This window comes from Bradyrhizobium sp. sBnM-33 (assembly GCF_032917945.1).
Lineage (GTDB): Bacteria > Pseudomonadota > Alphaproteobacteria > Rhizobiales > Xanthobacteraceae > Bradyrhizobium.
This window is the reverse complement of sequence record NZ_CP136624.1, coordinates 794,527-852,197: the sequence shown is the minus strand read 5'-3', so window position 1 is coordinate 852,197 and position 57,671 is coordinate 794,527. Positions and strand designations below refer to the sequence as shown.

At 62.6% G+C, this 57,671-nt stretch carries 48 protein-coding genes (2 of these 48 only partly in view); 21 read left to right on the top strand and 27 right to left on the bottom strand.

Going from position 1 to position 57,671, the window contains the following annotated elements:
• The 3 genes from RX328_RS04000 to RX328_RS03990 form a co-directional block, all read left to right on the top strand.
• Positions 1-470, top strand: the 3' end of a protein-coding gene (locus tag RX328_RS04000; protein ID WP_213248679.1) for an alpha/beta fold hydrolase. The gene continues 718 nt to the left of window position 1, outside the view; the window shows 470 of its 1,188 coding nt (coding positions 719-1,188); its start codon lies beyond the left edge, outside the window; the stop codon is at positions 468-470.
• A gap of 214 nt (positions 471-684) precedes the next feature.
• A complete protein-coding gene (locus RX328_RS03995; protein ID WP_213248681.1) occupies positions 685-2,157 on the top strand; it encodes an amidase in 1,473 nt (490 codons plus the stop codon).
• A 148-nt stretch (positions 2,158-2,305) separates the two neighbouring features.
• Entirely contained in the window at positions 2,306-2,659 is a 354-nt protein-coding gene (locus tag RX328_RS03990) for a nuclear transport factor 2 family protein (protein ID WP_213248683.1), read from the top strand.
• A 115-nt stretch (positions 2,660-2,774) separates the two neighbouring features.
• Here RX328_RS03990 and RX328_RS03985 read toward each other — a convergent pair whose 3' ends face one another.
• Positions 2,775-3,863, bottom strand: a complete 1,089-nt coding sequence (locus RX328_RS03985; RefSeq protein WP_213248685.1) for a Zn-dependent alcohol dehydrogenase — start codon at positions 3,861-3,863, stop codon at positions 2,775-2,777.
• Between the two features lie 48 nt (positions 3,864-3,911).
• Positions 3,912-5,681 (bottom strand): acyl-CoA dehydrogenase family protein, encoded by a 1,770-nt coding sequence (locus RX328_RS03980; protein ID WP_249726158.1) that lies wholly within the window; start codon positions 5,679-5,681, stop codon positions 3,912-3,914.
• A 256-nt stretch (positions 5,682-5,937) separates the two neighbouring features.
• Here RX328_RS03980 and RX328_RS03975 point away from each other — a divergent pair, with 256 nt between their 5' ends.
• A complete protein-coding gene (locus RX328_RS03975; RefSeq protein WP_213248689.1) occupies positions 5,938-6,639 on the top strand; it encodes an SDR family NAD(P)-dependent oxidoreductase in 702 nt (233 codons plus the stop codon).
• Positions 6,640-6,753: 114 nt separating this feature from the next.
• Entirely contained in the window at positions 6,754-7,584 is an 831-nt protein-coding gene (locus RX328_RS03970; protein ID WP_213248852.1) for an enoyl-CoA hydratase, read from the top strand.
• On the opposite strand, the gene RX328_RS03965 is transcribed toward RX328_RS03970, so the two are convergent.
• Positions 7,585-8,469 (bottom strand): LysR family transcriptional regulator, encoded by an 885-nt coding sequence (locus RX328_RS03965; RefSeq protein WP_213248690.1) that lies wholly within the window; start codon positions 8,467-8,469, stop codon positions 7,585-7,587.
• A 121-nt stretch (positions 8,470-8,590) separates the two neighbouring features.
• Between RX328_RS03965 and RX328_RS03960 the strand changes: the two genes are divergently transcribed.
• Positions 8,591-9,430, top strand: coding sequence for an oxidoreductase (locus tag RX328_RS03960; RefSeq protein ID WP_213248691.1), 840 nt, complete (start codon positions 8,591-8,593; stop codon positions 9,428-9,430).
• Positions 9,431-9,476: 46 nt separating this feature from the next.
• Here the strand turns inward: RX328_RS03960 and RX328_RS03955 are convergent, their stop codons facing one another.
• Complete coding sequence (locus RX328_RS03955) at positions 9,477-10,097, bottom strand: GNAT family N-acetyltransferase (RefSeq protein ID WP_213248692.1); 621 nt, start codon at positions 10,095-10,097, stop codon at positions 9,477-9,479.
• Positions 10,098-10,170: 73 nt separating this feature from the next.
• On the bottom strand, positions 10,171-10,374 hold the full coding sequence (locus RX328_RS03950) for a DUF1127 domain-containing protein (protein ID WP_213248693.1): 204 nt from the start codon (positions 10,372-10,374) through the stop codon (positions 10,171-10,173).
• 114 nt (positions 10,375-10,488) lie between these two features.
• Here RX328_RS03950 and RX328_RS03945 point away from each other — a divergent pair, with 114 nt between their 5' ends.
• From RX328_RS03945 to RX328_RS03910, 8 genes are all read left to right on the top strand, one after another.
• A complete protein-coding gene (locus RX328_RS03945; RefSeq protein WP_213248694.1) occupies positions 10,489-11,388 on the top strand; it encodes a transcriptional regulator GcvA in 900 nt (299 codons plus the stop codon).
• 194 nt (positions 11,389-11,582) lie between these two features.
• The gene (tcuA, locus tag RX328_RS03940) at positions 11,583-12,974 is read left to right on the top strand and encodes an FAD-dependent tricarballylate dehydrogenase TcuA (protein WP_283772342.1); all 1,392 of its coding nucleotides are present in this window, start codon (positions 11,583-11,585) and stop codon (positions 12,972-12,974) included.
• A gap of 64 nt (positions 12,975-13,038) precedes the next feature.
• Positions 13,039-14,070, top strand: coding sequence for an esterase (locus RX328_RS03935; RefSeq protein WP_213248697.1), 1,032 nt, complete (start codon positions 13,039-13,041; stop codon positions 14,068-14,070).
• A gap of 33 nt (positions 14,071-14,103) precedes the next feature.
• Positions 14,104-15,219, top strand: a complete 1,116-nt coding sequence (tcuB, locus tag RX328_RS03930; protein ID WP_213248699.1) for a tricarballylate utilization 4Fe-4S protein TcuB — start codon at positions 14,104-14,106, stop codon at positions 15,217-15,219.
• 285 nt (positions 15,220-15,504) lie between these two features.
• The gene (locus RX328_RS03925) at positions 15,505-15,780 is read left to right on the top strand and encodes a hypothetical protein (RefSeq protein WP_249726160.1); all 276 of its coding nucleotides are present in this window, start codon (positions 15,505-15,507) and stop codon (positions 15,778-15,780) included.
• 307 nt (positions 15,781-16,087) lie between these two features.
• The gene (locus RX328_RS03920) at positions 16,088-17,560 is read left to right on the top strand and encodes an HlyD family secretion protein (RefSeq protein ID WP_249726161.1); all 1,473 of its coding nucleotides are present in this window, start codon (positions 16,088-16,090) and stop codon (positions 17,558-17,560) included.
• A 14-nt stretch (positions 17,561-17,574) separates the two neighbouring features.
• Entirely contained in the window at positions 17,575-18,783 is a 1,209-nt protein-coding gene (locus RX328_RS03915) for a hypothetical protein (protein ID WP_213248701.1), read from the top strand.
• On the top strand, positions 18,783-20,759 hold the full coding sequence (locus RX328_RS03910) for a glycosyltransferase family 2 protein (RefSeq protein ID WP_213248856.1): 1,977 nt from the start codon (positions 18,783-18,785) through the stop codon (positions 20,757-20,759). The genes RX328_RS03915 and RX328_RS03910 overlap by 1 nt, the downstream gene beginning before the upstream one ends.
• 50 nt (positions 20,760-20,809) lie before the next feature.
• On the opposite strand, the gene RX328_RS03905 is transcribed toward RX328_RS03910, so the two are convergent.
• The 7 genes from RX328_RS03905 to RX328_RS03875 form a co-directional block, all read right to left on the bottom strand.
• Positions 20,810-21,415 carry a DedA family protein gene (locus RX328_RS03905; protein ID WP_213248703.1) on the bottom strand — a complete coding sequence of 202 codons (606 nt, stop codon included), beginning with the start codon at positions 21,413-21,415 and terminating at the stop codon, positions 20,810-20,812.
• A gap of 175 nt (positions 21,416-21,590) precedes the next feature.
• Positions 21,591-22,850, bottom strand: a complete 1,260-nt coding sequence (locus RX328_RS03900; protein WP_317258615.1) for a TRAP transporter large permease — start codon at positions 22,848-22,850, stop codon at positions 21,591-21,593.
• 49 nt (positions 22,851-22,899) lie between these two features.
• Positions 22,900-23,343 (bottom strand): TRAP transporter small permease, encoded by a 444-nt coding sequence (locus RX328_RS03895; RefSeq protein ID WP_312017963.1) that lies wholly within the window; start codon positions 23,341-23,343, stop codon positions 22,900-22,902.
• 61 nt (positions 23,344-23,404) lie between these two features.
• The gene (locus tag RX328_RS03890) at positions 23,405-24,394 is read right to left on the bottom strand and encodes a C4-dicarboxylate TRAP transporter substrate-binding protein (protein ID WP_213248708.1); all 990 of its coding nucleotides are present in this window, start codon (positions 24,392-24,394) and stop codon (positions 23,405-23,407) included.
• Between the two features lie 524 nt (positions 24,395-24,918).
• Positions 24,919-25,332 (bottom strand): Rieske (2Fe-2S) protein, encoded by a 414-nt coding sequence (locus RX328_RS03885; protein ID WP_213248709.1) that lies wholly within the window; start codon positions 25,330-25,332, stop codon positions 24,919-24,921.
• Positions 25,332-26,435, bottom strand: a complete 1,104-nt coding sequence (locus tag RX328_RS03880; RefSeq protein WP_213248710.1) for an amidohydrolase family protein — start codon at positions 26,433-26,435, stop codon at positions 25,332-25,334. The genes RX328_RS03885 and RX328_RS03880 overlap by 1 nt, the downstream gene beginning before the upstream one ends.
• A complete protein-coding gene (locus RX328_RS03875) occupies positions 26,432-27,511 on the bottom strand; it encodes an amidohydrolase family protein (RefSeq protein WP_213248711.1) in 1,080 nt (359 codons plus the stop codon). The genes RX328_RS03880 and RX328_RS03875 overlap by 4 nt, the downstream gene beginning before the upstream one ends.
• 138 nt (positions 27,512-27,649) lie before the next feature.
• Between RX328_RS03875 and RX328_RS03870 the strand changes: the two genes are divergently transcribed.
• Positions 27,650-28,132 carry a CinA family protein gene (locus RX328_RS03870; RefSeq protein ID WP_213248712.1) on the top strand — a complete coding sequence of 161 codons (483 nt, stop codon included), beginning with the start codon at positions 27,650-27,652 and terminating at the stop codon, positions 28,130-28,132.
• 107 nt (positions 28,133-28,239) lie between these two features.
• On the opposite strand, the gene RX328_RS03865 is transcribed toward RX328_RS03870, so the two are convergent.
• The 3 genes from RX328_RS03865 to RX328_RS03855 all read right to left on the bottom strand — a co-directional run bounded on the left by RX328_RS03865 (position 28,240) and on the right by RX328_RS03855 (position 32,062).
• Positions 28,240-29,547, bottom strand: coding sequence for an HlyD family type I secretion periplasmic adaptor subunit (locus tag RX328_RS03865; RefSeq protein WP_213248714.1), 1,308 nt, complete (start codon positions 29,545-29,547; stop codon positions 28,240-28,242).
• A complete protein-coding gene (locus RX328_RS03860; RefSeq protein ID WP_213248716.1) occupies positions 29,544-31,292 on the bottom strand; it encodes a type I secretion system permease/ATPase in 1,749 nt (582 codons plus the stop codon). The genes RX328_RS03865 and RX328_RS03860 overlap by 4 nt, the downstream gene beginning before the upstream one ends.
• 500 nt (positions 31,293-31,792) lie before the next feature.
• Entirely contained in the window at positions 31,793-32,062 is a 270-nt protein-coding gene (locus RX328_RS03855; protein WP_213248718.1) for a GlsB/YeaQ/YmgE family stress response membrane protein, read from the bottom strand.
• Positions 32,063-32,122: 60 nt separating this feature from the next.
• Here RX328_RS03855 and RX328_RS03850 point away from each other — a divergent pair, with 60 nt between their 5' ends.
• Positions 32,123-32,440: a hypothetical protein gene (locus RX328_RS03850; protein ID WP_213248720.1), complete on the top strand. Its 318-nt coding sequence runs from the start codon at positions 32,123-32,125 to the stop codon at positions 32,438-32,440.
• Between the two features lie 161 nt (positions 32,441-32,601).
• Here RX328_RS03850 and RX328_RS03845 read toward each other — a convergent pair whose 3' ends face one another.
• The 7 genes from RX328_RS03845 to RX328_RS03815 all read right to left on the bottom strand — a co-directional run bounded on the left by RX328_RS03845 (position 32,602) and on the right by RX328_RS03815 (position 39,998).
• Positions 32,602-33,585: an ABC transporter ATP-binding protein gene (locus RX328_RS03845; protein WP_213248722.1), complete on the bottom strand. Its 984-nt coding sequence runs from the start codon at positions 33,583-33,585 to the stop codon at positions 32,602-32,604.
• Positions 33,582-34,994, bottom strand: a complete 1,413-nt coding sequence (locus tag RX328_RS03840; RefSeq protein WP_213248724.1) for an amidase — start codon at positions 34,992-34,994, stop codon at positions 33,582-33,584. The genes RX328_RS03845 and RX328_RS03840 overlap by 4 nt, the downstream gene beginning before the upstream one ends.
• Positions 34,991-35,188 carry a hypothetical protein gene (locus RX328_RS03835; protein WP_213248727.1) on the bottom strand — a complete coding sequence of 66 codons (198 nt, stop codon included), beginning with the start codon at positions 35,186-35,188 and terminating at the stop codon, positions 34,991-34,993. The genes RX328_RS03840 and RX328_RS03835 overlap by 4 nt, the downstream gene beginning before the upstream one ends.
• Positions 35,185-36,276 carry an ABC transporter ATP-binding protein gene (locus tag RX328_RS03830; protein ID WP_213248729.1) on the bottom strand — a complete coding sequence of 364 codons (1,092 nt, stop codon included), beginning with the start codon at positions 36,274-36,276 and terminating at the stop codon, positions 35,185-35,187. Before RX328_RS03830 ends, RX328_RS03835 begins: the two co-directional genes overlap by 4 nt.
• A 4-nt stretch (positions 36,277-36,280) precedes the next feature.
• Positions 36,281-37,159, bottom strand: a complete 879-nt coding sequence (locus RX328_RS03825; RefSeq protein ID WP_409410748.1) for an ABC transporter permease — start codon at positions 37,157-37,159, stop codon at positions 36,281-36,283.
• A gap of 11 nt (positions 37,160-37,170) precedes the next feature.
• Positions 37,171-38,124: an ABC transporter permease gene (locus tag RX328_RS03820; protein ID WP_213248733.1), complete on the bottom strand. Its 954-nt coding sequence runs from the start codon at positions 38,122-38,124 to the stop codon at positions 37,171-37,173.
• 215 nt (positions 38,125-38,339) lie between these two features.
• Entirely contained in the window at positions 38,340-39,998 is a 1,659-nt protein-coding gene (locus RX328_RS03815) for an ABC transporter substrate-binding protein (RefSeq protein WP_213248735.1), read from the bottom strand.
• A 204-nt stretch (positions 39,999-40,202) separates the two neighbouring features.
• On the opposite strand from RX328_RS03815, the gene RX328_RS03810 reads away from it, so the two are divergent.
• A complete protein-coding gene (locus tag RX328_RS03810; protein ID WP_249726163.1) occupies positions 40,203-41,816 on the top strand; it encodes an ABC transporter substrate-binding protein in 1,614 nt (537 codons plus the stop codon).
• A gap of 195 nt (positions 41,817-42,011) precedes the next feature.
• On the opposite strand, the gene RX328_RS03805 is transcribed toward RX328_RS03810, so the two are convergent.
• Together RX328_RS03805 and RX328_RS03800 are read right to left on the bottom strand one after the other, a co-directional pair.
• Positions 42,012-44,240 (bottom strand): CHASE2 domain-containing protein, encoded by a 2,229-nt coding sequence (locus RX328_RS03805; protein ID WP_213248737.1) that lies wholly within the window; start codon positions 44,238-44,240, stop codon positions 42,012-42,014.
• 77 nt (positions 44,241-44,317) lie between these two features.
• Positions 44,318-48,790: a VCBS domain-containing protein gene (locus tag RX328_RS03800; RefSeq protein WP_213248739.1), complete on the bottom strand. Its 4,473-nt coding sequence runs from the start codon at positions 48,788-48,790 to the stop codon at positions 44,318-44,320.
• Between the two features lie 681 nt (positions 48,791-49,471).
• Between RX328_RS03800 and RX328_RS03795 the strand changes: the two genes are divergently transcribed.
• From RX328_RS03795 to RX328_RS03780, 4 genes are all read left to right on the top strand, one after another.
• A complete protein-coding gene (locus RX328_RS03795) occupies positions 49,472-50,248 on the top strand; it encodes a transglutaminase-like cysteine peptidase (RefSeq protein WP_213248741.1) in 777 nt (258 codons plus the stop codon).
• A 279-nt stretch (positions 50,249-50,527) separates the two neighbouring features.
• Positions 50,528-52,192, top strand: a complete 1,665-nt coding sequence (locus tag RX328_RS03790) for a methanol/ethanol family PQQ-dependent dehydrogenase (RefSeq protein WP_213248743.1) — start codon at positions 50,528-50,530, stop codon at positions 52,190-52,192.
• A 13-nt stretch (positions 52,193-52,205) separates the two neighbouring features.
• Positions 52,206-52,556 (top strand): c-type cytochrome, encoded by a 351-nt coding sequence (locus RX328_RS03785; RefSeq protein WP_409410746.1) that lies wholly within the window; start codon positions 52,206-52,208, stop codon positions 52,554-52,556.
• A complete protein-coding gene (locus RX328_RS03780; protein ID WP_213248745.1) occupies positions 52,553-53,473 on the top strand; it encodes a substrate-binding periplasmic protein in 921 nt (306 codons plus the stop codon). The genes RX328_RS03785 and RX328_RS03780 overlap by 4 nt, the downstream gene beginning before the upstream one ends.
• Before the next feature lie 235 nt (positions 53,474-53,708).
• Here RX328_RS03780 and RX328_RS03775 read toward each other — a convergent pair whose 3' ends face one another.
• The 3 genes from RX328_RS03775 to RX328_RS03765 all read right to left on the bottom strand — a co-directional run.
• Positions 53,709-54,908, bottom strand: coding sequence for an ABC transporter substrate-binding protein (locus tag RX328_RS03775; RefSeq protein ID WP_213248747.1), 1,200 nt, complete (start codon positions 54,906-54,908; stop codon positions 53,709-53,711).
• Between the two features lie 92 nt (positions 54,909-55,000).
• Positions 55,001-56,839, bottom strand: a complete 1,839-nt coding sequence (locus RX328_RS03770) for an AMP-dependent synthetase/ligase (RefSeq protein WP_213248749.1) — start codon at positions 56,837-56,839, stop codon at positions 55,001-55,003.
• A 166-nt stretch (positions 56,840-57,005) separates the two neighbouring features.
• Positions 57,006-57,671 carry the 3' portion of an ABC transporter ATP-binding protein gene (locus tag RX328_RS03765; RefSeq protein WP_213248751.1) on the bottom strand. Its footprint extends 114 nt past the window's final position, so 666 of the gene's 780 nt are visible here — the last part of the coding sequence; its start codon lies beyond the right edge, outside the window; its stop codon occupies positions 57,006-57,008.

Genomic DNA, 57,671 nt, shown 5'->3' with positions numbered 1-57,671 from the left:
CGACTTACTATGTGATGGACCTCGCCAAGGACATGGCCGCCACCGTCGCGGAGGAAATGCCGTCGGCCGCCGAAATCGCCGCCAACAAATGGCTGCCCGACAGCGAGCTTGCCTTCTACAGCGCCGAGTACGAGCGCAACGGATTCCAAGGCGGGCTGCAATGGTATCGCTGCGGCACCTCGGGCGCGTTCACGCCGGAATTGCAGTTATGGTCGGGCTGCACCATCGACGTGCGCTCTGCGTTCATCTCGGGCAAGCAGGACTGGGGCACCTATCAACGCCCCGGCGTCTATGAAGCGATGCAATCGAAGGCCTGCACCAACATGATCGGCTGCCATCTCGTCGATGGCGCGGGCCACTGGGTGCAGCAGGAACAGCCTAACCAAGTGAGTTGGTTGCTGGTGCAATTCCTGCGAGGGGCAAAGGGCAACGCAAAGACAAAGGCCAGCCGGGACGGGTCCAGCAATTGACCGCGGCGAAGGATTTTGCGGCGCCGCGACTGCCGTCGCTTGCGTCGTGGCTTTCTTCGAATTGTGGGCGGTACAGGAGACTACCGCGCAAACGACGCGTTCGCCAGTAGCGTACCGGCAAGAGAGGACCGCCGCTGTACAGCCATTGCTCTTGCCGCGCGCCCCCAAACTAAGCATCATCCGCGCCGCATTCGGAAACAGAGCGGAGCACGCCTTGGCCAAATCGCAATGGAGTTTCAAGACCGCCGTCGAATTGTCATCTGCGCTTTCTGACAGGAAAGTCTCAGCGGTTGAACTAGCGGAGGACGCGATCAGCCGGATCGAGCGGCATGACTCAAAGATCAACGCGATTTGCGTTCGCGATTTCGAGCGCGGTCTTGCTGCCGCCCGTGCCGCCGACGCCGAACTCGCGCGCGGCGTCAAGAAGCCATTGCTCGGCATTCCCATGACGGTGAAGGAATCGTACAATATCGCAGGCCTGCCAACGACCTGGGGCATCCCGGCCCAGAAGGATTTCACCCCGACGGAAGACGCATTGTCGATCTCGCGCGTCAAAGACGCCGGGGGCGTCATCCTCGGCAAGACCAATGTCCCGTTCGGGCTCGGCGACTGGCAGAGCTATAACCAGATCTACGGCACCACCAATAACCCATTCGACCTCAGCCGCACGCCGGGCGGCTCGTCCGGCGGATCGTCGGCGGCGCTCGCGGCGGGTTATGGCCCGCTGTCGCTCGGCTCCGACATCGGCGGCTCGTTGCGCGTGCCCGCCTTTCATTGCGGCGTCTATGCGCACAAGCCGACCTTTGCGCTGGTACCGGGGCGCGGCCACACGCCGCCGCCATTCCAGCCGCTGCCGTTCGACCGCGACCTTGCCGTGATCGGCCCGATGGCACGCAGCGCCGCCGATCTGTCGCTGCTGCTCGACACCATCGCCGGCCCCGACCCGCTGGAGGCCGGCAAGGGTTACAAACTCGCCCTGCCGCCGCCGCGCCACGGCGCGCTAAAGGATTTTCGCGTGTTGGTGGTCGATACCGACCCAGTCATGCCGACCGACGAGGTGGTGCGCGGCACGATCCACAAGCTCGCCTCCAACCTCGAAAGGGCCGGTGTAAAGATCGATCGCAACAGTCCGTTGCTGCCGAACTTTGCCGAGACGTCCCGGCTCTACATGCGGATGCTGATGTCGTTCCTCGCCGCCTCCTTCCCGCCGGAAGTCTATGCCGGCGTGCAGGCCGCCGCCGCCGCCCTGCCGCAGAGCGATGTAAGCCTCGCTGCCGAACGCCTGCGGGGCATGGCGCAAAGCCACCGCAACTGGCTGATGGACGACGTCGCGCGCGCGCGCCTGCGAGCGCAATGGCGCGAACTGTTCAAGACCTTTGATGCCGTAATCTGTCCGATCATGCCGACACCCGCCTTTCCGCACGATCACTTCGATGACCAGGAAAAACGCCGTATCAAGATCGACGGCAAGGACCACATCTATCCAGATCAGCTTTCGTGGCCGGGCATCGCGACACTACCCGGCCTGCCCGCGACCGCGATCCCGACCGGCTTTTCGCCGGACGGATTGCCGGTCGGCGTGCAGATCGTCGGGCCGTGGCTGGAGGATCGCACAACGCTAAAGCTGGCGGAACTGATCGAGCGCGAATTCGGCGGCTTCAAGCCGCCGCCGATGTTTGATGATTGAGAGGCGTCGTCATTGCGAGCCAACGGGTCGCGCGAATGCGCGCCCGATGACAGGCTCCGCGAAGCAATCCATCGCGCCGCAAGCGGAGACGTGGATTGCTTCGTCGCTTCGCTCCTAGCAATGACGGGGAGATATCGGGAGAAAACCAATGAGCGAAGACATCGAAGAACTTACCGAGCTTAACCGCGACTATGTGAATTCAGTCCAAAACTCCGACGTCAAACGCTTCGACGAAATCCTTGCGCAGGATTTCTATTGCTCAAATCCCGACAAGTCGCTGGTCGACCGTGCGGCGTTTCTCAAACAGACGGCTGTGCCGGTGACAATCAAGAATCTCACCGCGCACGACGTCAAAATCCGCGTGCTCGGCGACTTCGCCATCATCCACGCCGCGACGAGCTATACGACCGCGGACGGCCAGCAGGCTCACGGGCGCTATACCGATTGCTGGGCGAAGCAGAATGGCAAGTGGCTCGCGGTATCGGCGCATGTGTCGCGGTAAGCCAACGCCGTCATTGCCGGGCTCGACCCGGCAATCCATCCCCTTTGCGAAAAGCTTCTTGTGAAGATCGATGTATGCCCCGGGTCAAGCCCGGGCATGACGAGTGGTAGACACCTCACGCATCAAACACAATCACACTGCGTAGCGTCTTGCCGGCTTTCATGTTGGCAAAACCTTCGTTGATTTCGGAGAGTTTCAGCTTGGCCGAGATCCAGTCCTCCAGATGCAGCTTGCCGCGCATGTAAAATTCGACCAGGCGGGGCATGTCGACCCGGAAATGGTTGGAGCCCATCGACGAGCCCTGAATGCGGCGCTCGCGCAGGAAGTCGAAGCCGTGCAGCTCGATCTTCTGGCCGAACGGGATCATGCCGACAATGGTCGCGGTTCCGCCCGCCGCCAGCATCGCAAAGGACTGCTCGGCGGTTTCCTTGCGGCCCAGCACCTCGAAGGAGTGATGCACGCCTCCATTGGTGAGTTCACGCACCTGCTGCACCACATCGCCGCGGGCGGGATCGACGATATCGGTGGCGCCAAGCTTGGTGGCCAACTGCAGCTTGGCCGGATTGGTATCGATCGCGATGATGCGGCCGGCGCCGGCGATCGCCGCGCCATTGATCGCGGCCATGCCGACCCCGCCGCAGCCGATCACGGCCACCGTTTCGCCGGCCTGAACCTTTGCGGTGTTCACGACCGCGCCATAGCCGGTGATGACGCCGCAGCCGATCAGAGCCGCGAGCTCCAGCGGCATGTCCTTGCGGATTTTGACGATGGCGTTTTCGTGCACCAGCATCTGCTCGGCGAACGACGAGAGATTGAGGAACTGATGAAGCTTCTCCTCACGCGCCCAGGACAGCCGGTTTGACTGGCCGGGCAGCATCTTCACAGTGGTATCGGTGCAGAGCACGGTGCGGCCGGTGGTGCAGTTATCGCAGGTGCCGCAAAACACTGACAAGCAGGTCACGACGTGATCGCCGGGCTTTACGTAGGTGACGTCGGAGCCGACCTTTTCGACCATGCCGGCCGATTCATGCCCAAGCACCGCCGGCAGCGGATGCGGATACAGCCCTTCCATGAAGTGCAGGTCGGAATGGCAGAGACCGGCGACGCGCGTGCGGATCAGGACTTCGCGCGGGCCGGGATTCGGCACGCTGACCTCCTCGATCACCAGCGGCTTGTTGACTTCATGCAGGACGGCGGCCTTCATTGGTGCTCCCCCTTCAATTCTGTTCTTTTGACTTGGACTGACGATAGCCTACGCTGCGACAAGCAATTCGCCAACCTCGGCCATGCCGACGCTGCGTTCGCCGAGCAGATGGCCGGTGATCGCGCGCTGGGTGGCATTTTCCGCAAGCCGGAACAGATCGCCCGGCGCGACGCGATGGTCGACCACCATCCGCGATAGAAACAACCGCCTGGCGTCACCGCGCATCTCATGAATCCGCCCGCCCTCCCAGGCCAGCGCAACGGCGCTGGCGACATGGTAGAGCAAGCTGGTCGCGCGCCGCGCGTCGCCCTCATTATCGGTCCGGCTCGCCACTTCGCGGGCGAAGCCGATGGCGCGGTCTGTCAGTTCACGCAGGCGATTGCGCCAGGCCTGCGGCACGTTGGCGCTGTCGTCGAGGCGGGCGTGCAGGTCGGCTGATAGCGCGGCATCGGCGCCGTGGCGGCCGACCGCGCGCGTGAGCGCGTCGATCGCGACGATGTTGCCGGTGCCTTCCCAGATCGAGCCGAGATGGGCGTCGCGCAGCAGCCGCGCGGTGGCAAACTCCTCGATATAGCCTATGCCGCCGCGCATCTCCAACGCATCGCCGCAGACTTTACGCGCATCGCGCGTGGCGCGGAATTTCAGCGTCGGCGTCAGGATCCGCAACAGTGCCGCCGCATCCTGGCTGCCGGCCTCGGCGCGATCGAGCGCGTCGGCCGTGAGAAAGCTCATCGACAGCGCCTGCTCGGTCGGCAGCATGATCTTCATCAACTGCCGCCGCGCCAGTGGCAGGTCGACGATGCGCTGGCCGAACACCACGCGGTTTTTCGCCACCGTCATCGCGTCATGATGCGCGCGCCGCATCAGCGCGGTGGACTTGACGCCGTTGGAGAGCCTGGACGAGTTGACCATCTCGGCCATCTGCACAAAGCCGCGGTCAAGCTTGCCGACCGCGTACGCAATCGCGCCCTCGAACTTGATCTCGCCTGACGCTATCGAGCGGGTGCCGAGCTTGTCCTTCAGGCGCACGATCCGGTAGTGGTTCTGCGAGCCGTCGTCGAGAAACCGCGGCATCAGGAAAAGACCTACGCCGCGCGTGCCGGGACCCGCGCCTTCCGGCCGCGCCAGCAGCATCACCACCTTGGCGTCGGCATTGGAGCAGAACCATTTCTCGCCATAGAGCCGCCAATGCTCGCCTTCCGGCACGGCCCTCGTCGTCAGCGTGCCGACGTCCGAGCCGCCTTCTTTCTCGGTCATGAACTGGCCACCCTGAGTCAGCTTGCTCATGTCGGTCTGCGTCAGGCCGTCGAGATATTTTGCCTTCAGTTCTTCGCTGCCGAAATTGTTGAGCAGTTTTGCGCAGCCGTCGGTGACGTTGATCGGGCATCCAAGCCCGAACTCGGCCTGATTGAACAGAAACGTAAAGGCGTGCTTGGCGACGACGGGGTATTTGTCCGGCCAGCCCATGATGCCCTTGCGGATCGAGATCGCATGAATGCCGAACTCGCCGAACGCGGCTTTCTCCAGTTCGCGATAGGCCGGGTGATATTCGATATACTGGATATCGCGGCCGAATTTGTCGCGCTGGTGCAGCACCGGCGTGTGGCGATCGGCAAGCCGCGCGCATTCGTCGAGATAGCCGCCGGCCAGTTCGCCGAGCCGGTCGAGATGCGGCTCGATATGGCGAAACAGCGCATCTGGAAGATGCAGCCGCAGCAGATCCGTCAACGCCGGATCGGCGCGGTAAAAGTTCATCCCCGTCGTATCAGGTGCGAGCAATCCCGGCTGACTGGCTGACTCGACTGCACGGTTTTGCATGAGTGGATGCATTTTTAGCCCTTGTTCGTTCCGCCCGATATTGATCATCTACCGATAGCGCAGGCGTTCAAGCCGTCAACAAGCATAATTGGAGGGCCCGCCCATGACGGACGGATACCGCATCATCGGCGCCGAGATGCTGTCCTGCTCGGGCGAGACAGACGGAGAAGATATCGACCCGATGCTCGTTCCTGTGGGTTGCCCTTCGGGATTGCGGCCCTAGATACCAGGTCCCCGCCTTCTCTGGAGAGCGCCCATGGAAATTCCCAGCTACAAGATTGCTCTGATCGTAGGCGTCGGCGAGGGATTGAGCGCATCGCTGGCGCGGCTCTTTGCGCGTGAAGGCATCAAGGTTGCGCTTGCCGCGCGCAAAATCGAGAAGCTTGGCGCGCTCTGTACCGAGACCGGCGCCCGCGCCTTTGCCTGTAACGCTACCGAAGCCGAAGAAGTCGAGAGGCTGTTCGGCATGGTCGAGCGCGAGATCGGCACGCCCGATATCGTCGTCTATAACGCCAGCGCCCGCGCACGCGGCGCCTTCACCGACCTGGTTCCGGCCGAAGTTGCGAACGCGATCGCGGTCTCCGCCTTCGGAGGCTTTCTGGTGGCCCAGCAGGCGGCGACACGCATGCTGCCGAACAAGCACGGCGCGATCCTGTTCACCGGCGCCTCCGCCAGCGTGAAGGGCTATCCGCAGTCGGCGCCGTTCGCGATGGGCAAGTTTGCACTGCGCGGGCTGGCCCAGAGCATGGCGCGCGAATTGTCGCCGCAGGGCATCCATGTCGCGCATTTCGTCATCGACGGCGGCATCCGCAGTGCGGCGCGTACGGAGCCTGCCGACCGGCCGGACTCGACGCTCGATCCCGACGCCATTGCGCTGAGTTACTGGAACGTGCTGCAGCAGCCGCGCAGCGCCTGGACTTGGGAGGTGGAGTTGCGGCCGTGGGTGGAGAGGTTTTGAAGCCATCGCCGTCATTGCGAGCGCCGCGAAGCAATCCATAGCGCCGCATAAGGGAAGATGGATTGCTTCGTCGCTTCGCTCCTCGCAATGACGGAGCCAAGAATGGGGATAACAATGACCACCGAAACCAGGATCGACACCGGTACCGACGAACTGCTCTGCGTCATCCGCGACCGCGTCGCCGTCATCACGCTGAACCGCCCCGAAGCGCGCAACGCGTTCTCGGATACGTTGACGCCGGCGCTTCGCAGCATGATCAAGGCCTGCGGCGAGAACCCCGAGGTCGGCGCGCTCCTGCTGACGGGCGCCGGCACCGCGTTCTGCGCCGGCGGCAATGTGAAGGGCATGGGCGCGCATCGCGACAAGAAGAAGTTAGAGCTATCCTACGAGGAGAAGGTGGCCGACCTGCAGGAACGGCAGCGCCTGCTTACCGGCGCGCTGACCTCGGTGCGCAAGCCGACGATTGCGGCGCTGCCCGGCCCCGCGGTAGGTGCAGGACTTGCGCTCGCACTGGCCTGCGATATCAGAATCGCGGCGCAAACGGCGTTCATTTCCACCGGCTATGTCCGGGTGGCGCTCTCCGGCGACTACGGCATCGCCTGGCTGTTGACGCGGCTCGTCGGCACTTCGCGGGCGCGCGAACTGATGTTCACCGGCGAAAAGGTCGATGCCGCCAGATGCGAGGCGATCGGCCTCGTCAACCGCGTGGTGCCCGACGACAAGCTGCAGACTGAAGCCTTCGCGCTTGCCAAATCCATGGCCGAAGGCCCGACGCTGGCGCTGCGCTACATCAAGGACAATCTCGACGAAGCGCTCCAATTCGACTTCGCCACCGCGCGCGACCACGAGGCCGAGCGCCTCGTCCGCCTGACCACCACCGCCGATCACAAGGAGGCGGTGCAAGCTTTCATCGACAAGCGCAAACCGGTGTTTACAGGTCACTGATCACGGAGTCCTCGCGAAATCGACGAACGCCCGCAGCGCGGCCGGCAACTGCCGCCGGCTCGGATAGTACAGGAAGAAGCCGGGATAGGCCGGACACCAGTCGGCGAGCACGCGCACCAGCTTGCGTTTTGCAATCAACTCCTCGACCTGCGCTTCGAACACGAAGGCGAGGCCGGCGCCATCCAGCGCCGCGTCCACCATCAGATCCTGGTCGTTCAGCGTCAGCGGCCCCTCGACGTCGATATCGACCTCGATGCCGCCGCGCTCGAACTCCCACCGGTAAACTACGCCGCTGGTAAAGCGGTAGCGGATGCACGGCATGCCCTTCAGGTCATGCGGCGTGATCGGCGGCCTGTGGGCTTTGAAATAGCCGGGTGAGCCCACCACCGCGAAGCGATGCCGCGGACCGATCGGAACCGCGATCATGTCGGCAGCGATTGTTTCGCCGAAACGCACGCCGGCATCGAAACCGGCGCCAACCGTATCGATCAGTGCGTCGTTGATCACGATCTCGACGCTGACGTCGGGAAAGCTCTTGAGGAAGCGCGTCACGATCGGCAGCAGCACCAGTTGGGTCGATTGCCGCGCGGCACTGAAGCACAGCGTGCCGGCCGGCTTGCCGCGGAAATTGTTGAGGTCCTCGAGCGCGTCATCGATATCGCGGAAGGCCGGACTGATCCGCGAGAACAGCCGCTCGCCGGCTTCCGTCAGCGCAACGCTGCGCGTGGTGCGGTTGATCAGTCTGACATCGAGCCGCTCCTCGATATTGCGAAGCGCATGGCTGAGCGCCGAAGCCGAGACGCCAAGCTCGGTCGCCGCCGCACGAAAACTGCGGTGCCGCGCGATCGCGAGGAAGGTGGCGAGGTCGGAAGGGTCGATCCGCATTGATGAATTTTTCTCAATAACTCATGAAATATTTAGCGGATTATCTCAGATATGGCGAGCCGCTAGTTTTTGCCCATCAGGTCGGGCGAACCCGCCGGGCCACAACGGAAAGAGCAACAACATGCGTGTCTGGTTCATCACAGGAGCTTCCCGGGGTTTTGGCGCTCTGATCGCCGAAGCCGCACTGAAGGCAGGCGATGCGGTGGTTGCGACCGCCCGCGATCCCAACACAGTTACCGCCCGCCTCGGCGGGCATGAGCGGCTGCTGGCAACGCGGCTCGACGTCACCAGCGAAGCCGAGGCGCATGAGGCCGCCGGCCAGGCAGTGAAAAAATTCGGCCGCATCGATATTCTCGTCAACAACGCCGGCTACGGCCTGCTCGGCGCGATCGAGGAAGCAAGCGCGTCGGAGACCGCCAAACTGTTCGGCACCAACGTGTTCGGCCTGCTCGGCGTTATCAGAGCGGTGCTGCCGCACATGCGCCGGCAGCGCTCGGGCCACATCATCAACATCTCCTCGGTCGGCGGCTACGCGGGTTACCCCGGCTGGGGCGTCTACGGCGCCACCAAGTTCGCGGTCGAAGGCATCAGCGAGGCGCTGGCCGGCGAAGTGGCGCCGCTCGGCATCAAGGTCACCGTGGTCGAGCCCGGCTTCTTCCGAACTGACTTCCTCGACGAGACCTCGCTGGCGCGCACCGCGCAGCACATCGAGGATTACCGCGAGAGAATCGGGAACACCCGCGCCCACGCCGCCGACGTCAACCACGGCCAGCGCGGCGACCCGCGCAAGCTGGCGAATGCATTCATTGCGCTCGTGAACGCCAAGAATCCGCCGCTGCGGCTGCCGCTCGGCAGTGACACGGTAGAGCGGATCGAAGCGAAGAACGCCTTCGTTGCAAGGGAATTGGCCGAATGGCGGACGCTGGCAGCATCGACTGACTTTACCGAGGAAGCAGCATAAGCGGAAAATGGCCCGGTTCTGGTGCGGCCAGAACCGGGCTCAGTGGTCAAACCGCAAGCGAGGACATTGCGCTGGGAGAGACGGCGGCGAGCCGCCAACTGGCGCATGGGATTTCCTGCGGTTCGACGTGGATTTCTTTCTGGAAGCGCGTCAGCCTCCAGTCGCCCGGCGTATTGGTGAAGGCGTAACCGGACTTGCGGGCGAGCGCGATCATGGCGTCGTTGGAACGCAGCGTGTCGCCGAAGATACGCTCGGCACCGAACGCAGCCGCGCGGCATTCGAGATTTTTCAGCAGCGCCTTGCCGATGCCGTGGCCCTGCCAGCGGTCGTCGATCGACAGGCCGAGCTCGATCGAGGCAGTCTCGCTGTCGAAGGCATAGCGCGCTTCGCCGACGATGGTCTCGCGGCCGTCGACCAGCATGGTCGCGATCACACTGAACCGATCGGCGTCGCCGACATGGATGAAATTCTCGAGTTCGGACGGCGGCAGTTCGCTGGCCGCGCCGAGGAAACGGTTGTAACGGGAGCGCGTCGAGAGCGCGCGGAAATAGTTCTGCAGCGCCTCGGCATCGCGCGGCTCGACGAAGCGCACGGTCACGGCCTGGCCCTGCCGCGAACGCAGCACGTCGGAATATTGCCTGAGATCGTCGAAACGCAGGGCGGTCATGGCGCGCTCCCCGTCGGTCCTCAATGAAATGGCCGGCGCCCCTCTATTGAGGCGGCGCCGGCCTGGCTGCTACTCAAGCCCGCCAGAACGGCTTTTCGGCCTCGTAGGCGACATCGCTCCAGGAGACGCCGATGTCGTGGAGTTCCCGCTCCGACCACTTGGCCAGTTCGCGGCGCGACTGGTAGCGCTGCCGCCAGACATGGAGGGTCTCGGCCAATTGGCTCAAAATCCCCGATCCATGATGATTTATCATCGATTCATGCGTGTAAGTGGACATTTTCGGCTCCTGTAGTAATCTGTTGGCGCTAATATCTGCGCTACCGCGGCCGTTCACAAACGACACTTTGTACCGCTTCGGATGATATAAACTCATGCATTGGGAGATCGCGGAATGACCGCCAGGCTGCCGTCGCTGAATGGTCTGCGCGCCTTCGAGGCCGCCGCCCGGCATCTGAGCTTCACGCAGGCCGCCTCTGAGCTGAACGTCACGCAGACCGCGATCAGCCACCAGATCAAGCGGCTGGAGGAAGAGCTCGGCGTTCGCCTCTTTGTCCGCCAGAACCGCTCGCTGACGCTGACGACGGAAGCGCAGGAGTACCTTCCCGGCATTCGCGCGGCCTTCAACGATCTCCGGCTCGCAACCGATCGCCTGCTGCGCAAAGATGACGACCATGTGCTGACGGTGTCGACGTTGGCTTCGCTAGCCGCCAAATGGCTGCTGCCGCGCCTCACGGCTTTTCAGGAAGCGCAACCGGGGATCGACGTACGCATCACGACCTCGATCAACCTCGTCGACTTTCAGCGCGACAAGGTCGATGCCGCGATTCGCTACGGCCGCGGCCAATGGCCTGGCGTTCGCTCCGACTGGCTGATGGCGGACGAGCTTTTCCCGGTGTGCAGTCCGGCGCTGCTCAAGGGCAACAAGCCGCTGAAATGCCCCGAAGACCTCCGGGATCACGTGCTGCTGCATACCAGCAACGCCAACAGCGACGACTGGCGGCTGTGGTTGACGGCGGCCGGGCTGCCGGCCGATTTCTCGAAACAACCGGGCCTGACCTTCGACATGATCTTCATGACGGTGCAGGCCGCGATCGACGGCCTCGGTGTTGCCATGGGCCGCACGGCTTATGTGCAGGAGGACATCGCCAAGGGACGCTTGGTCGTTCCCTTCAAGATGGCTTTCCCGGTCGATGCCGGATTCTATCTGGTCTCGCCGGCGGGTAGAGCCGATCCGCCAAAGCTCGCGGCCTTCCGGCAATGGCTGCTCGCCTCCGTTCAGAACCGTCCCTGACCGCGCTGATATTCCAACACAGCCAGGTGCATGCGACATCGTCGCATGCGGCCATGCTGTTGCTGATGCAGGCGCACGAGAGGCGTGACGCGGCCGTTGCATCGGGCTAGAAATCGCGCGGCGGATGGATTTTCCTGGCCGAGCGCCGGTTTGATTTTCCAGGCCAACAACGACAACAAGAGCGCATGGCCGATTTGAGTCAGAAGTTCGATGTGCTGGTGATCGGCGGCGGTAACGCCGCTCTCTGCGCCGCCATCAGCGCCCGGCGCGCGGGTGCTTCCGTGCTGGTGCTGGAAGGCGCACCGAAATTCTATCGCGGCGGCAACACCCGCCACACCCGCAACATGCGTTGCGCGCACGACTCCGCGACCGATATTCTTACCGGCCCCTATACCGAAGAGGAATTCTGGGACGATCTATTGCGGCTGACCGGCGGGCAGACCGACGAAGAACTCGCTAAATTCATGATCAGGGAGTCCAAGGACATCCTGAACTGGATCGTCGAACAGGGCGTGCGCTGGCAACCTTCGCTGGGCGGCACTCTGAGTCTCGGCCGCACCAACTCGTTCTTCCTCGGCGGTGGCAGGGCGATGCTTAATGCGCTCTATCTCACCGCGGAAAAACTTGGCGTCGAGATCGTCTATGATGCCGAGGTGATCGACCTCGAAATCGAGGACGGCATGTTCCTGTCCGCGAAGCTGAATCAGCCGATCGACGGCACGAGTGAAATCCGCGCTTCCGCACTCGTCGCTGCCGCCGGCGGCTTTGAAGCCAATATCGAATGGCTGAAGCAGTATTGGGGCGAGGCGGCGGATAATTTCCTGATCCGCGGCACGCCGTATAACCGCGGCTCAATCCTGAAAATGCTGCTCGACAAGGGCGTGCAGGACATCGGCGATCCCACCCAATGCCATGCCGTTGCGATCGACGCTCGCGCACCGAAATTCGACGGCGGCATCATCACCCGCCACGACTCCGTCGTGTTCGGCATTGTCGTCAACAAGCACGCCCAGCGCTTCTATGACGAAGGCGAAGACATCTGGCCGAAGCGCTACGCGATCTGGGGGCGGCTCGTGGCCGCGCAACCGGACCAGATCGCCTATATCATCTTCGATGCGTCGGTTCGCAACAGTTTCATGCCGACGCTGTTTCCACCGATCGAGGGCGGCAGCATCGCCGAACTCGCTGCCAAGCTTGAACTCGATCCGAAAGCGCTCGAGAAAACGATTGCCGAGTTCAACGCCGCGGTGCGTCCCGGCACATTCGATCACACCATCCTGGATGATTGCCGCACCGAAGGGCTGACGCCGCCAAAGACGCATTGGGCGCGCCGGATCGAGACACCACCTTACCTCGCCTATCCGGTGCGGCCCGGCATCACCTTCACCTATCTCGGCACCCGCGTGAACAGGCAGGGGCGCATGGTGATGAAGGACGGCAAGCCTTCGGCCAACATGTTCGCGGCCGGCGAGATCATGGCGGGCAACGTACTCGGCAAGGGCTATGCGGCCGGTATCGGCATGACCATCGGCAGCGTGTTCGGCCGGGTGGCGGGACGGGAAGCGGCGAAGAATGCGAGGAATTAGGATGGCACTTGAGTAACCTCTCCCCGCGAAGGGCGGGGAGAGGGAGAGGCAACGGGGAGGACTTATGATGCGGCTTGCGATCACAACTGCTGCAGTCGTTCTAATGAACGCAACACTGGCCAACGCCGCCGAGCCGATCGCGCTACGCGACATGGGTTCTTTCCACGTCGGCGGACGGCTCGTCGAAATTTCCGGCAAGCCGGTGAAGGAAGTGACCTTCACCCCCGGCGGTGTACCTGCGAAGGTTGATCCGAATGGCACGTATCAGGTGGAGCAGATGTATGTGCAGTATTTTCTGCCCGCCAACGAGAGGGGTGCCTATCCGCTCTTGATGTGGCACGGCGGCGGCCTCACCGGCGTGACGTATGAAACGACGCCCGACGGGCGCGAGGGCTGGCTGAACTATTTTCTGCGCAAGGGTTGGGCCGTCTACAATTCCGATGCGGTCGAGCGCGGCCGCGCTGGCTGGGCGCAATATCCAGATATCTTCAAGGGCGAGCCGGTATTTCTCACGACCGCCAATCCGTTCGAGCGGTTTCGGATCGGCGACGGCGCCGGCTCCTATAATCCGGATCCAGCCAAGCGGAAGCTGATGCCGGGCAGCCAGTTTCCGAACGAGGGCTATGAGAACTTCGTCAAGCAGAACGTGCCGCGCTGGACCACCACTGATGATGCCATCATCGCCGCCTATATCGCCGAGATCGACCGCGTTGGCCCGTCCATCATCTTGTTCCACAGTCAGGCCGGCAGCTTCGGCTTCAAGGTGGCGCAGGCCCGGCCCGACAAGGTCAAGGCGCTGATTGCGATCGAGCCGGCCGGCGTCGGCGATCCGGCCAAGGTCGACGTGCTGAAGAACATTCCGACGCTGATCGTCTATGGCGACTACATCGAGAAGGATTCGCGCTGGCCGAAGATTCGCGCCAACGGCCTCGCGTTTGCGGACGCGATCAAGGCGGCGGGCGGCAGCGTCGATGTCGTCGACCTGCCGCAAGTCGGCATCAAGGGCAATTCGCACATGGTGATGATGGACAAGAACAACGCCGAGGTCGCCGCACTGATCCAGAAGTGGCTGGAGGGCAAGGGGCTGACGAAGTAACCGGGTTGGCGCGAGGGCAGGAAGCAACGCATCATGCACAGAACGAAGATTCTGGAGGAAGCCGACCGGCTGATGACGGTCTGCAATTCCTGCCGCTATTGCGAGGGGCTGTGCGCGGTGTTTCCGGCGATGGAAATGCGCCGCGCGTTTTCCGACGGCGACCTCAACTACCTCGCCAATCTCTGCCACGCCTGCGGCGCCTGCTACACCGATTGCCAGTTCTCGCCGCCGCATGAATTCAACGTCAATGTGCCGAGGACGCTTGCGGTGGCGCGTGCGGAATCCTATGCGGCCTATGCATGGCCACGCGCCTTCGCGGGGACGTTCGCGCGCAATGGGCTTGTCATCAGCCTCGTTGCCGCGCTCAGTGTCGCCGCGTTCATCTTCGGCTTTGCTGCGATGAACGATCGACAAATTCTGTTCGGCACGCATACCGGACCGGGCGCGTTCTACAAGCTGATGCCGCACAATGCGATGGCAGCCCTGTTCGGCGCGGCGTTCCTTTACGCTATCGCGGCCCTGGCGATGGGCGTGCGCGCCTTCTGGCGCGACATCGGCGAACCCATCGGCATGAAGACCGATGCACGCGCGCTGCTGCAGGCCATCCGCGACGCCGGCGACCTGCGCTACCTCGACGGCGGCGGCGTCGGCTGCTTCAACGAGGACGACCGCCCCACCGACCGCCGCAAACTCTATCATCACTTCACCTTCTATGGCTTTGCGCTGTGCTTTGCCTCGACCTGCGTCGCAACGCTCTATCACTATCTGCTGGCGCGCGAGGCGCCGTATCCGTGGTGGGATCTGCCCGTGGTGCTCGGCACGCTCGGCGGCATCGGGCTGTTGATCGGGCCGATCGGTTTGCTCGCTGAACGATGGAAGCGCGATTCCATCCTGGTCGATGAAGCGCGTTACGGCATGGATGTGGCGTTCATCGTCATGCTGTTCCTGACCAGTCTCACGGGCATGGTGCTGCTGATCTTGCGCGAGACGGCCGCGATGGGACCGCTGCTGGCGCTGCATCTCGGCGTGGTGTTTTCGCTGTTCGTCACCATGCCCTATGGCAAGTTCGTGCACGGCATCTATCGCTTCGCCGCCCTGGTGCGCTATGCGATGGAGCGGCGTGCGATGGCACAGGGGGCGGCAGAGTAAGGCCGCCGCCTTTCCACGTCATTGCGAGCGCCACTCACAGATCGTCATCCCCGCGCTTGCGGGGGATCCAGTACGCTGCGGCTTCTCGGTTCAATCACGGACGTCTCTGGGATACCGGGTCACCCGCTTTCGCGGGTGACGACGGCCCGGAATGCCGGAGATCGTTCACGATCAGGTTATCCGAGTGACCCACATCACGTACTCTTCCGAACCGGTTTTCGTCTGGCGCCGTCGAACTCCTGTGCGAGCCATTCCGGCTTCGCCCAACAGGAATGGAGAGTACAGATGTCGATGAAGTCAATATTGTCCGCGGCAGCTTTGGTCGCGATCGGTGCGACCAGCGCCATGGCCGCTCCCGTGTTCGTGGCGTCGCCGTACTGCGATCAGGCGGTATCACGGCAGGCTTGCGGAGATCACATGAACTATGTGGCGCAGCTTCGCACTCGCCGCGACACTTCACCGAACTACATGAAAAATCTCGATCCGCGCGAAAACCAGGCGATGCGTGACGGCGGCGGAGGCGGTGGCGGCGGCGGCGGTGGTGGTGGCGGCGGTCGATAACCAACATTGAAGTCGCAGAACCGTATGGTGGGCAAAGCGACAGCGTGCCCACCATCTCTCCACGCCGCAATCTTGGAATGGTGGGCTCGCTGCGCTTTGCGTTGGTTGATGATGATGTCGCAGACGTGATCGCTGTAACGCGAGTTCATTGAGCATTTCCTCGCCGAAATTTTCTGCAGCTTTTTCCCGAACTGCCTTGAACCAATCGCGCCTTGCGTTGTTTGCAGTGCATTAACAAGGCGCTGGAGGAACCGGAGCCGTCCGTGAGGAAACGCTCTTTCGGGCGCCACCAACCGAGAGAGAGTTGATGAACAATGTATTCAACACCGGTGCGACTGAACGTTCCTCCGGGTTGGGCCACGGCCCCCCACCGAGAGCCCCGCGACACCCGGCCATCCTGAGAGTTTCCGCCATCGGCGTCGCCGGGCTATTGTCGGCGTTGATGGTGACGGCCGTGGCTCCGCCGATCACCGCCGATCAATCCGACCGCGCCGTTGTCAACGCGCCGGTGACGCTGCTGACGGCACCGATCGGGGGCGAAATCGACACGCTGACGGCGCTTCCCGGCCGCGACGTTCGCGACGGCGACAAGCTGGCGCAGATCAGCAATCCAAGGGTCGACCGCAGTACGCTGATCTCGTTAGAGGAAAAATCATCCGATGCGCGCCAGAAGCTCGACGCGACGCGGGCAAAGGCAGCGTCCGACCGCGCCTATGTTGGTTCCCTCGAGACCGAACTCGCCAGCCAAACCGAGCAGCTCAAGATGCAGTTCCAGTCGCAGATCGAGGAGCTGCGCGCCCGCGTGTCGCAATCCAATGCCCAGAGCGGCGAAAAGAAAGCCCTGGTGGAACGGCAAAGCAACATGGTGACGCGCAATACGGCGAGTATGGACATGCTCAAGCCGACCACGCAGCAATATGCCGCGGCCATGCACAATGCGGACGCGGAAGGCGCCAAGCTCAATAAAAAAATAGCGCAGCTCAATGCCTTGAACAGGGGCATCTATGTCGGAGAGGAACTGGTTGTGCTGAACAATCTGGCGCAAAAGCGCCGGGACATCGATCTCGACGCCCAGCGCATGGAGATCGAGGAGAGGCAGCAATCCGCCGTCCTCAGCGACCTGGAGCGCCTGATCGACGCCGAGCAGAAGCGGCTTGCGAGCCTGGCGGGAGCCGACGTCCTTTCTCGCGGGCCCGGCAAGGTGCTGACCATCGGCGCTGCGATGGGGCGTCACGTCAACCCCGGCGATACGATCAGCTCCGTCGTCGATTGCGACAAGCGCTTCGTGGTTGCCATTTTCTCGTACCGGCAAGGCCAGAACATGATGCCCGGCACCCGTGTCCGCATCGACGGGAGTACGTTCCGGACCGGTATCGTCAACGCGGTGTTGCCGAAGACCAGCGACAAAGTCGATGAGCGCTTTGCCGTGCCGTTTCCGCAAACCGAACGGCGCGAGCTCTATGCGATCATTACGCCTGAAGGCGCGAACGAGGCTGGCGCGCTGGAGCGGGAAACGCAGGCTTCGGATGCTGCGGCCTGCCCGGTTGGCCAGTGGGTCACTGTCACGCGCGACAACGGCATGGTGCCGTCGATGTCGGTCACCTGGCGACGGCTCGGCAATCTCGTCGCCTCGTGGACGCAAGATGATGGCCGCAACGGCGAGACCGCGCAGAACCACCCGATCGATGCGAATACACGCCGTGCCGGCATGGCCCAGCCGGATGCGTCGAAGGCCGATGAAAACTGGTGGTCCCGCACTCGCACGCTCGTATCGCGATGAAGCACGCGATCGTAATGGCATTGTGTGCAATGGTCCTGGGTTCGACGCCCGCTGCGAGCAAGCAGCCGGAAAAAAGCGGCGGTCCGTTTTGTGCCGGGCTGAACAGGGCGGTGGCACCGCTGACCGGCGAGGCCGACGCCGTCTTCATCCGCAGCTATGAACCTGGCGCTGACGAAGCAAGCCTGCCGGCGGGCATTGCCACGACAGCGTTTGTCTATGACAACGCGCTCGCCGTCATTGCGCTGATCGCCTGCGGCAACGTGCGGGATGCCAAACCGATCGGTAATGCATTGAGCCGGGCGGCCCGCAAGGACCGGACCTTTAACGATCATCGAATTCGCAATGCCTATGGCGCCGGCTCGGTTAGCAACGGGGCTCCGAATCTACCGGGATGGTGGGATGAGCACGCCAGGATCTGGGCCGAGGATGCTGCGCAGGACGGCACCTCGACCGGCAACGTTGCATGGGCGGCCTTGGCGCTGCTGACGCTGCACCAGGCGACGCACGATCCGCAGTATCTCGCCGACGCCAGAAGGCTGATCAATTGGGTTATCGCGGCGACCGCCTGCGGCGACGGCTTCTGCGGCGGCTTTCACGGCTACGATCCGCAGCAGGTCACACTCACCTGGATGTCGACCGAGCACAATGCCGACGTCCACGCCGCCGCGCGCTGGTTGTTCCGCCTGACCGGTGAGCCAAAATACGCCGACGCGGCCGGGCAGGCCCGGCGGTTGCTCGATCGTGCCTTCCGCGGAAATCACTTCCTGCTCGGCACAAAACCCGACGGCAATCTTGCGGATGAAGGCCTGCTCGCGCTCGACGCTCAGCTTTGGCCATGGATGGCCGTGCCGGATGCGCCTGCGGCCTGGCGAAGCACGCTTGATTTCGCGCAAACTCACCTGGCGGTCGATGGCGGCTTCGATTTCAACGGCGACCGCGACGGCATCTGGGTCGAGGGAACGGCGCAGGCGGCCTTGGCCTACCGGATCAGCGGCAACACATCGCAGAGCGATCGGCTGTTGGCCAATTTGAAAGCCGACCAAACGCGCTCCGGTCTGCTCAACGCCGCGCGTACCGCGCGACTAACGACGGGGTTGTCGATCGACCCCACCGGCACCGTGCCCGACTTCTTCTACTACCGCCGACCGCATCTCGGCGCGACGGCCTGGGCGGTGCTGGCCGAAACGGGCTGGAATCCGTTCACCGGGGAAAAGATACGATGATGTTCCCGAGCGCCGGCGATGACCTATCGATCCTCACCATCGATACGGGAATCCTCCTTGGCCTTCTGGTGATGGCGCGACTGCTGGATCCGCTGCATGCCAAGGACCGTATCCTGTTCGGCATCACGACTTCAGCCCTTCTGATCCTTTATGCGCTCTGGCGATGGAACGATACGTTGCCGCCGTTTGCGCTGTCGGCCGAAAGCCTGTGGCCGCGGTTGTTCATTTTGTTTGAATTGCTTGCCATTCTCTACACGCTGATCTCGATCATCATTCTGTTCCGCAGCACCGATCGCTCCGCGCAGGCCGACGCGGCGCAACGCGAACTATCTGCATCGCGTAGCTATCCCGCCGTCGATATCTTCATCTGCACCTATGACGAGCCGCTCGAAATCCTCGAACGATCTATCCTCAGCGCGCTGGCACTCGACTATCCCAATGCGACGGTCTGGGTGCTGGACGACACCAGGCGCGACTGGCTGCGGGAATATTGCGCACAAGTCGGCGCGAATCATCTGACGCGGCCAGACAACAACGGCGCCAAGGCCGGCAATCTCAATCATGGGCTCATGGCGACCGCTCGCAAGACCAATGCGCCCGTCATCCTGGTGCTCGACGCCGATTTTGCACCACGGCGGGATCTTTTGAAACGCACGGTCGGGCTGCTGTTGTCCGATCCGGAGGTTGCGATCGTGCAGACGCCGCAATTTTATCATAACGCCGACCCGATCCAGCACAATCTGCTCGCCGGGAAGAGCTGGGTCGACGATCAACGCTTCTTCTTCGACGTCTTTCAGCCCGCCAAGGACGCGTGGGGCTGCGCGTTCTGCGTCGGAACTTCCTTTGTCGTTCGCCGCGACCGGCTTGCCGAGATCGGCGGCTTCCCGCAGCAAGCGATTTCGGAAGACATCAATCTCACTTACACGATGCTCACGCACGGCTACCGTACATGGTGGCTGAACGAACCGCTCAGCTTCGGGCTTTCGGCCGAAGGCATCCCCGAGTACATCACCCAGCGCGCGCGCTGGTGCCTTGGCACCATACAGGTCGCCCTGCTCCGCAATGGCCCGCTGTTCGGCCGCGGCTTCAGCTTCACCCAGCGCTGGCACTATTTTCACGGGGTGCTGAACTGGCTCTGCAAACCATTCATGGTGCTGCTGCTGATCGCGCCGACGATCTATTGGTTCGGCGGCCTGCCCGCCTTCGAAGCCGACTACCACACCTTCTTGCGCTACGGCGTGCCGGCGCTGGTCGGCCAAATCATCTACATGGCCTGGATCTCGCGCGGGCGGACGCTGCCGTTGTTCATGGAGGCCACTCACGCTGTCACCTGCTTTGCGGTGACCGCGACGCTGCTAAGCGCCATCTTCAAGCCGTTCGGCCGCCCGTTCAAGATCACCGACAAAGGCGGCGACCGCTCGACGCCACGCGTGCATTGGAAGCTCGCCGCGATCTTTGGCTTGATCACCCTAAGCTCAGCCGCCAGCATCGCGTGGGCGTTCGTCTCGCCCTATGCGGCCAGCGAGATTTCCTCGCTCGACTTCTTCAATTTGCTGTGGGCCGGCATCGCGATGCTGATTGCCTTCGTCGCGTTTCTTGTCTGCTTCGAACTGCCTCGCGCCGGCGACATGTTCGAAACGGATGAGCCCGCCTGGCTGTTGGGCGAAGGTAAAATCCTGTCGTGTCGCCTGCTTGCGGTGTCGCTGACCTCGGTGCGCTTTTCGGGTCCGGCCGGCAACGCCCTCGAGCTTGCGGGCTGGCGGTATCAGATTCATCTGGAGGGGCTGGGATGGACAGACATATCCATGGTCTCGCGATTCCGCGAGACAGTGCTGGCGCGCCTTGAACCTACTACCGAACAATATCAGCGGCTGGTAGTTCGGCTTTTCAGCGCATCCCACGGCAATATCGCAAGCAAAGCCAGCCTCCATGGCGCCCTGGCCGGGTTGCTGCGCCGCGGACTCCTCGGCGCCTGAGGCGGGCATGCACGCCCCATCGACGTCAGTACAGGCGAGCACATCTTGCTTCAGTACCGCTCTGCGATCTGGTCGAGCTTCCTGCTGAGCAACCAGGAGAGGCCGAGGAACGCGACCAACATCACGATGCCAAGGCCCGAAGAGGCGTTGTTGATGGACGCCTCCGAGAATTGACCGAAGGCATAGCCGGCCGAGACAACGGCTCCGGACCAAAAGCCCGCCGCGACGAAGTTGAGCGCAAGGAAAGTGGACCAAGGCAGCTGCGATATCCCGTAAGCAAACCCCGCGAGCCCGCGGATGCCATGCGGGAAGCGGTGAAACAGGATCATCCAGAGATAATGGCGGTCCGTCAGGCGGACAACGGTCTGCACGGGCCGCTCGAACCGCGGAAAACGATCGAGCAAGCGGGCGCCATAGCGCCGCCCGATCCAGAAGCGGATCACATCGCCGGCGAAACTGCCAAACCAGCAGACCACGACGAGCGTGCCAAGACCCAGCGCCCCCGAATGCGCCGCGTAGCCCGCAAATAGCGCAAGCAGCAGGCTATGCGAAGCCGCATAGGCAAACATCAGGCTGTAGGCCACATCGCCGTGCTGGCGTATGAGGTCGAGGAACGAGGTCAGATCGGTCGGAAAAAGCAATGTAAGCGCACCCACTCATGTGAAAGTTCCCCCAGATGAGTGGGTTCGGTCGGAACGCTATCACTCCCCGGCAGCGCAGGGAAGCCAATAGGCACGCCCGCAGGCGCCAGCTTTGCACCCCGAGCGTGTTTGCAACTGACGCGCGCCAGCAAAATGACGCGACGTGCCAGGATCGACCGTCCGTTCGATCTCATCTCAAATCGGCACCGAAGATCATATCAGGGACAAGCAAGACCAGTGAGGGGACAAAGATCAGTATCAAAGTCACCACGGTGACGGCGATCAAGAACGGCGTCGAGTCCCGGGTGTACTCACTGATGGGACAACGCAGCACCTGGCAGGTGACGAACATGGCGGCGCCGACGGGCGGCGTGTAGTTTCCGATCGTGGCAGCAATAATGAACACGAGCCCGAAATGGACCGGATCAATGCCGTAATTCGTCACCAGCGGAAGGAAAATGGGCGTCAGCATGATGATGAGCACCGAGCCCTCCATGAAGGTGCCAGCGATCAGGATGAAGAGCACGATGAGCACCATTACAACGTGCGCGTTTTCCGTCACACTCAGCATCCAATCCGAAATCACCTCGGGTATTCGCTCAAATACGATGCCGTAACCAAAGATCGCCGAGAGCGCGAGCAGGAACATCACGGCCCCGACATCGACCAGGCCGCCCTCGATGGCTTCACGGAAACCCGCGAACGTCAGCATCCGGTAAGCGAAGAACCCCACCGCCACCGCATAGATGACCGCGAAGGCTCCAATCTCCGATGGCGTGAAGACGCCGTAGCGCAATCCCGCCAACAGCATGATGGGAAACAGGATCGCCCAGATGCCACCCCAGGACGCCAGCAGGATTTCACGCCCAGTCGCCCGCGTCTCGCGTTCCGGCCCGTAGCCGCGGCGGCGGGCGGTGATGGCGATCGCAAAGGCGAGAGCTGCCCACAGCATGAGGCCCGGAATAATGCCGGCGGCAAACAGCCGTCCGATCGAGACCTGGCCGACTGTGCCATACAGTATGAAACCAATCCCGGGGGGAATGATTGGCGCCAGCAGAGAACCGTACGAAATCACGCCGGCCGCGTAGCCGCGGGCATAGCCGCGCTTGAGCATCTGCAAACCGATGATGCGGGCATTCATGGCGGCGTCCGCAATGGAGGATCCCGTCACCCCGCTCATCAGCGTTGAGAGTGCAATAGAGGTCTGCGCCAGACTGCCGTGCATTCTTCCTGTCAGCACCGTGGCCAGCTTGAGCAGGTTGGTCGTGATGCCGGAGTTGTTGAGAAAATTGCCGGCGAGGATAAAAAGCGGAACCGCAAGCAGCGCGAAATTCTGCGTCTCGGTTACCGTTACCTGTATCGGGATTGTTGCCGGCAGTTCCGGATGCTGAATGAAGAACAGCGCGCCGGCAATTCCAATCGCGAAGGCAACTGGCATTCCGATCAGCATCAGTACCGTGAACGCAATGATTACGATCAGCATGGCTATGCGCGTCGGATCATATGACGTCGACGGCGCGATATTCGGCGCGCTCGCCCCGGAGTTCTCCGCGGACCTTGAGCGCGGTTGTCACGATCAGCAGCGCCGCGCCGACCGGCAAGCTCATTGTGACCCAGGAGTAGCTGACTTCCGGAATGCCCTGGAAGCTGCGTACCCGACTGATCCACGATAAATAGGCGCCCATCACGAGGAGGTAAAACAGGAACGCGGTGATCAATGCGTAGTTCACCATACGGAGGGCGGTCTGGAGCTTGTCCGGCAGGCGACTGGCGAAAACTTCGATGGCCATCATGCTATTCTTCCGCCAGGCAATATCGGCGCACAGAAAGCAGGCCCAGGCGAACAGGGCGGTCGAAACATCCGTCGACCAGTTGATCGGATGGCCCAGCATCCGCATAACGCCGCCAAGAAAGATAAGGATTACCATCACGATGAGAAACACGGAGGCGATCCATGCCTCGGCGGCGCATACACGCTGGTAGATTTTCTGCATTTGGCGGAACCTACTTGCCGATCTCCTTATGCACCGCGTTCTTGGCGTCGGTGATCTTCAGGACCTCGTACGCCTTTTCGCCGGCCTTCCGGAAAGCGGCGAGATCGACATCCTTGTTGATCGTCATGCCGCGAGACTTCAATTGCTGCTCGACCTCGGCCTCCAGCCTCAGGATCTGATGCGATGTCTCCTCTCCGGCTCGATCGGCCTCCTCCACCAGCGCGTCCTGATACTCCTTCGGCAGGCTGTCGAACCATTTGGCGCTGACGACTTCGAAGTTGATCAGCATGATGTGCCTTGTCTCATTCGCGACTTTAAGCACCTCGTAGAAGCGGCCACCCGGAATGTTGTTGTAAACCAGCTCGACACCATCGATCGCCCGCTGCTGCAGTCCCGGGTACATCTCGCCGAATGCCATCGCTACCGGCACGGCACCAAGCGCGCGTATCGACTCTTGCCAAATTGGCGCCGGCGGCGTGCGGATGCGCAGGCCCTTCAGATCATCCGGCGTCTTTATCGGCTTGTTCGTAAAGAAATGTCGATAGCCTTGCACCCAGTTGAAAGACACCACCTTGAGCCCGAACTTGGTCGCAAGTTCTTCCTGCCATTTTGCGACGGTCGGCGCTTTGCGCAGCTTGGCAACTTCTTCCAGCGTCTCGACGAAATATGGTCCGTTCATCACGGCGATGCCGGGAACGTAGTTTCCCATACGCGCGGCGTCGGTGTTCTGGCCGATATTGGCTCCCTGCCTGATCTGCTCGATGATGTCTTCCTCAAGACCCAGTTGCGCGGAATGGAAGACATCGATCTTGAGACCGCCATTGGTGCGCTGCTCGACGGCCTTGGCCCACTTCAGGAAGCCGTCGTGGTATGGCTCCTTCGGGCCAAGCACGTGATTGAATTTTAGCGTGAATGTTTTCGGTGCCTGAGCCAAAACATTCGAATAGTCGAGCGCCCACAGGCCGAGCGCAGCACACGTGACTACGGCCAACTTCTTCATCACATCCTCCCTGCGGCTTCGTGCCGGCGTGCCGCCCCTGCCTCCCGTCTTGCGGCGGCCATTCTCACGATGGTTTGCCGCCGAGGCCGATGCTTGAACCAAATGAAAAATCAGGTTGACCTTGCTTTCGAGGGTAAATTCCGCCAAGGCGAAGTCCGTTCCACGGCCGGTCAATGCTCCGAGAAAGATGCGGACCAGAGCTTTGTCCGCGGCTGAAGAACCGCCGCCGCAGAGGGGAACTCATCAGTGACTCGAGCTTGGATTGCAGGTGCTCGAGACGATCGCGGCCGACCGGTTCGCTGATCAGCCTCGAGAAGCGTCACGTCGCACCGGCTTGCAGCGCAGCGAATGACGCGATGTGCGGCATCCGACTTGTGCATTGCAACCATGGGCCGTTAACGCACTGCTCCTTGCCTTGCCACTTCGCTCAGGACGGTTTGAACCTTAGCCTCTGCCGGGATACGTGGTCCCTTGGCTCAATTGCACGTCCAGGTTCGCGCCTTCGACGCGCCGGAATGACGGCGCTACAAATCGACCACGACATAGTCGCTCTCGACCGACACGGCGAGCGTCTCCGCCACGTACGGCCCCTTCACCACGGCGGCTCCCGGCTCGACATTGACCGGGTAGGCCCGCGCGCGAAAGCGCTTGGGATCGCAATACGACTGCCCGGTGCGGATGTCGAATTCCCAGCCGTGCCAGGGGCAGCGGATGATTTCGCCTAGCCTGGTATACTCGATCTCGCCGGGGTTGGAGGATTGCGCGAGGCCAATCAACGGGCCCTCGCACAAGGCCGCGCCCTGATGCGGGCAGCGATTCAACAGGCCGAAGAACTCGCCCTTGATGTTGAAAATCGCGATCGGCCGGCCGTCGATGTCGAGGAATTTTCGCGTCCCCGGTGGCAATTCGTCCACCGGGGCAATGACGTGCCGAACCATCAAGAAATTCCGTACAGCTTCTTCGCGTTGCCGAGATAGAACGCTTCGCGGTTGGTATCGCTGACGCCGGCCGGCAGGACGCGCGACGGCTCGTCAAAGTCCCAATGCGGGTAGTCGGTCGCGAACAACAGCTTGTCCCAGCCGATCCATTCGATCGTCTGGAACAGGTGATCGCGGCGCTCCGGATCTTCCATCGGCTGCGTCGTCCACCAGATGTGGTCGCGGATATATTCCGACGGCTTTCGCTTGAGATGCGGCACCTCGCCGTGCAGCCTCTCAAAGGTCTTGTCGAGCCGCCAGCTAAGTGACGGCGCCCAGCCGAAGCCGGCCTCGATCATGACCATCTTCAGCTTCGGGAAGGGCTCGAACACGCCTTCGAGTACGAGGCTCGCCAGCGCGCTCTGCTGACACTGAGAATGGCCGACCATCTCCTCGATGTAGAAGCTTGGCCAGCCGGACGGGGTGAGCGGATTGCCGCCGAAGCCGAAGGCGTGGACGCCGACCGGCAACCCGATCTCCTGCGCCGCCTCGTAGATCGGCCAATAGCGGCGCTGGCCGAGCGGTTCGACGTTGCGGCTGAGCAGCAGCACCTGGACGAAATTCTTGTCGCCCGCGCGCTTGCGGATTTCGGCGGCGGCGGCAGGACCGTCCTCATTGGGGACGACGATCGAAGCCTTCAGGCGCTTGTCCTTGCTGGTCCATTTCTCGATCTGCCAGTCGTTGATCGCGGAGCAGAGCGCGCCGGCGAGATCGTGGTTGCGCAAGCCCTGCCCGGTGGCAAGCGGATTGAGCACGCCGAGTGCGACATTGTAGGGATCGAGAAGCTGCTTCTGCATGAAGGACAGCGAGGAGCCCTGCGGCCCGCCTTCCGGCGGCCAGGCATCGCGGCGCGAGGCGTTGGGCTGCGCCTTAGGATAGGGCGGGCCCTCCATCATGCCGTGATAGGCCCCGATGCCATAGGTCTCCAGATGTGAATGCCAGCGCTTCGCCATGAACGGATAAAGTTCGTCCTTGGTGGCGCGCGCTGGGTGAATGTCGCAATCGGCGATCGCGGTCTTGATGCTGACCGATGCCGTAGGCTCTGGGCGGAACTGGACGTTCATGGCGTCGTCTCCTTCACCATCTGCAACCGGCCGTAGGTCGCGAGCGGATTATCGATCATGATCTTGCGGACAAGATCGGACGACAATCCCGGCGGCAGCACGTCGTCGCCGTCAAACTGCCAATGCGGATAGTCGGTCGAGAATAGGAGCAATTCGTCCGACTGCATATGGTCAAACAAACGATGCAGGGTTGCGGGATCCGGCGGCGCATCGACCGGCTGCAACGAGAAGCGGATGTTGCTGCGCACAATCTCCAGCGGCGCGCGATCGACCCACGGGGTTTCCATCCGGATGCCGCGCCAGAACTTGTGCAGCCGCCACAGATAGGCCGGCAACCAGGTGAAGCCTGATTCCAGCATCACCATTTTCAGGTTCGGATGGCGGGCGAACACGCCTTCGACGATCAGGCTGGTGAGCTGGGTCTGGAACGCGGTCGCTTGCGCTACGTAATCCTCGATGTGATAGGAGCCCCAACCGATCGAGGTCGGCGGGTTGTGGTAGGCGCTGCCGGCATGGATGCCGACGGCTAAGCCCAGCCGTTCGGCGGCGGCGTAGATCGGCCAGTAGGTGCGTTTTCCCAGCGGCATGTCGCCCATGACCAGCATCAGCACCTGGACGAAGCGCTTATCCTCAGCGCAGCGTTCGATCTCCGCGACCGACTTCTCGACGCTTTGCGAGGGTATTACGATCGAGCCCCGCAGCCGATCGTCCTTGTCGAGCCATTCCTTGGCCAGCCAGTCGTTCAGCGCGCGGCAGAACGCGTCCTGCATGTCCTCGGAAAACACCATCTGCACGCCGTAGAGCGGATTGCAGATGCCGTAGGCCGTGCCGAACCGGTCGAGCACCTGGTTCTGCATGTCGGCTAGATCCGAACCCGGCTTGCCCTGTGCCGGCCGCCAGTCCGGCCGCGACGAGATCGGCGAATGGGTGGGATAGGATTGCGAGACAAGATCGGTCATGCCGCGCGTCGTCACCTGGTCGCGCCAATAGTCGTTCATGTAAGGCAACAGGCTGGTCAGATGCGGAACGGCGGGATGCAGATCGCAGTCCACGCCACCCGCGATCGGCGACGTCATGGTGTTTCCTCGTATGCGCGCGATGCGGCTGTTTTGACGCATTCAATCAGGGCGGCTCGCGTGCCGCAACTCGGCAAGCGTAACCCTCCTGTGTTAGGAAGGCATGACTGGACCAATGGCGTACGCGCAGGAGTTGAAATGAAAGAGCTTGTTACGATCGCCGAAAAGATCGCGACGCAACTGATCGCGCGGAAACAGACGATTTCGGTCGCGGAATCCTCGACCGGCGGCCTGATCTCGGCGGCGCTCCTGTCGGTGCCCGGCGCATCGGCCTACTTCCTCGGCGGCGCCGTGGTCTATACGCGGGATGCGCGGCGGCTGCTGATGGATATTCCTGACGAGGCGATGAGGGGCATTCGCTCGGCGTCCGAGCCTTATGCAAAACTTCTGGCGAGCCAGATTCGCCAGCGTTTTGCGACGGACTGGGGATTGTCGGAAACCGGCGCAACGGGACCGACCGGCAACCGCTATGGCGACGCCGCCGGCCATTGCTGCATGGCGGTGGCAGGACCGCAAACTGCGGTGTTCACGTTGGAGACCGGGAGCAATGACCGCCAGGGCAATATGGAGGCGTTTGCGAAGACGGCGTTGAATTTGCTGCTGGAGAATTTGTTGAAGTGAAGCGATCGTAGCCCGGATGGAGCGCAGCGAAATCCGGGTCAGTGGCTGCCGCATGTACCATTTCCCGGATTGCGCTTCGCTCCATCCGGGCTACGCAGCGACAACCCTCACCTCTCCCGGAACGACCGCATCAGTTGGTCGCTGAAAGGCTTCATCAGATAGGAGAACATGGTGCGATCGCCGGTTTGCACGAAGGCTTCCACCGGCATGCCCGGGATGATCTTGACCTCGCCGAGGCGCTTGACCTCGTCGGGCGGCAGCGAGACGCGGATGATATAGTAGCTCTGGCCGGTGCGCTGGTCGGTGGTGACGTCGGCGGAGACGCGGGTCACCACGCCGTTCAATTCCGGCGTGGTGCGCTGGTTGAAAGCGGAGAGCCGCAGCAGCGTCTTCTGGCCGATCTGCAGCTTGTCGATGTCCTGCGGATTGACCTTGGCCTCGACCGAGAGGTCGTCGGCCTTCGGCACGATCATCATGATGGCATCGCCCGCGGTGATGACGCCGCCGACGGTGTGGACCGTCGACTGCAGCACGACGCCGTCCTGCGGCGCGCGGATGTCGATGCGGCGCAGTTGATCCTCTGCGGTGACCTTGCGCTCGACGAACTCGCCGATCTTGTCGTTGGTCTCGCGCAGATCCTTGGAAACCTCGCTGACCACGTCCTTGTCGATCTGGATGATCTGCAGCTCGGTTTCGGTGATCTTGCCCCTCGCCTGCGCACGCGCGGCGATGTATTGCGCGCGCTCGCCCGACAACCGGGCGAGATCGCGCTCCAAAATCGTCAGGCGCGAGATCTGGATCAGGCGCTGCTCATAGAGCTGGCGGACTCCAACCAGCTCTTTCTCGACCAACGCGATTTCCTTTTCCTTGGCCTGCTCCTGCGCGGTGAGGCCGGCAATTTCCTCGTGGAGCTGGGCCACGCGCTCGCGCAGTTGCGATTTCTGCCCGGCGCGCCCGAACACGCGAACCTCGAACAGTTTGGTTTCGCTCGCGATGACGTCGCGAACGTCAGGGTCGTCGGCGCGATCGGCCAGTTGCGGCGGGAACTTGATCTTGTCGAGGCCACGCTGCTCGGCCTCTAGCCGCGCTGCCCGCGCCCACAAGCCGTTCAGCGTCTTGACCACGATGGCAAGGCTCGCCTTGACCACGGTTTCGTCGAGCCGCACCACGACGTCGCCCGCCTTGACCACGTCGCCGTCGCGCACCCGGACCTCGCCGACCACGCCACCGGTCGGGTGCTGGACCTTCTTGACGTTGGAATCGACCACCACCGAGCCCGGTGCGATCAGCGCGCCGGAAATCTGCACCGTGGAGGCCCAGCCGCCGAATCCGCCGGCCAGAACCAGCATCAGCGCAAGACCCACGATAAGATGCGAGCGTATCGAGCGACGCGCGCCTTTCAGCTCCGCGGTCATGATTTTTTCGCAGCTCCCGCTTCGGATACGATCTTGATCGGCGTCGGCGACGGGACGCGCTGCAGCACCTGTCCGAGCACGGTTTCCTTCGGGCCGAACGCCTGCATGCGGCCGTCCTTCAAGACCAGCAACTGATCGACCGCCTCGATGCCGATCGGCCGGTGCGCTACCACGACCACGATGGCGCCGCGCTCGCGGGCGGCGCGCACGGCGCGGGTGAGCGCCTCGTCACCCTCGCTGTCGAGATTGGAGTTCGGCTCGTCGAGCACGATCAGGAACGGATTGCCGTAGAGCGCGCGTGCCAGCGCCACGCGCTGCGCCTGACCGGCGGAGAGAGCAGCGCCCTGCTCGCCGATCTGGGTATCGTAGCCTTCGCGCATCTTGATGATCATCTCATGCACGCCGGCCTCCTTGGCGGCGGCGATGATCGCATCAGACTTCGCGTCGGGATCGAAGCGGCAGATGTTCTGCGCCACGGTGCCGGCGAACAGTTCGACGTCCTGCGGCAGATAGCCGATGTGGCGGCCAAGCACGTCCGACGACCATTGGTCGAGTGCCGCGCCGTCGAGCCGCACCTTGCCGCGGGCCGGCGTCCAGACGCCGACCAGCGCGCGCACCAGCGACGACTTGCCGGAGCCGCTCGGACCGATAACGCCGACGCCGGACCCGGCTTCGACGGCGAAGTTGACGTCCTGCACGATGACGCGCTGGTCGCCTGGCGGGACGATGCTGACCGCCTCGACCGACAGCCGCTTCGACGGCGCCTGCAACAGCGTCTGTTCATTCGCCGCCGGCATTTGCTGCAGGAGTTTTGACAGGCGATGCCAGCTCTGCCGCGCGGCGACAAAACCTTTCCAGTGGGCGATGGCGAGATCGACCGGCGCCAGCGCCCGTGCGCTCAGGATCGAGCCCGCAATAATGATGCCGGCGGTGGCTTCCTGGTGGATCACGAGATAGGCGCCGACCGCGAGCACCGCCGATTGCAGCATCATGCGCAGGACCTTGGCCACCGCGCCAAGGCCGCCGGCGATGTCGCTGGCGCGCTGATTGCCGGCGAGATAAGTCTCGTTGGTCTCGCCCCAGCGCTTCATCAGACGTCCGGACATGCCCATCGCGACCAGCACTTCGGCGTTGCGCCGGCTGGTCGCGGCGAGATCGTTGCGCCGCGCTGCCAGCGACATTGCCTCCTTGGCCGGCGCGCGCGACAGGAACTCGGTGATCAGCGTCAGCGCCACCAGAATGATGGCACCGCCGAGGGCGGTGACGCCGAGCAGCCAGTGAAAGGCGAAACAGATCAAGAGGTAGAACGGCAGCCACGGCAGATCGAAGAACGCGCCCGGCCCCATGCTGCCCAGGAACGACCTGACATTGTCGAGATCGCGCAACGGCTGCAGGCCTTCATTGCGGCTGCCGACCATCAGCGGCAGACGGACCACGGTTTCGAACACGCGCGCATTGATGGCTTCGTCGAGCGCGGTTCCAATACGGCCGAGAATGCGGCCGCGGATCAGATCGAGGCCGCCTTGCGCGATGTAGAGTCCGCCAGCGAGAATCACGAGACCAACCAGGGTCGGCACGCTGCGGCTCGGCAGCACGCGGTCGTAGACCTCGAGCATGAAAATCGAGCCAGTGAGGTACAGCAAATTGATCATGCAACTCATGACGCCGACGCCGATAAAGGCGTTGCGGCAGGCGCGCAACGCCTCACCGAGTTCGGAACGCCGGACGCCGGGAGCGGCTACCATAAATGCGTGTCTCTTCAAATGGATCGGGTGACGTGCAGGTTTTACCGATGTTTTCGGGCATCGTCTATTTAAGTCACGTTAACCCCGTTCCAGTTCACCCCAATGAAGCGGCTGGAGGCGGCATTCGCGCGATTGGGCAGCTAGTTTGACGCCGGCGCGAGCCCTTCGGCGGGTTCAGCCTTCGGCTGGCGCGGAAACGGCACCAGAATCATCGAATCCAGACCCGGCCGATCTCGCCGTTGAGCCGATGTCGCTGTTGATATGACCAAGACGACGCCGCTTCGGCGCCCAGCCCGCCCGTCGGCCGCCGGCGGGCTTGCGCGCGGATGCGGACCCAGTCGCCGGTAGGCTGGCGGAACTACTGAGCCGTCAGATTGGGATCCGCCACCACGTCCTGGAACGGACGGGCAATGCCGTGGGTCCAATCCGCCGGGCCGCACCGCTGAAATTCGAACCGCTTGCTCGCGGTGAAGGGTCTGCCGGTCTGCGCGCCCGCCGCGCTAGAACCGTCCGCCGGTCCGCAACAGCCGCACGATCAGCAGCAAAATGACGGCGCCGATGGTGGAGTAGACAATCTCGGACACCAGTCCGGTGCCGATACGGATGCCGAGCTTGGGAAACAGCAGGCTCGCGAGCAGCGCGCCGGCGATGCCTACGAGAATATCGCCGATGATACCAAAGCCGGTGCCGCGCACGATCTTGCCGGCGAGCCAGCCGGCCACCAGGCCGACAAACAGAATGACGAGAATGCCTTCGTTGGAAATCTGCATTTGAAGTCCCCCAGGTTCGCGGCGCAGGCCGGATGTCAGCCTATCCCATGATTGTCCGATGTGACGAGCCGCAATCCGCGCACCAATCAACGACGCCCGCGAAGTGAAACTTTTTTACGTCACACGCGTTATGTCGGCATGAAGCACGGCGACATTTGGTATGTGACTTTTAGTCCGGACAGGACGGACGAGCCGGCGGAGGGCATGGCGCGCTCTACCCGCACGTTTAAATCGGAAATCGACGCTAAACTTTTTGCGATGCAAATCCTGGCCAAGGGCTGGTCCGCCAGCGCGGGCACGCTCAATCCCCATCAGCCAAAACAGGTCGTTGGACCGGCGCAAATCGAGCAATGGGCTGATCCAGGGCTGGGTGGGTGAATTATTCTCGTGTCCCCGACGCGGTGCAGCGCGAAGCGGTGCGCCGCAGAGCCGGGACCTAGCCGCAGCGACCGGACCCCGGATCAGCAGCGCACCACGCCGCAAGTGCGGCGCGCTGCGCTGCATCCGGGGAACGCCAAGGGCAGCCTCGCCTCATCACATCAAGTAGCTGCAGAAACTTCGATCGGCTGCGCCAGCACGCAGCGCGCCATTCGATCCGCAGACACCTGCACATTCGGCGGCAGACGCTCGACGCAGCGCGGCTGCGCAACCGTGCAGCGTGGCGCGAACGAACAACTGACGGGCGCCTTGTCGAGCGAGGGCGGTGTGCCCGGGATGGTCTCCAGCCGCTGGCCGCGCTTGGCGCCGTGGACGGTCGCGGCCAATAGCCCTTTGGCATAGGGATGCACCGGAGTGCGGACGATGTCGCGCAAGCGGCCCTGCTCCACGATCTGGCCGGCATACATGACGGCAACGCGGTCGCAGATTTCGATGGCGACGCCGATATCGTGGGTCACGAAAATCACGGACATGCCGAACTCGCGCTGCAGTTCGCGCAGCAGCAGCAGGATCTGAATCTGCACGGTGGCGTCCAGCGCCGTGGTCGGCTCGTCCGCCAGCAGTATTTTCGGCTTGCAGGCCAGCGCCAGTGCGATCATGGCGCGCTGCCGCATGCCGCCGCTCATTTCGTGCGGATAGGCTTCGAGGCGGCGCCTGGCGGAGGGAATTCGCACCACCTCCAGCATTTCCAGCGCGCGCGCGAGTCCCTCCTTTTCGCTCTTGCCTTCGTGGCGCACCACGGTTTCTGCGATCTGGCGGCCGATCGTGTAGACCGGATCGAGCGCCAGCGCCGGCTCCTGAAAGATCATCGAGACGGTCTGGCCGCGAAACGCCGACAGCTCCTCGTCGTTCATTGCGAGCACGTCGCGTCCCAACACCTTCACGGTGCCCGAAATCTGCGTCCGCTTCTTCGGCAATAACCGCATCAGCGCGCGCAGGGTCACGCTTTTTCCCGAGCCGGATTCGCCGAGCAGGCCGAGTACCTCGCCTTCGCCGAGCGAGAGCGAGATGTCGTTGACGGCATGAACCGTACGTTCGCCGGTGAAGCGGATGTTAAGGTCGCGGATATCGACGAGGTTGCTCATGCCAGTTTGGGTACCTGCTGGTGGTAGTCGGTGACGCGCTGGAACGCCGCGCCGATTCGCACCAGCCCGGCCTCATCGAAGGGGCGGCCGATCAACTGCATGCCGACCGGTAGACCGGTCTTGGTGAAGCCTGACGGAATCGAAAGCGACGGCAGGCCAAGATAGTTGATCGGGCGGGTGAAGCGCGTGATGCGTTGGATGACGGCTTCCGCATCGAGGCTGTTGCCGACATCGCTCTCGGCAATGGTCGCCGCCGGCATCGGCGCGACCGGCGCGATCACGGCATCGGTGCCTTCCACCGCAGCGAGGTAGGCGGCCAGCGCCGGACCGCGCCAGCGCATGGCTTCGAGATAGGTCACGGCCGGAATGGCGAGCCCGTTCTGCAGCCGCATCAAGACCTGACCGCCGTAATCCTGCGGCCGCTCGATCATCCAGCGCTTGTGGAAGGCAGCCGCCTCGGTGGCGAGCACGATCTGGCAGGCGGCCGTGAGCTGGCGCTGGTCCGGCAGCTCGACCTTGACGATCTCGGCCCCCTCTTTTCTGAGGGTAGCGATGGTCTCGTCCAGCACCCGCGCCACTTCGGAATCGAGATCGTCGACATAGAACGCTGTGGGCACGCCGATCTTCAGACCCTTCATCGACCCTGTGGTCGCGGCCATATAGTTCGGCACCGGCCGCGTGGACGTGGTCGGGTCCTCGGGGTCGGCGCCCGCCATCAGCCCGACGAGCAGCGCGCAGTCCTCGACCGTTTGCGCGAGCGGGCCGACGGTGTCGAGCGATTGCGACAGCGGCATTGCTCCGGCGCGGCTGATCAGGCCGACCGTGGTCTTGAAGCCGGTGACGCCGCAGAAATGCGCGGGCATCCGGATCGAGCCGCCGGTATCCGAACCGAGCGCGGCAAAGGTCAGCCGCGCGGCGACAGCCGAACCAGAGCCGGACGACGAGCCGCCAGTGATGTGATCGACGTTCCAGGGGTTGCGCACCGCGCCGTAATGCACGTTATGGCCGGTCGGGCCATAAGCGAACTCGACCATCTGCAGCGAGCCGAGCCTGACGGAGCCGGCGTCCTTCAGCCGCTGCAACGCGGTCGAGGTCGTCGTCGCCACGAAATCGCGGCGGATTTTCGACCCGCAGGTCACGACCTTGCCGGCCTCGTAATACATGTCCTTGTGCGCCATCGGCACGCCGTGCAGCGGGCCGAGATTTTGGCCCCTGGCGAGCGCCGCATCGGCGGCGTCAGCGGCGGCGAGTGCATCCTCCGCCTCGATCGCCATGAAGGCGTTGACGCGCGGCTGCCATTGCGCGATCCGGTCGAGGCAGGATTGCGTCACCTCGCGCGAGGAGAGTTTCTTGCCGGCGATCGCCTTCGCGACCGCGACCGCTGACATCAAGGCGGGTTCGCTGCTCACTTCGCCACCTTCGCGGTTTGCACCAGCAGAAAAGTCGCGGGCTCGAGATCGAGCGGCAGAGTACCGGCTACCGGTGCGAAACCGTCGAAGGCCGGGCCGATGGAATTGGCGATGCGAGCGGAAACTTCCGCATCTTGCGGCACGCCGGCGACATCGGTCATTACCTTGACCTGTTTGGGATCGGGTCTTGTCATGCAGCGGTTACTCCCATGTCATTTTTCTTGGCGTTTTCTTTGGCCGGTGCGCGGCTGTGTCCGGAGCCGGGTATGGCCATGTAGCACGCCGCCTGATGGCCCATTGTATCGACATCGCTGAGTTTTGGCGTCGCATTTGCGCAGAGCGGCTCCGCAAACGGGCAACGGGTGTGAAACCGGCAGCCGGACGGCGGGTCGATCGGATTGGGCGGGTCGCCGGAGATCGGCGGCGTCTCGGTTCGGTTATCGGGGTCGGACGACGGCATGGCAGCCAAGAGCGCCCGCGTGTAGGGATGTGCCGGCGCATCCCAGACCTTGTCGACCGGGCCGAGTTCGACCACCTCGCCGAGATACATCACCAGCACGCGGTCCGAGATGTAGCGAACCACGTTGAGATCGTGGCTGATGAACAGATAAGTCAGGCCGAATTCGCGCTTCAGATCGACCAGCAGGTTGAGCACCTGGGCTTCGACCGATTTGTCCAGCGCCGAGACCGCTTCATCCAGGATCACCAGCCGCGGCGACAACGCCAGAGCACGCGCGATGTTGACGCGCTGGCGCTGGCCGCCGGAAATCTCGTGCGGGTAGCGGTTGGCGAAGGTTTCGGGCCTTAAGCCCACTTTGCCAAGCAGTTCGCGCGCCAGTGTTCGGGCGGCAGCGTCGGCCATGCCATGGACCTTGGGGCCGAAGGCGATCGATTCCTCGATGGTGAGGCGCGGATTGAGCGAGGCATAGCTGTCCTGAAACACCATCTGCATGCCGCGGCGCAACTCGCGCAAGGACAGTGCGCGGCCGACCTGCAGGCCGTCATAGACGATATCGCCGGCATCGCGCTTCATCAGATGCATCAACAATCGCGCAGTGGTCGACTTGCCACAACCGGATTCGCCGACGATGCCGACGGTTTCGCCCTTGGCGATGGAGAAAGAAACATCATCGACCGCGCGCACCGTCTTGCGGGGGCTGAACAGATCGCCCCGCACCGGAAAGTGTTTGGTGAGACCAACGACCTGCAGCAGCGGCTGCGCCGCGCCGCCAATGTCCTCGACCGGCTCCAGATGATCGACTGACGGGCTTGTCTCATTCATCACGTCAGTTCCTGATGTCCATGGCGCTGCGCATGCCGTCGCTCAAAAGGTTGAAGCAGATCGACACCGCAAAGATCATGACGCCCGGCAGCGCCGCCACCCAGGGATTGACATAAATCGCGGTGCGCAGCGTGTTCAGCATCAAGCCCCATTCCGGCTCCGGCGGTTTTGTACCGAGGCCGAGGAATGACAGGCCGGCGGCGAGGATCATCGAGACCGAGATCAATCCGGTGGCGTAGACGAAGATCGGGCCGAGCACATTGCCGAGCATATGCACGCGCATGATGGTAAAAGGTCCGGCGCCGGAGGCGCGCGCGGCTTCCACAAAATCCATGTTGCGCACCCCGGTGGTCACGCTTTCAGCGACGCGGGTGATCTGCGGCACGAACACGATGGTCAGCGAAACGATGGAGTTGACGATGCCCGCCCCCAGCGCGCCGGAGATCGCGATCGCCAAGAGCACCGACGGGAAAGCGTAGAAGACGTCGATCGTACGCATGATCGCGGTATTGAGCCGGCCGCCGACATAGCCGGCGATGAGGCCGAGCGAGGTGCCGATCACGAAGGCGAAGATCACGGGCAGAATGCCGATGATCAGCGACAGCCGGCCGCCATAGATCAGTCGCGCCAGCATGTCGCGGCCGAGTTCATCAGTGCCGAGCGGATAATTCGGCGTGCCGATGTGGCGAAGCCGGCGGATCATCGAGCCCTGATAGGGATCGGCGAGGCCGAGCCATGGCGCCAGCAGCGCGGAGGCGAAGATCAGCACCAGCACGAAGGCGCAGATCATGCTGACCTTGTCGCGCGCGATGCGGCGGCCGACGGTGGCCCAATAGCCGCGCGCCTTGGTGGCGGGCGCGGCTTGCAGGGCGGTATCCGACATCACGGTCATGATCAGCCCCGCTTGATGCGCGGGTCGATCGCCGCCTGCGCGATATCGACCAGCAGATTGAGCGTGACGAAGAACAGCGCCAGCACCAGAATCGTGCCCTGCAACAGCGGCAGGTCGCGCTGGAAGATCGCGGAATTAAGCAGCAAGCCCGAGCCGGGCCACGAGAACACGGTCTCGATCAGGATCGAGCCGCCGAGCATGTAACCCAATTGCAGGCCCATCACCGCAAGCGCGGTGGGCGCGGCGTTCTTGATGACGTGGCGGAACACGTCCCATTCGCGCAGGCCTTTTGCGCGCAGCGCTTCAACAAAGTCCTGCGAAAGGATGTCGCCGGTCAGCGCGCGCACGGTGCGGGTGATGATGCCCATCGGGATCACGGACGTCGTGATCGCCGGCAGGATCAGGTATTTCATGTGCTCCCAGTCCCAGCCCCACGAACCGGAGCCGCCGGGGCCGGCACCGACGGCGGGCAGCCAGTTCAGCTGCACCGAGAAGATGATGACCATCACCATACCGAGCCAGTAATGCGGCACGGAGACGCCGGCGATCGCGATGGAGGTCGCGACCTTGTCGATCCAGGTGTCGCGGAAATAGCCGGCGATCAGGCCGAACATCAGCCCGAGCGTGAAGCCGATCAGCGCGGCGGCAATCGCAAGCGTGACCGTGTTGCCGACCGCCCGCAACACTTCAGTCAGCACCGGGCGACCGGTCGCGATCGAACTGCCGAGATCGCCATGGATGGCGCGCCACAGCCAAAGGCCAAACTGGACCGGGAGCGGCCGGTCGAAGCCGTAAGCCGTTCGCATTTGCGCCGCAAGTTCCTGCGAGGCATCCGCCGGAAGCACGGCGACCAGGGGATCGCCGGGCGTGATGTGCACGAGCAGAAAGCACACCAGCGCGACGCTGATCACGATCGGAATGACGTAGACGATACGCCGGGCAATGTAAGCGAACACGAGCAACTCTCTTCTTCCCTTCTCCCCCTGTGGGAGAAGGTGGCGCGGACCTTGGTCCACGCCGGATGAGGGGTTCTATCCGCGGATGCAGACGTTGCAAACGAGAGAGGTAGGTCCGCGGAGAGAACCCCTCACCCGTCTCGAATGCGCTTCGCTCATTCGATCCACCCTCTCCCACAAGGGGAGAGGGGCAGCAAACATCACGCGCTCCGCCCTTACGGCGCCATCGACACCGGCGAGAAGTCGACGAACCAGCTCTTCGGCTGCACGAAGCCTTTCACCTTCGGGCTCATGGCCCGGGGGGAGACGTCGTGGGCGACGTAGAGGAACGCCGCATCGTCCACCGAAGCCGCGTGCAGTTCGGCCAGCGCCGCGTCACGCGCCGCCGGATCGAAGGTCTGGCGCGCTTTCGTGACCAGCTCGTCGAACTTGGGGTTGTTGATGTAGCCCCAATTGTTCGAGACGGGAGGCGCCATCGACGACTGCAGGAAGCGCACCAGCGCGAAGAACGGATCCATCGCCGCGTAGGTCACGTTGGTGGCGTTGGCGCCGTTAGCGCTCGGGTCCTTGGCGCCGCGGCGCCAATTGGTGAACAGCGTGTTCCACTCGATGACGTCGAGCTGGACGTCGAAGTAGCATTCCGCCAGCGCCTGCTGCAGATACTCGTTCATCGGCAGAGGCTGCATCTGGCCCGATCCCGACGCCGAAGTCTGCGTCTTCACCGTCAGCTTCTTGTTCGGGCCGTATCCGGCCTCCTGCATCAGCTTCTGAGCGGCCTTCAGGTCATATTTGATCTCGAAGGTCGGCTTTCCGCGCCAGGGGTGGCCGGGCTCGAACGTGCCGGTCGCCGGCACCATCAGGCCCGCGAGCAGCCCCTCCTTGAGCCCTTCGCGGTCGACGCAGAGATTGGCGGCCTTGCGGACCCGGATGTCGTTCCAGGGCGAGCCTTCAATGCGCGAAAACTGCCATGGCCAGACGTGCGGCGATTCATTGGCCTGGAGCTGGAAGCCGCGCGCCTTGATCTCCTTGACCGCATCGGGCGCCGGCGCCTCGACCCAGTCGACCTGGCCGGACAGCAATGCCGCGGTGCGGGCATTGGCTTCCGGCATCGGCAGCAGCACCATCCGGTCGATCTTGGGCACGCGGCCCTTGTCCCAATAGCCTTCGTTCTTGATGAGTTCGAGCCGCTCGCGCGGCGTGAACTTCGACATCTTCCAGGGGCCGGTGCCCGAGGCGTCCCTGGCGAACGCGGCCCAGGCGGCCTGCGATTTCGCCTTGGCGTCGGCGCCTTCAGCCTTGTCATAGAACGCCTGCCACTTGGCAGGGCTCGCCATGAACAGGTTGGTCAGGTTGATCGGGAGAAAGCTGTCCGGCTCCTTGGTTGTCAATTCCACCGTCATGTCGTCGATCTTGCGCGCGGATGCCAGCGTCGGCATGCGCGAGGCGGTGACGCCGACCTGGCTGGCGTCGAACTGCGGCGCATCCTGCTTCAGCACCTTTTCGACGTTCCAGACCACCGCGTCGGCGTTGAACGGCGAGCCGTCATGGAATTTGACGTCGGGACGCAGCTTGAAAGTCCACTTCTTCTTGTCGGCTTCGTCCACCTTCCATTCGGTCGCAAGGCCCGGAATCATGACGCTTGCCTTGTCGCGGGACGAGAGGTCCCACATCGTCAGGCCGTCATACATGGTTAACCCGGTAAATCGGTTGCCTTCAAAACCCTGATCGGGCTGGCCGAGCGTGCGCGGAATATCGGCAGCCGTCATGCCGATCCGCAGCACCGTTTCGGCGCTTGCGAGTTGCGGCAACCCGACCACCAGCGCCGTCGCCAGCAGCCACGCGGTGGCCGTCTTCTTCGATTTGTCGTTACGCATTTGCAGCAATCCCCTTCTCCACGCTCCGGTGACTAATTCTTATGCAGCCGTATGCAACGCCTGTGCCAAACGGCGCGCTTCCCTCCGGGCTATGCGTTTGACCGCACAACTCCTTGTGAAGCGCGCATGCAAGTCACGTCCGATGCCTAAGCTGGCACCAAGCTTGCATTTTTAGCTCCAAACCTCGCCGATGGAGCCTAATTCATGCGCACACGAAATTCGATGCTTCTTCCTGCCGCAACTCTAGCCGTAGGTTTGGCTCTTGGCATCTCCATGATTTCGGCGCAGGCCGAAACCATTGTGCGCTACGGCATTTCGATGGCGGACATCCCGCTGACGACAGGCCAGCCCGACCGCGGCGCCGGTGCCTATCAGTTTTCTGCCTATACGATCTACGATCCGCTGGTGGCCTGGGAGATGGATGTGGCCGACCGGCCGGGCAAGCTGGTGCCGGGGCTTGCGACCGAATGGAAGGTCGATGACAGCGACAAGAAGAAATGGCGCTTCACTCTGCGTAAGGGCGTCAAATTTCATGACGGCAGCGAGTTCAATGCCGACGCGGTGATCTGGAATCTGGATAAGGTGCTCAACGACAAGGCACCGCAGTTCGACAAGCGCCAGAGCGCGCAGGTCAAGACCCGCCTGCCCTCGGTCGCGAGCTACGTCAAGATCGACGATGCGACCATCGAGATCACGACCAAGGCCGTCGATTCCTTCTTTCCGTACCAGATGCTGTGGTTTCTGGTCTCCAGCCCGGCGCAATATGAAAAGCTCGGCAAGGACTGGGACAAGTTCGCCAGCCAGCCCTCCGGCACCGGGCCGTTCAAGCTGACGAAGCTCGTCCCGCGCGAACTCGCCGAGCTGACCAGGAATGCCGATTATTGGGACAAGAAGCGGCTTCCGAAGGCCGACAAGATCGTGCTGCTTCCGATGCCGGAAGCGCTGACGCGCACCAACGCGCTGTTGGCCGGCCAGGTCGATCTGATCGAAACGCCGGCGCCGGATGCGGTGCCGCAGCTCAAATCCGCGGGCATGAAGATCGTCGACAACGTCACGCCGCATGTCTGGAATTATCATCTGAGCGTGCTGCCCGGCTCGCCCTGGACCGACGTCAGGCTGCGCAAGGCCCTGAACCTCGCGATCGACCGCGAGGCCGTGGTCGGCCTGATGAACGGTCTGGCCAAGCCCGCCAAGGGCCAGGTCGATCCGTCGAGCCCGTGGTTCGGCAAACCGTCCTTCGAGCTCAAATATGATGTCGCCGCGGCGAAGAAGCTGGTGCAGGAGGCCGGCTATTCGAAGGAAAAGCCGCTGAAGACGACCTTCATCATCGCGCAGGGCGGCACCGGGCAGATGCTGTCGCTGCCGATGAACGAATTCCTGCAGCAGAGCTTCAAGGAAATCGGCATCGAGATCGACTTCAAGGTGGTCGAGCTCGAGACGCTATACACGGCCTGGCGCAAGGGCGCGGCCGACGAGATGAACGCCGTCATCACGTCGAACAACATAGCCTATGTCACCTCGGACCCGCTTTACGCGATCGTGCGCTTCTTCCACTCCGGCCAGATCGCGCCGGTCGGCGTCAACTGGGGCGGCTACAAAAATCCGAAGGTCGACGCGCTGATCGACAAGGCCAAGCAGACGTTTGATGTCGCTAAGCAGGACGAGCTGCTGGCACAGGCACACGCGCAAATCGTCGATGACGCCACGCTGGTCTGGGTGGTGCACGACACCAACCCGCACGCGCTGTCGCCGAAGGTGAAGAAGTTCGTGCAGGCGCAGCACTGGTTTCAAGACCTGACGCAGATCGGGCTGGAGTGAGGGCCCACTGTAATTGCCGGGCTTGACCCGGCAATCCATCTCGTTCGCAAGATTCTTCTGAAGGGTGATGGATGCGCGGGTCAAGCCCGCGCATGACGAGTCGGTAGGATGGGTAGAGCGCAGCGAAGCCCATCATGCTTACGCCGAGCAATTGATGGGTATCGCTTCGCTCCACCCATCCTACTCGCTGCGGCGTTACTTCGTCAGCAGCGCGAAGGCGCCGTTCCAGTCTTCCGGCGGCGGGTTTTCGAGATAGCCGCGGATCCGGGCTTCGTAGAGATCATAGAGCCGCTCCAGGACGTTTGCCTCGTCGGCCTTGCGGCCGCGCTCGATGGCCGCGAGCGCGCCATCCCAGTCGCGGTTGCGGTAGCAGGCCAGCATCTCGATCGTGAGATTGCGCAGGCGCTGGAAGCGGCCGGACTGCGCGAGATCTTCGCGCCCGGCGACGGCGTAGATCACCTCCGGCTCCGTCTTGCCCTTCACCATGATGAAGTCGAGCTCGAGGATTGCGAACTTCTCCTTCGCGGCCATCGCGGTCTTCGATCCGACGATGATCGGAAAACCGTACTCCTTGGACTGGCCTTCCAGGCGTGAAGCGAGATTGACACTGTCGCCGAGCACCGAATAGTTGAACTTGAGATCGGACCCCATGTTGCCGACCACGCCGATGCCTGTATTGATGCCGATGCCGACGTTGAGCGGGATGTAGACGTGGCCGCCATCGGCGGCTTCCTGCTCGCGCTGCTTGTTGACCTCGTCAATCTTCTCCAGCATATCGATCGCAGCCTCGCAGGCGTTGATCTCATGCTGCTTGTCGTCGAGCGGCGCGTTCCAGAACGCCATGATGGCGTCGCCCATATACTTGTCGATATAACCCTTGCGGGCGAGGATCGCGTTGGTCAGCGGCGTCAGGAAGCGATTCATCAGTGCTGTCAGGCCTTGCGGATCGTTCTTGTAAGTCTCCGAGATTGTGGTGAAGCCGCGAACATCCGAGAACATGATGGTCATCTCGCGCTCCTCGCCGCCGAGCACGAGCTTTTCCGGCGATTGGGCCAGCTGCTCGACCAGCACGGGCGACATATACTGCGCAAACGCGCCGCGAATCTGCTTACGCTGCTGCTGTTCCCGAACAAAACTCGAAAAGATCAGCGTGAGATAGATCGCTGTGGTCGACATCAGGGGATAGGTGAAATCGATCAGCAGCCGGTGCTGCGTGTAGAAATACACCGACGTTCCGAGCAACGCGGCCGCAAACGCCGCTCCCAGCGCGACCAGCGTGACCGGCCCGAACAGCGGCGCGAACGCGATAACCAGAAGCCCGAACAGCAGCGCGGTCGCGAATTCGACGGCGATGCCATAGTTCGGCTGCGAGATCACCGCGCCGGTCAGCGCGCTTTCGAGCACCTGGGCGTGGATCTCGACGCCCGGCATGGCGCGGGACACCGGCGTGGTCTTGATGTCGTTGAGGCCGACCGCCGAAGTGCCGATCAGCACCAGCTTGCCCGCGATCATGTCGGGCGCGACGTTTTTCTCCAGCACGTTGACCGCCGGAACATAGATCGAGGCATCGTTGCGGGCGTAGTGGACCCAGAGCTGGCCATTATGGTCGGTCGGGATCTGGACGCCCTTGATGCCAAGGCTCTTGATGCCGGCCTTTTCGGCCTTGATCAGGATGGTGCCGGACCCGCTGGCCACCCGAAGCATCTCGAACGTCAGCGACGGCATGGTCTGGCCCTGCGCCAGCATGATCATCGGCACCCGCCGCACGATGCCGTCGCGTTCGGGCCTAATGGTGAACAGGCCGCGCCCGGCGGCAGCATGCTCCAGCACCGGAACGTTGCGCAGAAGGCCGGGAAAATCGAACATGAAGCGCTGCGGCTCCTCGCCCAGCATCGCGAGCCCGGTGACCGGTAGCGTCTTGTCCAGCGTTGCGATTTCCTCCGGCAAGCCGGATTCGCCGAGCACGACGCGCGACTTCCGGATGGCGTCGGCGAAGATCTGGTCGTTGCTCGGCAGGGCGCGCAGCCTGGTACGGGTTTCCTCGTCGAGATTGCGGAAGGTGTCCGCGGCCAAGGCAGGGTTGAGACGGTCGGGCTCCGGGAACACCGCGTCGAACGCGATCACGACCGCGCCGAGCTGGGTCAGTTCGGTGATGAGGTCAGCAAGCCGGGTGCGCGGCCACGGCCACTGCCCGAGCTTTTCGAGGCTCTTGTCGTCGATATCGACAATGGTGACCGGCCGTGCCGTCTTCTTGCGCGGATCGATGCGCTGGAAGGCATCAAAGGTTCTGACGCGGATTTCCTCAACGGGGGCAGGATCGGCGACGCGAAGCGCGGCGAACCCGATCAGCAGCACCAGGCAAAGCAGTCGGGCGTAGCCGATGCGCCGCGCAAACCATCGCCGTAGTACCCGCAGTTGTTTCATACTGTCTGGATATCACGCATCGGAACGTCAGGCATGCCTCCAGTCTCACGGGGGCCATCCCGGGCCTACGAGCAGGATCAGATATATCCGCCGGGGTGAAGGATGAAGTCGCTCATCTGCAGGTTCGCCTTGGCAACGCTCGACAGCCGAATGCTGTTGTCTGCATCGAACTGAATGAGGGTATCGGAGCCCACCTGCTCGACGGCGCTGCTGTTGAGCCACCCATCGAAGGAGTCGGAATCGTCTGGCGTGAACGGCAGGTAGGCGAGGAGGTCGATTTTGTCCTGGCCCGGCTTGAAATCGGCGACCGTGTCCTTGCCCATCTCTTCCGCGAAGACGAACTGGTCGGCGCCGGCGCCGCCCACCAAAGTGTCGGCCTGCTCGGTCGAGAAGATCACGTCCTTGCCGGAGGTCGCCAGCGTCGAGGTGTCCAGACCGTCCGTTCCAGCCACATTGAAAATGAAGTTTACAGTGTCGGTGGCGGAGCCATCCGAAACCGTAACCGTCACAATGTCGGCTTCTTGGGTTCCCTGGCCGTCATGATAGTTAACGACGCTCAGCGCATCGTTGACCTGCGCCAGCGTGCCGGAGACCTCCGACAGCTCGACACTACCGGCAACACTTGCGGGCACGACGCTGACCGACAATGTGTCTCCCGCGTCGGGATCGGCAACGTACAGGCCGAAAAGGGTGGTCGTTCCCTCGCGGTGGTCGGTGATGCTGAGCTGGTCGGTCTGGATGACCGGCGCGTTGTTGCTGGGCGGCGGTTCGGTGACCGTCAACTTGGTGGTGAAGAACGCGTTGTCGGTTGCGCCATGGGCGGTGCCGCCGCCATCCTTGAGTGTGAACGTTACGGTGCGCTCGCCGGCTACCGCGTCCGGCGTGGTGTTCGAGAACTCGATCGCCTGTGCGAGCGCCGCGACGGCCGCATCGTCGGCCTTGCCGTTCAGCGCCACCAGCAGGCTATTGGTGTCATAGTCCGAGAGCGTTCCGACAATCTTGGCGCTGCCTGGACCGGCGACCCCGTCCGCGTCGTACAGGATGTCAGTGCCGCTGAGCGAGATGACGTCGCCGTTGGCAATGGCAAGCGTGTCACCCTGGTTTCCGCCAGCCGTCACTGTCGCGGTGAACGATCCGCCGGCGTAGCTGCTGCTATCGACGTCGCTGGCCGAGACACTGCCGGCCAGAGCGACCGCCGCGTCGCCCGCCTGATAGGTCGACGCGAGACTGGCGCCGGTGAACACCGGCGCATCATTGGTGCCGGCGATCGTGACGACGAAGGTCTGCGCGGCTACCCCGCCATCGCCATCGTCGATCGAAACGGTGTAGGTCAGCGTCAGTTGCTCGCCGGCCGCGAGATAGTCGAAAGCGGACGATGCGGCCGAGAAGCTGAGATCGACCGAGCCGGACGATGAACCAGTGCCCTTGGTCACCGCGCCCGGCGTGACCAGCGCGACCAGCGCCGCCTGATCGAGCCCAAGGCCCGCGGTGGTACCGGACGCCGCCGCGCCAGTGACGGCTGCGGTGTGGCCGACATCGGACAGGTCGAGGTCGGTGAATGTAACAGGGATCGTCGTCGTCAGTGCCGCGGCATTGGTTCGCTCGGTGAGGCCCTGCTGCGCGATACTGGCGATTTCAGGCGCGTCGTTGCTGCCGTCGATGGTGACGACGACATCCTGCCAGGTGACGCCGCCATGATGGTCGTCGACCTCCACCGTGTAGGTCAGCGTGACCATCTCGCCATCGGCGAGGTAGTCGAAATAACTATCCGGCGCCGAGAACGACCAGCTCTTCGAGCCCTGCACGCCATCGGTGGAATCGGTCAATGGCCCCAGAGACAGCCAGCTTAGCTGGACCGTTCCGTTGGCGAGGCCGGTCATCACGCCGGAGGCGCTGACGCCGGTGATCTTGACCTCGTGGGTGTCGGTCAGATCGGCATCGGTGAACGTGATCGCGCCGCTGGCAGTATCCGGCGTCGCTGAATTGTGGGCATCGGCACGTTCGGCAATGGTCGCGGTCTGCGGGTCGCTGGTGATATCAGCCGTATCGTTGCTGCCGGTGACGGTGACGGTAAGCGGCTTGGTCACCACACCGCCATGGCCATCATCGACCGTGGCCGTATAGGTCAGCGTCAGGATTTCGCCGTCGGCGAGGAAATCGAACGCCCCGTCGGCTGCGCTGTAACTCCAGCTTGCCGAACCGTTGTTGGTATTGCCGTTCGCCTGCACCACCGTCAGCGGCACGTCGACAGCCGCGATCGCGGCGAGCTGGGCTGCGGTGACCGATGAGGTGATGTCGGTGAGGGCGGCGTTCTTGTAGGTGAAAGACGTGAAGGCCGCGCTCGCCACCGGGCGGTCGGTGAGGTCGACGTCGGTGAAGCTGATCGTGCCCGACACCGTATGGATCGCCGAGGATCCGGTCGGATTCGGCTGGCTGGGGTTCACCAGCTCGGGGAACGCAGCGTTCGTCACCTCGACGGTCGGAACGTCGTTGGTGCCGATGACGACGACGTCGGCGCCCTGGATCGAAACCGTGATCGGCGTGGAGATGACGCCGCCGTGGCCGTCATCGACTTGCGCGACATAGTTGAGGGTCAACGTCTCGCCCTTGGCGATAAAGTCGAACTTGCTGTCCTCGATGCTGTAGGTCCAGGTCGCCGTGCCGTTGTTGGTGTTTCCGGCTCCCTGCACCACGCTGAGCGGCACCTCGACGGCCAGGATCGCCGCCAACTGTTCCGGCGTCAGTGTCGCGGTGATGTCGTTGCCCTGCGCATCGTAATAGCGGAACGGATCGGTCGTGGAGATTGCCGCGCTGACGATGGGACGGTCGGTCAGGTCGACATCGCCGAAGGTAACGGTACCGGACACGGTATTGATCACCGTATTGCCGGTGCCGATCCGCTCCGTGATCTCGCCCCCGGTCGCGGAGATCGTCGGCTTGTCGTTGGTGCCGGTGACGACGATCGTAAACGGCACAAATGTTGTCTCGTTGCTCGGCGCATAATTGTTGTCGACCCGCGCCATGTAGGTCAGCTTCAGCGTCTCGCCGGCGGCGAGGAAGTCGAACGCGCCGTCGGCGATGTTGTAGGTCCAGGTCGCCGTACCGATGTTCTTGCCGTTGGGATCCTGCACTACGGACAGCGGCACTTCGACCGCTTTGATCGCAGCCAGTTGCTGCGCCGTCAGCGTGGCAGTGACGTCGGCGCCCTGCGCGTTCTGATAGACAAAGGAAGAAAACTGCGTACTGACGCTCGGAGTGTCGCCGGGGTTGATGTCGATGTAGTTGACTACACCGGAGACGCTGTCGAGCGCGGAGCTCGCGGTCACATCGATCCGTTCGGTAACCGCGCCGCCGTGCGCCGCGGCCTCCGGCGGCCCCGGAATATGCACGAGCCTGGGGGGCGGCCCCGGATCCGCGGAGGGAGTAGCCCCACTCGGGATGTTGAGCAGCTGAAGCGTCACGGGAATGAACTCCCCGCCGGCCAGCTTGACGAAAAACGTTTCCGGAACGATCGAATCGGTAAAATTGGTGGTGAGCTTGGTGTTCGGGTTGTTCAGGTCGGTGAACTTCAGCGAGAACACGTCGCTGATGATCTTCTGCGCGTCGGGCGATAGCTGCACCGACGATTGGAAGCTGACCGTGCCCTGGCCATTGATGATCGTCTGCGTGCCGGCCCGGCTGACGGTCGCGATCGGCGTCAGCGTGGTCTTGTCGAACAAGATGTAGGAGCCGGTGGTGCCGTCGGGCTCGACCAGCACCTGGAATTTCGCCGGCGGCGCGATACCCGAGCCGGGCACCTCGAAGTCGATCTCGACCAGCACCGCGGTGCCGCGGATGCCCATGGTCGCGACCGGGGTGTCGACCTTCATGTCGCCTTTCTTGGCGGTGGCACCGGCGACGAACGAGATCGTGCCCTGCACCAGGCTGAGCAGCGACTTGTTATCCGACCCGTTGGGGTCGTAGACCATCTCGTTCAGCACCATCCTGGCGTTCGATGCGAGACCGAACACGGTGCCGTCGATGAAGGTGATGCCGAGCGTCGAATCGGAGCCGGACTGGACGACGTCGCCTTTATGGACGGTTTCGCCCTGGTTCAGGATGATCGAGACACCATTGCGGATCGCGGTCGCATTCCCGGTCAGCTTGGTGACATGGCCGATGATCGCGGGGGCGACGCTGGCGCTGCCGTCGGCCTGCGCAAACTGGGTGTGCCCGGCGAGCGCGTTGACGATGTCACCGGTGAGGTGGGCGCCGTCGGGCGAGGCCAGCGCGGCGCGCTTCTCCCCTTTGAAGTAATCGCGCAGCGCGACCTCGCGGTCGCCGCTGCTGAGGATCAGGTCGACTCCCGATCGCTTGAAGTCGCCGCTGAAGAGCAGATGGGCATCAGGAATAATTATGGCGTCGGACGGCGCCTGTGTCGAAACCTTGTCGACATGGAACTTGCCGGGAGACGCAAGATGGCCGTGCGGTGACAGCAGAGGCCCGAGGCCAATGTCCGTGCCGGAAAAAGGGTCGAGGTCGCCCGATCCGAATTTGCCGGCATAGTTCAATGGAACACCAATCTAAATGGTTAAGAAGTATGAAATTTCCTGCGGGGTTTTCATACCACGCAGGTAGGGAACACAAAAGCTCGCACGCCGCGAATACCCTCAACATGGGTAAGTCTGCAACAGGACCGAAAAGGTCCGGAGAAACTGTCGGGCGAAACTGTGGCGAGGAAAAGGCCGGGAACCTACTCGAACTGATCGAAAAACGGGCACCGGCTTCTCAAGGCATAAAGATAAGCAGTCACAATACTTTATCTCTGTCGCAGCGCAGCGAATGCCGCTTCCTGCGGGAAGGCGACAGTGGCCGGAGACTGATCAACTCGCGAATCTATTCGAAGCCGTCATCCCCTCCAAGGCGTCCGGGACAGGTTGCAATCGCGCACGAGCGGTCCCGCGGGTAAGGTTAATTCGGTAATCTGTGACCCTTTCGCAACCGTAAATTTTTGCGCCATGTCCCGCGCCCTGTCTCGGATAACCGAGCGGCTTGATGAGCGCCGATCTGGGCGGATCGATAAAATCATCTGCAAACCGGCAAGGCCGCGTTCACGCTGCTTCGCAAACTTCCGATAGGCCCCCCTCGTTTTAAACGGATCAAAAGCGCCGTTGCCCATCCTGCCCGTTCTGAAATGATCCGGGCACGAGCAGGCAGAGCAGGCCCGCCGATGCCCGGACAAGGGGTGTCAGATGGGGTTGTCAGTCTATGCACGCGCATGGCGTGCGGGCATTGTCGCGTGCGGCCTGGCTTGGTTCGGGCCAGCCGACCTGCGCGCGGAGACGCCGGAGCCATCCGCGCGGGTAGAACCGATCCAGCGATCGGCCGAGCCGTTCGGACTTGTCGCATCTCCCCTCTCCAGCGGCGGACTGCACGACAAATGGACCAGTGTGCAACGCCGGCTCGACGACGAAATGGTGCAGCTTGCACTCTGCGACGGCGACCGTGACGGCTGCGTGTCTCCGGCCGCGCTGAAATTCCTCGATATCATCGATACCGCGAAACTCCGCGACGGCCGTGCCCGCCTCGGCGAAATCAATCGCGCGATCAATCTCTCCATCAAGGCGACGAACGACCTCGCCCAGCACGGTCAGATCGACGTCTGGAGTTCCCCGCTCGCCACGCTCGAACGGGGCGGCGGCGATTGCGAGGACTACGCGATTGCGAAGTTTGTGGCGTTGCGTCGCGCCGGCATCGGACCCGACGACCTCAGGATCGTAGTCATGCACGATACCATGCAGGGCGAAGCCCACGCCGTCGCTGCCGCGCGGCTGGATGGGCGTTGGTTGATGCTCGACAATCGCCGCATGGCCATGGTCAGCGATTCCGACGCCAGAAACTACCGGCCGACATTCGCAATCGGTGAGCACGGCGTGATGCGATACGCTGATTCTCCCGTACTCGCCGCAGCCATCAACAACCCAGTGGCTCCGTTCGTCGTAAGCTATCTGGCTGCCTCCGCGGACTGACTACTCGAGGCTTGCCGACTGACGGCGCGCAAATGTTGCGCGGAGACAGTCGACAACGATCTGCTTTCCTTGCCTGATCTTCCTTCTCTCTTGGAATGGTGCGGTGCAGCCGTGATGCCCGGCGCATCCGAAAGCACGACGAGACAAGCTCCTTGCTCTCTTCGAGGAGAGCTCGCGCATCATCTTCGACTTTCGTGTTGACGCTTTTTCCCGTTTCAGGGATGGTTGCTTCACAGTGCCAGCAAATAGGCGCGCAGGAAATTCATTGGGAGGGACCGCATGAGAAGCATTGCGTTTGCAGCAAGCCTAGTCATTCTTGCGCCGCTCGGTGCAAGCGCTCAGACGACCGAACAATTGGTCAAGGGAGCGACCGACACAGCCAACGTTCTCAATTACGGTATGGGCTATCATCTGCAGCGGTTCAGTCCGCTTACGCAGATCAACAAGGATAATGTAAAGAACCTGGTGCCGGTGTGGAACTACAGCTTCGCAGATGATCGAAGCGCGCAGTCGCAGCCGCTGGTATACCAAGGCGTCATCTACGTCACCAGTCACAACGCCACGATGGCGGTTGACGCAAAGACCGGCAAGCAGATCTGGAAGACGAAGGTCGAATACCCGGCAGAGACGCCGCGCATCGTGTGTTGCGGCATCATCAACCGTGGCGGTGCGATTTTTAACGGCAAGCTTTTCCGCACCACGCTCGACGCCCATGTCATTGCGCTCGACATGAAGACAGGCAAGGAGCTGTGGCGTCAGAAAGCGGCCGACTTCAAGGAAGGCTACTCGATGACGGTGGCGCCGCTCGTCGCCGACGGCGTCGTCATCACCGGCATTTCCGGCGCGGAGTTCGGGACGCGCGGGTTCATCGATGGTTATGATCCAGAGACGGGCAAGCGCCTGTGGCGAACCCACACGATACCCAGCCCCGAGGAGCCCGGCGGCGACACCTGGAAAGGCGACACCTGGAAGCTCGGTGGCGGATCGACCTGGATCACCGGCTCCTACGATCCTGAACTGAACACGGTGTATTGGGGCGTCGGCAACCCGGGCCCATTCAATGCGGCGGTGCGTCCCGGCGACAATCTCTACACCTGCGCGGTCCTCGCGCTCGAGCCGAAGACAGGCAAGATCAAATGGCATTATCAGTTCTCGCCGAACAATCCGTTCGATTATGACGCGGTCGCCGAGATGGTGCTTGCCGACATGACAATCGAAGGCAAGCCCACCAAGGCTCTGATGAATGCCAACCGCAACGGTTTCTTCTACGTCCTTGATCGGACGAACGGGAAACTGCTCGCGGCCAATCCCTATGTGAAGGTGAACTGGGCCTCAGGCATCGACATGAAGACTGGCCGGCCGATTGAGACCGACGTCTCCAAGGATGCCCGCGAAGGCAAGAAGGTTACGGTTCATCCGTCGATTCTCGGCGGCAAGAACTGGGAGCCGATGTCGTACAATCCGCAGACCGGCCTTGCCTACGCCAATACGCTCAACTTCGGCGGCAACTACAAGGCCGAGCCAGCCGTCTACAAACAAGGCGAATGGTATCTCGGCATGGACCTGACCGATATCTGGGCGTGGCCTGACGGACCGCGCGGCCATCTCAAGGCCATCGATCCCATGACCGGAAAGGCAAAGTGGGAAGTGCCGAGCGATATACCGCGCTTCTCTGGCGTGCTGTCGACGGCCGGCGGGGTCGTGTTCTCCGGCCAGTTGACCGGCGAGTTTGACGCCTTTGACGCCAACGACGGCAAGAAGCTGTGGAGCTTCCAGACCGGCTCGGGCATCGAGGGACAACCGGTGACCTGGCAACAGGACGGTGTTCAGTATATCGCCGTCACCAGCGGCTATGGCGGCGTCTATTCGATCTTCTCCGGCGATGAGCGGCTTGCTAAAGTGCCTACAGGCGGCTCCCTGTGGTTATTCGCGATAAAGAACTGATCGCGGAACGCGAATGACGAATACAATACGGAAGTGGATGGCGGCGTCTCTTGCCGCCATCGCGGTGGCAGCTATCGCGTGGATGACGATGCCGGCCACCGCACAGCAACAAGCCGCCATCGATCAGGCGCTGATCGGTCCCGGCAGGACCGCTTATGCGCAGAAATGCGGGCACTGCCATGGTCCCAACATGGTCACTGCCGGCACGGTCGCACCCGACTTGCGCGCATTCCCGGACGACAACGAGCGTTTCACCACGACGGTGAAGCAGGGCAAGAACAACATGCCGCCCTGGAAGGACATTCTGAGCGATCAGGAGATTACGGAGATCTGGGCCTTTGTATCGAGCCGGAGGAATCGATGAAGCGCCGGCTCGCAGTCGCTGCCGTGCTCCTTGCGACGGCGACGACAGCGCGCGCGGCTGAAGATCCGCTGAAGGTCTGTCTCGACGAGAACCTGCCTCCACTCTCGATGCATCAGCGTGGAAAGCCCGACAGCGGGTTCGACGTCGCGCTTGCGCGGGCTGTTGCCGGCCGCCTCGGCCGACCGCTCAAGATCCAATGGTTCGAAAGCAAGCTCGACGAAAGCTCGAGCCCGGCGCTCGAAGCCAATGCCTTGCTCTCCGACGGCCGCTGCGCGCTGGTCGGCAGCTATGCCCTTACCAAGGACGCGCTTGCGGTACCCGGCGTCAAGACGGCGAAGCTGCCGGATTTCGAGGGCGCCACCCGCGACGACCGCCGCCGCCGGGCGCCGGTCGGCGTGCTTGCGCCGAGCCAGCCCTATGTTTACTCGCCGCTGACCGTCGTGCTCGGTGAGAAGGCGCGCGGCCGCAAGATCTCCGGCATCGGCGATCTCGCCGGGCTACGCATTGCGATTGAAAGCGGCACGTTGGCCGATGCTATCCTGATGACGTTTGAAAAGGGACGGCTGATCGACAACATTACGCATCTGGTTCCGGGACGAGACGACCTGCTGGGCGCGCTCAATCGCGGTGACTTCGATGCGACATTGCTCGACCTGCGCCGTTTCGATGCCCACCGCGCCGCCCATCCGGACACCAAGCTCACAGCATCCGGATATTATTATCCCATCGGCGTTAACAGGGGCTATGTCGGCCTCGCCAGCGATCCGGCTCTCATCGCTGCGGTCAACCAGGCGCTCTCTGATCTGCAGGCGGCAGGAACCATAGCCGATCTCGCCAAGGCGGCTGGCCTCACCTATCTGCCGCCCGTTGAACCGGCAATCCTCGGCGACCAGTTGCAGAAGGTACTTCAGCAATAGCGGCGAGCCGCGTGTCGCAGTCGAACGCCTGTTTTCCCTCTGCGACAAAGGAATGTGAACTCCGTGCATTGGCTTCGACGTGACGACATCATCCCGGGGCGCGCGCTAGCGCGAACCCGAGATCTCGAGATTCCGGGCCTAGTCCTTCGGACCATCCCGGAATGACAGCACAAAAAACTAAGGGCTGCGCGATCGTCTCGCGCAGCCCCTGGTCATTGCGCTTAGAGCGAAGCGCTCAGAACATCAGGCCTTCCTTGACCAGCACCCAGCGGCCGTTCTTGATCTGCTGGACCTGGGTGATGGTGTTGGCGAGATGGTCGGTCTTGGAGAACTTGGTCGGCGGCGAGTTGAAGATGTCGCGGAACTGCTCACCGGATTCCAGCGCATCCATCATCTTCTTGCCGGTCAGATCCTTGCCAGCCTTCTCGGCATAGAACGCAAACGTCATCATGGCGTTGTAGCCGATGATCGCCTGGGTGTTGGCGTCGGTGCCGAACATCTTCTTGTAGTTGGTCAGCCAATCCTTGACCTTGCCCTTTGCCGTGTCCTCGTACGGGATTTCGAAGCCGGACGCGGCGTAGAGGCCTTCGACGGCGTCCTTGCCGAGCGCCGGCACTTCCAGCACGTTGGTCGGCGTGGCACCGAGGAAGGTCACGTCCCATCCGAGCTTCTTGGCTTCGCCCATCGCGCCGATGGTTTCGCGAATAACCGTGCCGAGCACGACCATATCACAGCCGTCGGCTTTCATCTTCGCGACCTGCGCGCTGAAATCGGAGGCGCCGCGCTTGTAGCTGGTGACCGAGGCTGGTTCCAGCTTCATCGCTTTGACCTGCTGGTTGAAACCGTCAAGGACGTTCTTTCCGTACTCGTCGTCCTGATACATGATGCAGGGCTTCTTGAAGTTCTTCGCTTCGATCATGTATTTGACGGCGGCGCGCGTGCTTTCGACGTAGGGCAGCAGATTGTTGAACTTCAGCCTTTCCTGCGGCTTCGCCGGATCGAACTTGAAGGTGAATTCTGCCGCCGTCAGCGGGAATAGCTGCAGCACGCCTGCATCGAACAGGATATCCTGCGACGCCAGCACCGTCGGCGAGCCCATCGGACCGACCATGGCGAAGACCTTGTCGCGCTCGACCATCTTCTGCGACGCCAGCACGGCGCGCTTCGGATCGTAGCCGCTGTCCTCCAGGATCAACTTGATCTTGCGGCCGTGGATGCCGCCGGCGGCATTGATCTCTTCCACCGCCATCTTCATGCCGTTGGAAACCGGCACGCCCCAGACCTTGATCGGACCGGACAGGTCCTGATGGGTGCCGACGACGATCTCGGTGGCCGAGATGCCTTGATCGGTAATCTTGGTCTGGGCTGCGACCGGCAGTTGCGTCAGCACAAGGGCGCTCACCGCAAGGCCCAGCGCCTTGAACGATTTCGACATTGCAGTCTCCTCTTCGTTTGGCCCGTGTTGAGCGAAGGGGTGGGGCCTTCTCAGTCCTTCGCCGTTTTCAAATATTTTGGTTCCAAATATCGCTATGCCACCGCCTTCTCGCGATACATCGCCTCGATCTCGGCCGCATAACGCTTGTTCACGAAGCTGCGCTTCAGCTTCATGGTCGGCGTCAGCTCCTCGTCCTCGGGCGTGAGCTGACGCTCGATCAGGTAGAACTTCTTGATGGTTTCGACGCGCGCGAAGTTGGCGTTGACCGCCTCGATCTCGCGCTGGATCAGGTCCTGGATTTCCTGCGCCCGGCACAGGCTGGCATAATTGGTGAAGGGAATGTCGTGGTCCTGCGCGTATTTTTCGACGTTCTCCTGGTCGATCATGACGAGGCAGGTCAAGTACGGCCGCTTGTCGCCGATCACCACAGCATCCGAAACGTACGGCGAGAATTTTAGCTGGTTCTCGATCTCAGACGGCGTGATGTTCTTACCGCCCGAGGTGATGATGATGTCCTTCATCCGGTCAGTGATCTTGACGAAGCCTTCATTGTCGATCGAGCCGACGTCGCCGGTGTGCAGCCATCCCTTGGCGTCGATGGTCTCGGCGGTTTTCTCCGGCTGGTTCAGATAGCCCATGAACAGGAAATCACCGCGGATCAGGATCTCGCCCTGCGGCGATATCGCAACCTCCCCCCACGGCGCTGCCTTGCCGACCGAGCCGAGCTTGATGCGATCGGGCGGCATGATGGTCGCGACGCCGCAATTCTCGGTCTGGCCGTAGACTTCGCGCATGTCGAGGCCGAGCGCGAGATACCAGCGGATCAGGTCAGGCGCGATCGGGGCCGCGCCGGTAAACGCCAGCCGGCACCGATCGAGGCCGAGCATGCGGCGGATGTTGCGGAACACAAGCCAATAGGCGGCGCGGTTGGCGAGTCGCAAGGACAGTGGCGGCGTATCTCCCTGCAGCTTGTACTCGGTCATCCGATTGCCGATGGCGAGCGCGTTGCGGTACATCCAGTTCTGGAACGTGGTTGCGTCCTTCAGCGCGATCGTGATTCCGGAATAAAACTTTTCCCAGATCCTCGGCACCGCGAGGAAGGCAGTCGGCTGCACCTCGCGCAGATTGTCCGGCACGGTCTCCGGGCTTTCGGCGAAATTCATCACCGATCCCAGCGCCAGCGAGACGTAGTAGCCGCCGATTCGCTCGGCGACATGGCAGAGCGGCAGGAACACCAGCCGTTCCTCGGAATCCGTCGATGGAAACAGATCGTTGGCGTGGCGCATCTGATGCGTCACGCTGCGGTTGGAATGCATGGCGCCCTTGGGTGGGCCGGTAGTCCCCGAGGTATAAACGAGGATGGCGAGATCGCCTGCGCTGCGGCTTCCGATCATCTCGTCCCACAGCGCCTCGTTGCCTTGCGCGTGGTTGCGGCCGAGCGCCATGAATTCAGCGAGCGACAGCACCATCGGGTCGCTGAAACCGTGGAGGCCTTCCATGTCGAACACGACGATCTTCTGCAGCGTCGGGCAACGCGAACGGCAGGCGAGGATCTTGTCGAGCTGCTCCTCGTCCTCGGCGAAGATTACCTTTGTCGAGGAATCGTTGATCAGATACTCAACCTGCGACGAGGAGTCGGTCGGATAGATGCCGGATGAAACGCCGCCGGCGCAGAGAATGCCCATGTCGGCATAGACCCATTCCGGGACGGCGTTGGCGATGATCGAGGCGACGTCCCCCGGCCGGAACCCGCTGGCATGCAGACCATAGGCCACGTCCTTGGAGATCTGCAGCCACTCGCGCCAACTGGTCGGCTGCCAGATGCCGAATTTCTTCTCGCGGATCGCCGGCCGGTCGCCGCGCGTTTCCACGGACAGCAAGAAGCTCTTCGCGATCGTGTCGGCGACTGTCAGCACTGCCGGCCTGGCCATGCTCATCTCCTCCCTGTGTCGCCTGCTTCCGGTGCCGGTATTTGGACCGGTCTTGGTTTTCGAAGCAGGGCTCGAATTTAGCTCTAACTCGTTCTAAACGCCATGCTTTTGACTGTGACGGTTAACGCCAGGTCTTCTAACGCCAAGTCTTTTAAAACCAAGTCTTCTACCGCCAGGTCTTCTTCTTTTTCCAGCGCCGTTCGCCGCGGGCGCCCTCTTCCTTGGCGCCGAGATAGAATTCCTGGATGTCCTTTGAATTCATCAGGCGGTCGCAGGTGTCGTTCATCACGACCCGGCCGATTTCCAGTACGTAGCCGTAATGCGCCGTCTCCAGCGCGACCTTGGCGTTCTGCTCGACCAGCAGGATCGACATGCCCTGCTCCTCGTTGACGCGCTTGATGATAGTGAAGATCTCCCTCACCAGGATCGGCGACAGGCCGAGCGAGGGCTCGTCTAGAAGTAGCAGGGTCGGCCGGTTCATCAGCGCCCGACCGATCGCCAGCATCTGCTGCTCGCCGCCGGAGAGCTGCCCGGCCGGCTGGTTGATGCGCTCCTTCAGCCGCGGGAAATAGCCGTAGACGCGCTCGAGGTCCTCGGCGACGCCGTCGCGATCCTTGCGCGGATAGGCGCCCATCATCAGATTTTCGCGCACCGAGAGGAACGGAAACACCTCGCGCCCCTCCGGCACGTGGCTTAAACCCAGCCGCACTATCTTGTCGGCCTCCATGCGCTGGATCGGTTTGCCTAAGAATTCGATTGTACCCTTTTGCGGATCGAGAATGCCGGAGATGGTCTTGAGCACCGTGGTCTTGCCGGCGCCGTTGGCGCCGAG

Excerpts from the sequence above, each read along its gene's own strand:
- RX328_RS03990 (WP_213248683.1), top strand. The coding sequence starts at position 2,306 with ATGAGCGAAGACATCGAAGAACTTACCGAGCTTAACCGCGACTATGTG.
- RX328_RS03985 (WP_213248685.1), bottom strand. The coding sequence starts at position 3,863 with ATGAAGGCCGCCGTCCTGCATGAAGTCAACAAGCCGCTGGTGATCGAG.
- RX328_RS03980 (WP_249726158.1), bottom strand. The coding sequence starts at position 5,681 with ATGCAAAACCGTGCAGTCGAGTCAGCCAGTCAGCCGGGATTGCTCGCA.
- RX328_RS03975 (WP_213248689.1), top strand. The coding sequence starts at position 5,938 with ATGGAAATTCCCAGCTACAAGATTGCTCTGATCGTAGGCGTCGGCGAG.
- RX328_RS03970 (WP_213248852.1), top strand. The coding sequence starts at position 6,754 with ATGACCACCGAAACCAGGATCGACACCGGTACCGACGAACTGCTCTGC.
- RX328_RS03965 (WP_213248690.1), bottom strand. The coding sequence starts at position 8,469 with ATGCGGATCGACCCTTCCGACCTCGCCACCTTCCTCGCGATCGCGCGG.
- RX328_RS03960 (WP_213248691.1), top strand. The coding sequence starts at position 8,591 with ATGCGTGTCTGGTTCATCACAGGAGCTTCCCGGGGTTTTGGCGCTCTG.
- RX328_RS03955 (WP_213248692.1), bottom strand. The coding sequence starts at position 10,097 with ATGACCGCCCTGCGTTTCGACGATCTCAGGCAATATTCCGACGTGCTG.
- RX328_RS03950 (WP_213248693.1), bottom strand. The coding sequence starts at position 10,374 with ATGTCCACTTACACGCATGAATCGATGATAAATCATCATGGATCGGGG.
- RX328_RS03945 (WP_213248694.1), top strand. The coding sequence starts at position 10,489 with ATGACCGCCAGGCTGCCGTCGCTGAATGGTCTGCGCGCCTTCGAGGCC.
- RX328_RS03935 (WP_213248697.1), top strand. The coding sequence starts at position 13,039 with ATGATGCGGCTTGCGATCACAACTGCTGCAGTCGTTCTAATGAACGCA.
- tcuB (WP_213248699.1), top strand. The coding sequence starts at position 14,104 with ATGCACAGAACGAAGATTCTGGAGGAAGCCGACCGGCTGATGACGGTC.
- RX328_RS03925 (WP_249726160.1), top strand. The coding sequence starts at position 15,505 with ATGTCGATGAAGTCAATATTGTCCGCGGCAGCTTTGGTCGCGATCGGT.
- RX328_RS03920 (WP_249726161.1), top strand. The coding sequence starts at position 16,088 with ATGAACAATGTATTCAACACCGGTGCGACTGAACGTTCCTCCGGGTTG.
- RX328_RS03915 (WP_213248701.1), top strand. The coding sequence starts at position 17,575 with ATGGCATTGTGTGCAATGGTCCTGGGTTCGACGCCCGCTGCGAGCAAG.
- RX328_RS03910 (WP_213248856.1), top strand. The coding sequence starts at position 18,783 with ATGTTCCCGAGCGCCGGCGATGACCTATCGATCCTCACCATCGATACG.
- RX328_RS03900 (WP_317258615.1), bottom strand. The coding sequence starts at position 22,850 with ATGCTGATCGGAATGCCAGTTGCCTTCGCGATTGGAATTGCCGGCGCG.
- RX328_RS03890 (WP_213248708.1), bottom strand. The coding sequence starts at position 24,394 with ATGAAGAAGTTGGCCGTAGTCACGTGTGCTGCGCTCGGCCTGTGGGCG.
- RX328_RS03885 (WP_213248709.1), bottom strand. The coding sequence starts at position 25,332 with ATGGTTCGGCACGTCATTGCCCCGGTGGACGAATTGCCACCGGGGACG.
- RX328_RS03880 (WP_213248710.1), bottom strand. The coding sequence starts at position 26,435 with ATGAACGTCCAGTTCCGCCCAGAGCCTACGGCATCGGTCAGCATCAAG.
- RX328_RS03875 (WP_213248711.1), bottom strand. The coding sequence starts at position 27,511 with ATGACGTCGCCGATCGCGGGTGGCGTGGACTGCGATCTGCATCCCGCC.
- RX328_RS03870 (WP_213248712.1), top strand. The coding sequence starts at position 27,650 with ATGAAAGAGCTTGTTACGATCGCCGAAAAGATCGCGACGCAACTGATC.
- RX328_RS03865 (WP_213248714.1), bottom strand. The coding sequence starts at position 29,547 with ATGACCGCGGAGCTGAAAGGCGCGCGTCGCTCGATACGCTCGCATCTT.
- RX328_RS03860 (WP_213248716.1), bottom strand. The coding sequence starts at position 31,292 with ATGGTAGCCGCTCCCGGCGTCCGGCGTTCCGAACTCGGTGAGGCGTTG.
- RX328_RS03855 (WP_213248718.1), bottom strand. The coding sequence starts at position 32,062 with ATGCAGATTTCCAACGAAGGCATTCTCGTCATTCTGTTTGTCGGCCTG.
- RX328_RS03845 (WP_213248722.1), bottom strand. The coding sequence starts at position 33,585 with ATGAGCAACCTCGTCGATATCCGCGACCTTAACATCCGCTTCACCGGC.
- RX328_RS03835 (WP_213248727.1), bottom strand. The coding sequence starts at position 35,188 with ATGACAAGACCCGATCCCAAACAGGTCAAGGTAATGACCGATGTCGCC.
- RX328_RS03830 (WP_213248729.1), bottom strand. The coding sequence starts at position 36,276 with ATGAATGAGACAAGCCCGTCAGTCGATCATCTGGAGCCGGTCGAGGAC.
- RX328_RS03825 (WP_409410748.1), bottom strand. The coding sequence starts at position 37,159 with ATGTCGGATACCGCCCTGCAAGCCGCGCCCGCCACCAAGGCGCGCGGC.
- RX328_RS03815 (WP_213248735.1), bottom strand. The coding sequence starts at position 39,998 with ATGCGTAACGACAAATCGAAGAAGACGGCCACCGCGTGGCTGCTGGCG.
- RX328_RS03810 (WP_249726163.1), top strand. The coding sequence starts at position 40,203 with ATGCGCACACGAAATTCGATGCTTCTTCCTGCCGCAACTCTAGCCGTA.
- RX328_RS03805 (WP_213248737.1), bottom strand. The coding sequence starts at position 44,240 with ATGAAACAACTGCGGGTACTACGGCGATGGTTTGCGCGGCGCATCGGC.
- RX328_RS03795 (WP_213248741.1), top strand. The coding sequence starts at position 49,472 with ATGGGGTTGTCAGTCTATGCACGCGCATGGCGTGCGGGCATTGTCGCG.
- RX328_RS03790 (WP_213248743.1), top strand. The coding sequence starts at position 50,528 with ATGAGAAGCATTGCGTTTGCAGCAAGCCTAGTCATTCTTGCGCCGCTC.
- RX328_RS03785 (WP_409410746.1), top strand. The coding sequence starts at position 52,206 with ATGACGAATACAATACGGAAGTGGATGGCGGCGTCTCTTGCCGCCATC.
- RX328_RS03780 (WP_213248745.1), top strand. The coding sequence starts at position 52,553 with ATGAAGCGCCGGCTCGCAGTCGCTGCCGTGCTCCTTGCGACGGCGACG.
- RX328_RS03775 (WP_213248747.1), bottom strand. The coding sequence starts at position 54,908 with ATGTCGAAATCGTTCAAGGCGCTGGGCCTTGCGGTGAGCGCCCTTGTG.
- RX328_RS03770 (WP_213248749.1), bottom strand. The coding sequence starts at position 56,839 with ATGGCCAGGCCGGCAGTGCTGACAGTCGCCGACACGATCGCGAAGAGC.